The organism is Flagellimonas oceani (assembly GCF_011068285.1).
Classification (GTDB): domain Bacteria; phylum Bacteroidota; class Bacteroidia; order Flavobacteriales; family Flavobacteriaceae; genus Flagellimonas; species Flagellimonas oceani.
The window spans coordinates 173,015-230,685 of the sequence record NZ_CP049616.1 but is presented as its reverse complement, the minus strand read 5'-3'; the positions used below and the strand labels follow the sequence as shown (position 1 = coordinate 230,685).

Annotated in this window: 41 protein-coding genes and 6 pseudogenes (2 of these 47 running past the window's edge); 22 read left to right on the top strand and 25 right to left on the bottom strand. The window is 41.6% G+C overall.

Features of this window, described 5'->3' with window-relative positions:
- Positions 1-1,927 carry the 3' portion of a polyribonucleotide nucleotidyltransferase gene (locus GVT53_RS01040; protein WP_166247015.1) on the top strand. 308 nt of this gene lie to the left of the window's left edge, so the window shows 1,927 of its 2,235 coding nt (coding positions 309-2,235); its start codon lies off the left edge, out of view; the stop codon is at positions 1,925-1,927.
- 158 nt (positions 1,928-2,085) lie between these two features.
- Positions 2,086-2,949, top strand: coding sequence for a sigma-70 family RNA polymerase sigma factor (locus tag GVT53_RS01035; protein WP_100817395.1), 864 nt, complete (start codon positions 2,086-2,088; stop codon positions 2,947-2,949).
- A 203-nt stretch (positions 2,950-3,152) separates the two neighbouring features.
- On the opposite strand, the gene GVT53_RS01030 is transcribed toward GVT53_RS01035, so the two are convergent.
- From GVT53_RS01030 to GVT53_RS01020, 3 genes are all read right to left on the bottom strand, one after another.
- Positions 3,153-5,129 (bottom strand): BspA family leucine-rich repeat surface protein, encoded by a 1,977-nt coding sequence (locus GVT53_RS01030; RefSeq protein WP_166247014.1) that lies wholly within the window; start codon positions 5,127-5,129, stop codon positions 3,153-3,155.
- Positions 5,130-5,502: 373 nt separating this feature from the next.
- Positions 5,503-6,834 (bottom strand): GntP family permease, encoded by a 1,332-nt coding sequence (locus GVT53_RS01025; RefSeq protein ID WP_166247013.1) that lies wholly within the window; start codon positions 6,832-6,834, stop codon positions 5,503-5,505.
- Positions 6,835-6,858: 24 nt separating this feature from the next.
- A complete protein-coding gene (locus GVT53_RS01020) occupies positions 6,859-8,580 on the bottom strand; it encodes an IlvD/Edd family dehydratase (protein WP_166247012.1) in 1,722 nt (573 codons plus the stop codon).
- Positions 8,581-8,786: 206 nt separating this feature from the next.
- Here GVT53_RS01020 and GVT53_RS01015 point away from each other — a divergent pair, with 206 nt between their 5' ends.
- The 3 genes from GVT53_RS01015 to GVT53_RS01005 all read left to right on the top strand — a co-directional run bounded on the left by GVT53_RS01015 (position 8,787) and on the right by GVT53_RS01005 (position 11,768).
- On the top strand, positions 8,787-10,055 hold the full coding sequence (locus tag GVT53_RS01015) for a serine hydrolase domain-containing protein (protein WP_166247011.1): 1,269 nt from the start codon (positions 8,787-8,789) through the stop codon (positions 10,053-10,055).
- Between the two features lie 67 nt (positions 10,056-10,122).
- Positions 10,123-10,782, top strand: a complete 660-nt coding sequence (gene rpe, locus GVT53_RS01010) for a ribulose-phosphate 3-epimerase (RefSeq protein WP_166247010.1) — start codon at positions 10,123-10,125, stop codon at positions 10,780-10,782.
- On the top strand, positions 10,782-11,768 hold the full coding sequence (locus GVT53_RS01005) for a YpdA family putative bacillithiol disulfide reductase (RefSeq protein WP_166247009.1): 987 nt from the start codon (positions 10,782-10,784) through the stop codon (positions 11,766-11,768). Before rpe ends, GVT53_RS01005 begins: the two co-directional genes overlap by 1 nt.
- Before the next feature lie 7 nt (positions 11,769-11,775).
- On the opposite strand, the gene GVT53_RS01000 is transcribed toward GVT53_RS01005, so the two are convergent.
- The 4 genes from GVT53_RS01000 to GVT53_RS00985 form a co-directional block, all read right to left on the bottom strand.
- A complete protein-coding gene (locus GVT53_RS01000) occupies positions 11,776-12,825 on the bottom strand; it encodes an ATP-grasp domain-containing protein (protein WP_166247008.1) in 1,050 nt (349 codons plus the stop codon).
- 5 nt (positions 12,826-12,830) lie between these two features.
- On the bottom strand, positions 12,831-13,547 hold the full coding sequence (locus GVT53_RS00995) for an NRDE family protein (protein WP_166247007.1): 717 nt from the start codon (positions 13,545-13,547) through the stop codon (positions 12,831-12,833).
- Positions 13,535-14,020 carry a DinB family protein gene (locus GVT53_RS00990; protein WP_166247006.1) on the bottom strand — a complete coding sequence of 162 codons (486 nt, stop codon included), beginning with the start codon at positions 14,018-14,020 and terminating at the stop codon, positions 13,535-13,537. The genes GVT53_RS00995 and GVT53_RS00990 overlap by 13 nt, the downstream gene beginning before the upstream one ends.
- 61 nt (positions 14,021-14,081) lie before the next feature.
- On the bottom strand, positions 14,082-14,525 hold the full coding sequence (locus GVT53_RS00985) for a YHS domain-containing (seleno)protein (protein ID WP_166247005.1): 444 nt from the start codon (positions 14,523-14,525) through the stop codon (positions 14,082-14,084).
- Between the two features lie 229 nt (positions 14,526-14,754).
- On the opposite strand from GVT53_RS00985, the gene GVT53_RS00980 reads away from it, so the two are divergent.
- The 7 genes and pseudogenes from GVT53_RS00980 (at position 14,755) to GVT53_RS00950 (ending at position 25,279) form a co-directional block, all read left to right on the top strand.
- Positions 14,755-15,333 carry a hypothetical protein gene (locus tag GVT53_RS00980; protein WP_166247004.1) on the top strand — a complete coding sequence of 193 codons (579 nt, stop codon included), beginning with the start codon at positions 14,755-14,757 and terminating at the stop codon, positions 15,331-15,333.
- A 187-nt stretch (positions 15,334-15,520) separates the two neighbouring features.
- Positions 15,521-17,917, top strand: coding sequence for a hybrid sensor histidine kinase/response regulator (locus tag GVT53_RS00975; RefSeq protein ID WP_166247003.1), 2,397 nt, complete (start codon positions 15,521-15,523; stop codon positions 17,915-17,917).
- A 688-nt stretch (positions 17,918-18,605) separates the two neighbouring features.
- Positions 18,606-19,488: pseudogene (locus GVT53_RS00970) on the top strand (IS481 family transposase).
- Positions 19,489-19,596: 108 nt separating this feature from the next.
- Positions 19,597-21,336, top strand: coding sequence for a sulfatase family protein (locus GVT53_RS00965; protein WP_051947148.1), 1,740 nt, complete (start codon positions 19,597-19,599; stop codon positions 21,334-21,336).
- A 6-nt stretch (positions 21,337-21,342) separates the two neighbouring features.
- Positions 21,343-22,986: a sulfatase family protein gene (locus tag GVT53_RS00960; protein ID WP_036379439.1), complete on the top strand. Its 1,644-nt coding sequence runs from the start codon at positions 21,343-21,345 to the stop codon at positions 22,984-22,986.
- Between the two features lie 54 nt (positions 22,987-23,040).
- Positions 23,041-24,150 carry a formylglycine-generating enzyme family protein gene (locus GVT53_RS00955; protein ID WP_036379437.1) on the top strand — a complete coding sequence of 370 codons (1,110 nt, stop codon included), beginning with the start codon at positions 23,041-23,043 and terminating at the stop codon, positions 24,148-24,150.
- 283 nt (positions 24,151-24,433) lie between these two features.
- Complete coding sequence (locus GVT53_RS00950; RefSeq protein WP_394297318.1) at positions 24,434-25,279, top strand: glycoside hydrolase family 3 N-terminal domain-containing protein; 846 nt, start codon at positions 24,434-24,436, stop codon at positions 25,277-25,279.
- 52 nt (positions 25,280-25,331) lie between these two features.
- Here the strand turns inward: GVT53_RS00950 and GVT53_RS00945 are convergent, their stop codons facing one another.
- Entirely contained in the window at positions 25,332-25,637 is a 306-nt protein-coding gene (locus tag GVT53_RS00945; RefSeq protein WP_394297317.1) for a transposase, read from the bottom strand.
- A 286-nt stretch (positions 25,638-25,923) separates the two neighbouring features.
- On the opposite strand from GVT53_RS00945, the pseudogene GVT53_RS00940 reads away from it, so the two are divergent.
- Positions 25,924-26,064 (top strand): annotated as a pseudogene (locus GVT53_RS00940) (ATP-binding protein); the annotation flags it as partial.
- 300 nt (positions 26,065-26,364) lie between these two features.
- On the opposite strand, the gene GVT53_RS00935 reads toward GVT53_RS00940, so the two are convergent.
- From GVT53_RS00935 to GVT53_RS00925, 3 genes are all read right to left on the bottom strand, one after another.
- Positions 26,365-27,786, bottom strand: a complete 1,422-nt coding sequence (locus GVT53_RS00935; protein ID WP_036386028.1) for a RagB/SusD family nutrient uptake outer membrane protein — start codon at positions 27,784-27,786, stop codon at positions 26,365-26,367.
- Between the two features lie 16 nt (positions 27,787-27,802).
- Positions 27,803-31,165: a SusC/RagA family TonB-linked outer membrane protein gene (locus GVT53_RS00930; protein WP_163634982.1), complete on the bottom strand. Its 3,363-nt coding sequence runs from the start codon at positions 31,163-31,165 to the stop codon at positions 27,803-27,805.
- Between the two features lie 182 nt (positions 31,166-31,347).
- On the bottom strand, positions 31,348-32,499 hold the full coding sequence (locus GVT53_RS00925; RefSeq protein WP_036379431.1) for a FecR family protein: 1,152 nt from the start codon (positions 32,497-32,499) through the stop codon (positions 31,348-31,350).
- A 125-nt stretch (positions 32,500-32,624) separates the two neighbouring features.
- Between GVT53_RS00925 and GVT53_RS00920 the strand changes: the two genes are divergently transcribed.
- Complete coding sequence (locus tag GVT53_RS00920) at positions 32,625-33,218, top strand: RNA polymerase sigma factor (RefSeq protein WP_036379429.1); 594 nt, start codon at positions 32,625-32,627, stop codon at positions 33,216-33,218.
- Between the two features lie 138 nt (positions 33,219-33,356).
- Here GVT53_RS00920 and GVT53_RS00915 read toward each other — a convergent pair whose 3' ends face one another.
- The 9 genes and pseudogenes from GVT53_RS00915 to GVT53_RS00880 form a co-directional block, all read right to left on the bottom strand.
- A complete protein-coding gene (locus GVT53_RS00915; protein ID WP_166247002.1) occupies positions 33,357-34,622 on the bottom strand; it encodes an IS256 family transposase in 1,266 nt (421 codons plus the stop codon).
- Between the two features lie 36 nt (positions 34,623-34,658).
- Positions 34,659-35,498, bottom strand: coding sequence for a sialate O-acetylesterase (locus GVT53_RS00910; RefSeq protein WP_166247001.1), 840 nt, complete (start codon positions 35,496-35,498; stop codon positions 34,659-34,661).
- Positions 35,499-35,814: 316 nt separating this feature from the next.
- Positions 35,815-36,465: pseudogene (locus GVT53_RS00905) on the bottom strand (IS3 family transposase); the annotation flags it as partial.
- A gap of 48 nt (positions 36,466-36,513) precedes the next feature.
- A pseudogene (locus GVT53_RS21280) lies at positions 36,514-36,570 on the bottom strand (hypothetical protein); the annotation flags it as partial.
- 154 nt (positions 36,571-36,724) lie between these two features.
- Entirely contained in the window at positions 36,725-37,813 is a 1,089-nt protein-coding gene (locus GVT53_RS00900) for a hypothetical protein (protein ID WP_067034461.1), read from the bottom strand.
- Between the two features lie 193 nt (positions 37,814-38,006).
- Positions 38,007-39,197: pseudogene (locus GVT53_RS00895) on the bottom strand (IS3 family transposase).
- Between the two features lie 191 nt (positions 39,198-39,388).
- Positions 39,389-40,270 (bottom strand): alpha/beta hydrolase, encoded by an 882-nt coding sequence (locus GVT53_RS00890; protein ID WP_036379425.1) that lies wholly within the window; start codon positions 40,268-40,270, stop codon positions 39,389-39,391.
- Positions 40,271-40,280: 10 nt separating this feature from the next.
- A complete protein-coding gene (locus GVT53_RS00885) occupies positions 40,281-41,168 on the bottom strand; it encodes a hypothetical protein (RefSeq protein WP_036379423.1) in 888 nt (295 codons plus the stop codon).
- 34 nt (positions 41,169-41,202) lie between these two features.
- Positions 41,203-42,939 carry a sulfatase family protein gene (locus GVT53_RS00880; protein ID WP_081894176.1) on the bottom strand — a complete coding sequence of 579 codons (1,737 nt, stop codon included), beginning with the start codon at positions 42,937-42,939 and terminating at the stop codon, positions 41,203-41,205.
- Between the two features lie 293 nt (positions 42,940-43,232).
- Here GVT53_RS00880 and GVT53_RS00875 point away from each other — a divergent pair, with 293 nt between their 5' ends.
- The 7 genes from GVT53_RS00875 to GVT53_RS00845 all read left to right on the top strand — a co-directional run bounded on the left by GVT53_RS00875 (position 43,233) and on the right by GVT53_RS00845 (position 53,883).
- Positions 43,233-43,832 (top strand): RNA polymerase sigma factor, encoded by a 600-nt coding sequence (locus tag GVT53_RS00875; RefSeq protein ID WP_163634980.1) that lies wholly within the window; start codon positions 43,233-43,235, stop codon positions 43,830-43,832.
- 90 nt (positions 43,833-43,922) lie between these two features.
- Positions 43,923-44,999, top strand: a complete 1,077-nt coding sequence (locus tag GVT53_RS00870; RefSeq protein WP_036379419.1) for a FecR family protein — start codon at positions 43,923-43,925, stop codon at positions 44,997-44,999.
- Positions 45,000-45,160: 161 nt separating this feature from the next.
- Positions 45,161-48,499, top strand: coding sequence for a TonB-dependent receptor (locus GVT53_RS00865; RefSeq protein WP_163634978.1), 3,339 nt, complete (start codon positions 45,161-45,163; stop codon positions 48,497-48,499).
- Between the two features lie 26 nt (positions 48,500-48,525).
- Positions 48,526-49,953, top strand: coding sequence for a RagB/SusD family nutrient uptake outer membrane protein (locus GVT53_RS00860; RefSeq protein WP_036379417.1), 1,428 nt, complete (start codon positions 48,526-48,528; stop codon positions 49,951-49,953).
- Positions 49,954-50,137: 184 nt separating this feature from the next.
- The gene (locus GVT53_RS00855) at positions 50,138-51,592 is read left to right on the top strand and encodes a sulfatase family protein (RefSeq protein WP_036379415.1); all 1,455 of its coding nucleotides are present in this window, start codon (positions 50,138-50,140) and stop codon (positions 51,590-51,592) included.
- A gap of 59 nt (positions 51,593-51,651) precedes the next feature.
- On the top strand, positions 51,652-52,758 hold the full coding sequence (locus tag GVT53_RS00850) for an alpha/beta hydrolase (RefSeq protein WP_051947140.1): 1,107 nt from the start codon (positions 51,652-51,654) through the stop codon (positions 52,756-52,758).
- Positions 52,759-52,926: 168 nt separating this feature from the next.
- On the top strand, positions 52,927-53,883 hold the full coding sequence (locus GVT53_RS00845; protein WP_036379412.1) for an aldose epimerase family protein: 957 nt from the start codon (positions 52,927-52,929) through the stop codon (positions 53,881-53,883).
- Between the two features lie 357 nt (positions 53,884-54,240).
- On the opposite strand, the pseudogene GVT53_RS00840 reads toward GVT53_RS00845, so the two are convergent.
- Positions 54,241-55,342, bottom strand: a pseudogene (locus tag GVT53_RS00840) (IS3 family transposase).
- Between the two features lie 103 nt (positions 55,343-55,445).
- Between GVT53_RS00840 and GVT53_RS21115 the strand changes: the two are divergent.
- A complete protein-coding gene (locus GVT53_RS21115; protein ID WP_255307434.1) occupies positions 55,446-55,568 on the top strand; it encodes a hypothetical protein in 123 nt (40 codons plus the stop codon).
- A 163-nt stretch (positions 55,569-55,731) separates the two neighbouring features.
- Here GVT53_RS21115 and GVT53_RS00835 read toward each other — a convergent pair whose 3' ends face one another.
- From GVT53_RS00835 to GVT53_RS00820, 4 genes are all read right to left on the bottom strand, one after another.
- Positions 55,732-56,328, bottom strand: a complete 597-nt coding sequence (locus GVT53_RS00835; protein ID WP_036379408.1) for a TetR/AcrR family transcriptional regulator — start codon at positions 56,326-56,328, stop codon at positions 55,732-55,734.
- A gap of 137 nt (positions 56,329-56,465) precedes the next feature.
- Positions 56,466-56,678: a lysophospholipid acyltransferase family protein gene (locus GVT53_RS00830; protein ID WP_036379405.1), complete on the bottom strand. Its 213-nt coding sequence runs from the start codon at positions 56,676-56,678 to the stop codon at positions 56,466-56,468.
- Between the two features lie 161 nt (positions 56,679-56,839).
- Entirely contained in the window at positions 56,840-57,397 is a 558-nt protein-coding gene (locus GVT53_RS00825) for a lysophospholipid acyltransferase family protein (RefSeq protein WP_036379403.1), read from the bottom strand.
- A gap of 69 nt (positions 57,398-57,466) precedes the next feature.
- On the bottom strand, positions 57,467-57,671 hold the end of the coding sequence (locus GVT53_RS00820; protein WP_051947139.1) for a TetR/AcrR family transcriptional regulator. It continues 404 nt past the right edge of the window; 205 of the gene's 609 nt are visible here — the last part of the coding sequence; the start codon falls outside the window, past its right edge — the gene reads right to left on this strand; it ends in the stop codon at positions 57,467-57,469.

Sequence of the window (57,671 nt, the reverse complement as noted above, 5' to 3'; positions counted from 1 at the left end):
GTTCCCAAAAGATTATCATTCTGAAACACAGGTAATGATTCAGTTGATGTCGCACGACGAAGATGTGATGCCCGACGCTATGGCCGGATTGGCTGCTTCTGCTGCCATTCAACTTTCGGACTTTCCGTTCGAATGTGCCATTTCAGAAGTTCGTGTTGGTAGGGTAAATGGTGAATTCGTCATCAACCCGACCAGAGCTCAACTTGATGAGTCCGACATAGACATGATCATTGGTGCCTCTGCGGATTCTGTGATGATGGTAGAAGGTGAAATGGATGAAATTTCCGAAGAGGAAATGGTAGAAGCCATCAAATTTGCACACGAGGCCATTAAGGTACAATGTGCAGCGCAGGAAAAATTGGCCGAAGCATTCGGAAAAAAAGAAGTTCGTGAATACGAGCCGGAAAACGAAGATGCCGATCTTGAAAAGAAGGTATACGATCTTACGTATGATAAAGTGTATGCCGTAGCAAAAGCTGGTTCGTCCAAACATGAGCGCAGTGCTGCCTTTGATGCCATTAAAGAAGAAGTGAAGGCCACTTTTACAGAAGAGGAACTGGAGGAGTTTGGAGATTTGGTTTCCAAATACTTCTACAAGGCCGAAAAAGAGGCGGTCAGAAACCTTACGCTAGAGGAAGGACTTCGTTTGGACGGTCGTAAGACTACCGACATCCGTCCCATCTGGTGCGAGGTGGATTATTTGCCATCCGTACATGGTTCTGCCATTTTTACCCGTGGTGAAACACAGGCATTGGCAACCGTTACCTTGGGTACTTCCAGAGAGGCCAATCAAATAGATATGCCATCTTTTGAAGGTGAGGAAACATTCTATCTGCATTATAACTTCCCTCCTTTCTCCACTGGTGAAGCACGACCTATTCGTGGTACATCCCGTAGAGAGGTAGGACACGGTAACTTGGCACAACGTGCCCTTAAAGGAATGATTCCTGCCGATTGTCCATATACAGTTCGTGTCGTTTCCGAAGTGTTGGAGTCCAATGGATCTTCTTCCATGGCTACGGTATGTTCCGGAACTATGGCATTGATGGATGCTGGTGTTCAGTTGAAAAAGCCTGTTTCCGGTATCGCCATGGGATTGATTACCGATATGGAAACTGGCAAATACGCCGTACTATCCGACATCTTAGGTGATGAAGATCACTTGGGAGACATGGACTTTAAGGTGACCGGTACTGCAGATGGTATCACAGCTTGCCAAATGGACATTAAGGTAAAAGGACTTTCATACGAAATCTTGGTGAAAGCTTTAATGCAAGCCAAAGATGGCAGATTGCACATTTTGGGCAAACTTACTGAGACCATTGAAGCTCCTAGACCAGAAGTGAAGTCTTACGCACCAAAAATCGTTACCAGAGTTATTCCTGGGGAATATATTGGAGCATTGATCGGTAAAGGTGGCGAGGTGATCCAAGAACTTCAAAAAACAACCAAGACTACCATTGTAATCAATGAGGACCCTGATACCGAAGAAGGTATTGTGGAAATCCTGGGTACAGATCAGAATGGTATCGATGCCGTATTGGCAAAAATCGATTCGTTGATGTTCAAACCTGAGGTTGGAAGTGTTTATGAAGTGAAGGTCATCAAGATGCTTGACTTTGGCGCTGTGGTAGAATATACCGAAGCCCCAGGGAACGAAGTATTGCTCCACGTATCCGAATTGGCATGGGAACGCACCGAAAACGTGTCCGATGTGGTAAACATGGGCGATGTTTTTGATGTAAAATACTTCGGTCTTGATCCAAGGACCAAAAAGGAAAAGGTATCAAGAAAAGCCTTGTTGCCCAAACCTGAAGGATACCAAGAGCGTCCACCGCGCAACGATAGAGGCGGTGACCGTGGTGATCGTAGAGGTGGTGGCGACCGCAGAGGCGGCAACCGAGATAGAAAGCCAAGAAGGGATTAGTTTTAGAACAATCCTAGTAGACTATAAAATGACCCCGGGGAAACACCCCGGGGTTTTATTTTTAAAAAAAAATGTAATCAAAATGTAACCTTTTATGCTTTTTGAGCGTATAACCTATTGAGCTCCGGTTCACAAATTTAATTTGAAGGGATTTTTAGATGAGACAGTTAAAGATTACAAAACAGGTTACCAACAGGGAAACCGCATCGTTGGACAAGTATTTGCAGGAAATCGGCAAGGTGGATTTGATTACCGCCGATGAGGAAGTAGAGTTGGCACAGCGAATCAAAGCGGGAGATCAGGTAGCTCTTGAAAAATTAACTAAAGCCAACCTTAGGTTCGTGGTTTCTGTGGCTAAACAGTACCAAAACCAAGGGTTGACACTTCCTGATTTGATCAATGAAGGAAACTTGGGGCTGATCAAGGCAGCACAGCGTTTTGATGAGACCCGTGGATTTAAATTTATTTCCTACGCCGTTTGGTGGATTCGTCAATCCATTCTACAAGCCTTGGCAGAGCAGTCCCGTATTGTTCGTTTGCCATTGAACAAGATCGGTTCCATCAACAAGATCAACAAAACATTTGCTTTCTTGGAGCAAGCGCACGAGCGTCCACCATCCGCAGAGGAAATTGCCAAAGAATTGGACATGACGGTGGAAGATGTGAAGCAATCCTTGAAAAACTCAGGTCGCCACGTATCCATGGACGCACCCTTGATCGATGGCGAGGATTCCAACCTGTACGATGTATTGCGCAGTGGTGAGTCCCCTAACCCGGACAAGGAACTTTTGCACGATTCACTTCGTACCGAAATTGAACGTGCATTGGAAACCCTTACCCCTCGTGAAGCTGATGTTATCAGGCTTTACTTTGGTTTGGCGGGACAACATTCCATGACCTTGGAAGAAATCGGCGAAACTTTTGATCTTACCCGAGAAAGGGTTCGTCAAATCAAGGAAAAGGCAATCCGAAGGTTAAAGCACACCTCCAGAAGTAAGATTTTAAAGACATATTTGGGATAAAGTGTAAAAATCACCCTAGAAATTACAGTTAAACTATCCTTAAATTTGATTTTTGGCAGGAAAGTTGTAATTTAGTAAGATATAACAGTTTATCATGACTGTTCGTTTTTTGATTGATGAATAAACTCCGGCTGATTACCGGAGTTTTTTTCGTTTAAAAGGTTCTTGAATATTTTTGAAAAGAAGCTTTTGACCTCCATCTGTTAGAGTTGGCAATCTACTCCTTCTTCATCGTAAATAGTCCAATTATGTGTATCAATAAGAGTATTTCTTGCTAATTCCCCATCAGTTCCATTACAAAAATTAAGACCCTGTGCTCTTAAAATGATGTTTTGTGGTATACTTAGTTCTCCTTGATCAAGAGTTGCCCAACCTAACAATGTTGCACTATAATTTTGAGGAGACATTCCCGAAGAGATAAAGCTTAGACCCAATCCACCAATATTTTGAATATTCCAACTGCCTAAGTTTTGGTCAAATGACGTAGCATTACTGAACATTAGATACATGGAGATAACATTGCTAACATCCCAATTGGCAATATTTTGATTAAAAGAAACAGCATTCTGAAACATACTGAGCATAGATACCACAGAGCTAGTATCCCATGCCCCAATACTTTGATTGAATAAAGTAGCATTTGAAAACATTCCATTCATATTGGTCACGTTAACCGTATTCCAGTTACCGATATTTTGATTAAAGGAAGTAGCCCCGAAAAACATTGCATTCATATTCACCACATTTTCGGTAACCCAACTTCCAATATCCTTGTCAAAAGAGATTGCATGCTGGAACATCGCTATCATAGATGTTACATTTTCAGTATTCCATCCACCTATGTCCTGATTGAATAAACTTGCACCAGAAAACATATAATCCATATTAGTAACATTATCGGTATCCCAACCTCCAATATCTTGGTTGAATTCAGAATCAGCAAACATTCCTGACATAGTTGTGACATTAATTGTTTCCCAAGTTCCAATATCCTGATTAAAAGTAGTTGCCCCTCTAAACGTGTCCTTCATTAGGGTTATACTGGAAGTTTTCCAATCACCAATAGCTCCATTGAATTTTTTACAGTCATTAAACATTCCGAGCATACTGGTTACATTGGATAGGTTTGGGGAATCCGTTGCATTATATTCCATATTCTCGCATGCAAAAAAGGTAGTTTCCATCGTTTTCCATTCGATATTTCCCCATTGCTCAATTCCAATAAGGCTTAAACGACCAATATTTGTACTATTGGACATGTTAAGTGCAGGAAAACTACCTTGGATGGCTACCGTAAAAACTCCTTCATTGTCATAAGTGTGGTCAACGGAAGTTTTATTATTAAAACTTTTGTCTTCAAGAGTACCATCGCCCCAATCTATTGTAAAATCATACTCGTAATTAGGGTCAACACCAATGGCCAAGGTCATTCCTTTGGTAACCTGCCAAGAGGTAATAAAGGTATCCGAATACTCGGCTAAAGAATCGATGACATTTTTAACTATAATTGTGACAGGTACCATACCACTGTAACTCCCATCACTTACACTAATCATAATTACATGTTCCTGAGTAGTCTCAAAATCGAGATTTTGCCCCTCATTTAACCGTATTTCACCCGAACTTTCATCAATGGTGAAAAGAGTATTGTCATTCTCCTCAATTTTATATGTAAGACCATCATTATCAGCATCAAAGGCAACCGCCTGACCTATGATGAAAGTCTCAACTATATCTTCATTTACTTCAAATTCATATGATTCCTGTGCAAACTCGGGAACAAGGTCATTACTATTGGTTACCTGAATTGTAATTTCAGCTTCAGTACTTTTCTTTTTATCGGTAACACCAACAATTATAGAATGTAGCGTTTTGGTTTCAAAATCAAGAGTCTTACCTTGAGCCAGGCTCAAAGTTCCAGACCCTGTTATTTCGAAGAGGCTTTTATCATTGGAGATAATATTGTATGTAAGGGAATCCCCATCTTCATCATCCGCCTTTATTTTACCTATTACATCATTGGATGCTAAGCTCTCGGATACTGTGAAACTCTGCTCTTCCATTACAGGAGCATGGTTGATCTCACTTGGAAGCTGCGGGTCATTGTCTTTGCCGCAAGACCAAAATATTATCGCAATACAGAGTGGAAAAGCACCTCTTTGAAAAATAGTAGCATTCATTTGAGTAGGTGTAAGTGATTCGTAAACAGGATAATATTACAATAATCCACCTATTTATTCACCGTCAATTGATGGATGGGTGGTTTGAGTTGACGAATGGGCAAAAAATGAACTGACTAGTTTCTTCTTCAGTTGCTTAAGTAAATGAAGCTAAAAGATATCTTTAGGTAACAGATAAAAAAATACAGATGTGAATTTACCATTATGATGTTTACCGTGTAATTGCATTCATCACTTTAAATTTATCCAACAATATTAGTAAGTACGCTATAAATCCTAGGTAATATGGATTTCAAAGGTATAAGATTGAAGAAATTGTCCTGCTTCGAATTAATTCATTTTTTTCCTCAAACTCAGCCATAATTTCATACCGTTAGTTTACAAATAGATTTATGATGAATACAGAAATTATGGAAGTTAAGCCAATCACCAAAGTTCCCAAACTGTGGAGTTTATAGCCTTTGGCAATGTTCATTCCGCTCATTTGGGTCACTACCCAAAAAAAACTATCATTGGCATGAGAGACCACCATAGACCCTGCTCCTATTGAGATTACCAATAACGCCTTGTCCATTTCCGTTACGAATCCAAGGCTTCCCATCATGGGAAATACTATGGAAGCTGCTGTTATCAATGCCACAGTGGAAGAACCTTGAGCCAATTTTATGGCTGAAGCAATCAAAAAGGGTAGAAAAAAACTAAGGTTCAAGTCGCTCAATGCATCACCCATTACGCTAGCTATACCCGAATTTTGAAGCATTTTTCCAAAAACACCCCCTGCTCCCGTAATCAATAAAATATTTGCGGAATCCTTTAAGGCCTTGCCGACCCATCCATCCGTTGAAATCAATTCCCTATTCAATTTTTTGGGCAAGGCAAATGCCAGAAACATTCCAATGACCAAGGCAATGACGGGTTCACCCAAGAAAAGCAGAAACGACTGCCAAGAGGCAATTTCCTCTGAGGGAATCAACCGTAACCTAGAATTCATCATAATCAAAACAATGGGAACCAAAATCGGCAAAGAAGCTTTAAACGCCGAAGGTGCTGTTTTCATCCGGAGATCTATATCCTCCTGAGAAATATCCGGATTTGGGTCAATATAGGTACGCGCTGCAAACTTGGTCGCAAATAACAATGCCATAATGAGTGCAACAATGCTCACTGGAATGGCCAAAGCCAATACCAGCCCCAAATCAGCGTTTAGAATACCTGCCGCTGCTATGGGTCCGGGAGTTGGAGGCACCAGATTATGGGCAATGGTAAGACCCATGGCCAGTGCAATGGCCGAACCTGCCAAACTGATTCCTGCCTTTTTGGATAGACTTTTGTTTAACGGGGATAACAAGATGAAACCACTATCGGCAAAAACGGGAATAGAAACAAAGTACCCTAAAATTCCCATGGCCGTAGGCACCCGCTTCTTTCCCACAACTTTAAGAACCGCTTCGGCCAGCGCATAGGCACCACCTGTATTCTCCAAAAAAGCCCCAATAATCACCCCAAAAATGATGACCAGTCCTATCTTGCCCAGTGTGCCACCAAACCCATCGTTTATGGTCTGTAAAATAATTTGATAGTCCATCCCAGCAGCTAAACCAAAAAAAATGGCCACCATAAAAAGTGCCAAAAATGGGTGGAGCCGCAAATAATTGACCAAACCGATGATAAGGGCAATGCTCAATAAAAGATAGACTACTAACATGGTTGGTTGTTTAGATTATGATGATCAGTGCAAATCTCCTTTTACTTCACTGCCAGAACCACCTACCAAAATATCAAAATCCGCACCCTTGTCGGCTTGCTCCACATGGTTCAGGTAAATTTTCACGTAACCCCTATCCGTATGGGGCTGGGGCGGTTTCCAAGCTGCTCGTCTTTTGGCGAGTTCTTCGTCCGTTACATCCAAATGCAATTTTCTATTTTCCACATCAAGCTCGATGTAATCTCCATTTTTAACCAAAGCCAAGGTGCCGCCGATGGCCGCCTCGGGCGATACGTGAAGCACCACGGTACCATATGCCGTTCCGCTCATTCGTCCATCGGAAATTCGGACCATATCCTTCACGCCCTGCATGATCAATTTTTCCGGGAGATCTACATTACCTACCTCTGGCATGCCTGGGTAGCCTTTGGGCCCCACATTTTGAAGAACGATCACACTATCTGCATCTATATCCAAATCTGGGTCGTCAACCCGTTCATGATAATCATCCATACTGGTAAAAACGACAGCTTTACCTCGATGCTTCATTAATTCGGGAGTTGCGGCAGAAGGTTTTATAACGGCTCCATTTTCACATAGATTTCCTTTTAAAACGGCAATTCCTGCATCCTTTTGAAAGGGGGCATCCATTTTTGCAATGACCCCCTCATTGTAGCAAATGGATTTTTCGCAATTCTCATGATGGCTCTTGCCGTTGACCGTAATGGTTTCATGCAATTTTGATTTCAATTCCTTTAACACCACCGGAAGACCGCCCGCATAAAAATAATCTTCCATCAAATGTTTACCGGAGGGCATCAAATTGAGCAGCAACGGGATTTTACTTCCAATCTCATCAAAATCTTCCAGTTTCAAAGGAACTCCTATCCTACCGGCAATCGCCAGTAAATGAACAATCAAGTTGGTGGAACCCCCAACGGCCGCATTCACTACTATTGCATTTTCAAAAGCCTCCCGGGTCAATATTTTGGACAGCTTTAGGTCTTGGTTGACCATTTCCACAATTTTTCTTCCAGAAAGTTGCGCCATTACCTTTTTCCGGGCATCCACTGCGGGGATTGCCGATGCTCCTGGCAACGTCAAGCCCAAGGCTTCTGCCATGGTGGCCATGGTAGATGCCGTTCCCATAGTGTTGCAATGCCCTGCGCTTCGTGCAGCGCATATTTCGGCCTCTAAAAAGTCCTCCTCAGTAAAATTGTCCTTTTTCTGCTTTTCCTTGATCATCCAATTGAAGGAACCTGAGCCGATTTCACCCCCTCGAAACTTTCCGTTCAACATAGGGCCGCCCGGCACCACAATGGTGGGAAGGTCCACACTACAGGCTCCCATAATGGTCGAAGGAGTGGTTTTATCACATCCTGTGAGCAAAACGATGCCGTCCAATGGGTTTGCGCGGATGGATTCCTCGACATCCATACTTGCCAAATTTCTGAAAAGCATGGTGGTAGGCCTCATTATGGTTTCGCCAAGGGACATCACCGGGAATTCTAGTGGAAATCCACCTGCTTCCAGCACCCCCTTTTTTACAATTTCCGCAAACTCGCGCAAGTGACCGTTACAAGGGGTGAGTTCCGACCAGGTATTGCAGATACCGATAACTGGCTTTCCTTGGAACATATCATTGGGATACCCTTGGTTCCGAAGCCAGGAACGGTGTACAAAACCCATTTTGTCATTGGTGCCAAACCATTCCTTGCTCCTTAGATCTTCTTTATTTTTTTTCATTTTAATTTGATAAACGCAATCGATTGCGGTGAAAATAATAAAATTTACCGTCTCCAATGCAGGTATAATATATTTTTCACAAAAAAGTCTCATGAAATTTCAAACATCAATTTTATTGAGTTTAAAACAATGAGGATATACCAATAAATTGGCTACCTTTCTAGCAATGAACAGATTTGATATTCAAGAAATACATTCAACCCAACATGAAAAGAAGATTTCTCTATATTCTTACAGTAACTACCTTTATATCCACAGCTATAGGTCAGGAAAATTCTAAAAAAGTAATTCAGGAAACGGCAAAGGCCAGATTGGACTCCACTTTGCAAAGCTTTGTGAAAAATGGTGAAGTGGCCGGAGCGTCGGCTTTGATTTTTGAAAAAGGCAAAGAAGTGTACTTCAATGCTTTTGGCTATGCTGACATGGAAAATAAAGTACCTATGAAACGTAATACTTTGGTACAGATTTACTCCATGACTAAACCCATTACCGGTACAGCCTTGATGACACTTTATGACAAAGACAAATTCCAATTGGACGACCCTTTGGAAAAATATGCCCCTGAATTTGCCAATATGAAAGTGTACAAAGGTGTGGATTCTAATGGGGAAATGATATTGGAGGATTTGGAACGCCCCATCACCATTCGGGACATTACACGACACACGGCTGGATTTTCCACTCGAGATGATGTTCCAGGATTTAGCGAGGCCCTAAAAAAGGCCGACCCTTTCAACTGGGAGAACACCTTGCCCCAAATGGCGGAAAAATTGGGTAATCTTCCGCTGTGGTTTCAGCCTGAAGCTAAATGGGAATATGGTCCTTCGGTCGATGTTCAAGCATTTTTGGTGGAACGGATATCGGGTCAATCGTATCAGGAATATGTCCGTGAGCACGTTCTTGACCCGTTGAAAATGACGGATACACGTTATATTGTTCCCAAAGAGGACCGTTCAAGGATGTCATCTGCCTATCGCAAAACTGAAATCGGGGAATTGAACCAATCCCCCAATGATGAAGCGCATGCTTTCAACTATAAAAAATGGCCATTGACACCAGGCGGTTGGGGATTGACGTCCACCTTAGACGATTATATGCGCTTTGCCAGAATGTTGGTCAACGATGGAAAATTGGATGGAGAGCAAATTCTTGAACCCCAAACTGTGGAGTTGATGTCCACCAACCATTTGGATGAAAACATTACGGATAGGTCTTGGTTGCCCAGCAAGGGGCAAGTGGGTTTTGGGATTGATTTTGCCGTTCGGATTCAACCTCCTGCATCGGTCGAAGAGAACAATGGCGTTGTGGGCGAATTCTTCTGGGATGGTGCGGCCAGCACCCTGTTTTGGGTAGACCCGGTGAACGAGTTGACCGCTGTCTTCTTTGTTCAGATTTTCCCTTACAACGGTTCCCTTCACAAACGCTTCAGGGATGCAGTCTATGGCCCGATCGTGCTGCCAAAAAACTCCCAATAGGCATCAAACGGAATAAGGTATTGCTTTAACATTTCACTATCTTTGCAGGGAACGAGCAAATTCTTACATGAGCAAAAAAATTATTGCACCTTCATTGTTGGCCTCAGATTTTGCCAACTTGCAACGCGAAATTGAAATGGTGAACCAAAGTGACGCCGATTGGTTCCATTTGGATGTGATGGACGGCGTTTTTGTACCCAACATTTCCTTTGGAATGCCCGTGATACAAGCCATTGCCCAACATGCAAAAAAACCGTTGGACACCCACTTGATGATTGTTGATCCCGACAAGTACATTAAAACATTTGCCGATTTGGGCGTAGACCATTTGACCGTTCATTATGAGGCATGCCCCCATTTGCACAGAACCCTACAAGCCATTAAAGCCGAGGGCATGAAAGCCGGAGTGGCCATTAACCCGCATACTTCGGTGAAATTGTTGGAGGATACCATTCAGGATATTGATATTGTCATAGTGATGAGCGTTAACCCGGGCTTTGGGGGACAATCCTTTATAGGGAACACCTATCAAAAAGTGGCCGATTTAAAAGAATTGATCAATCGGAAGAACGCAAATACATTGATTGAAATTGACGGTGGTGTAAATGCGGACAATGCGAAGAAATTGATAGATCATGGAGCGGATGTTTTGGTCGCGGGCAGTTTTGTTTTCAAAAGTGCCAATCCTACCGAAACCATTAAAAAATTAAAAGAGGAAATAGCGTAATGCAACAATTTGATGTTGTCATCATTGGGGGTGGCCCCATCGGAATCGCCTGCGGCCTTGAGGCCAAAAAACAGGGCATTTCATATATAATAATAGAAAAAGGTCCCATAGTAAACTCCTTGTTCAACTACCCCGTGAACATGCAGTTCTTTTCCTCTTCGGAAAAATTGGAGATAGACGAGATACCCTTCATAAGTAAGGAGGCCAAGCCCAAACGCAACGAAGCTTTGGAATATTACCGAAGAATCGTGACTTCGAACCAACTCAACATCCATCTTTTTGAAAAGGTACTGGATACCGAAAAGCAGAACGAAACCTTTTTGGTAAAGACAGATAAAGATGAGTACCAATCCAAGAACGTAGTGGTCGCCACAGGCTTCTACGACATACCCAACACCATGGACGTTCCCGGCGAAGATTTGCCCAAAGTATCCCATTACTACAACGACCCGCATTTTTATGCCAGTCAAAAATTGGTGGTGGTCGGCGCAAGTAACTCAGCAATAGATGCGGCGTTGGAATGTTGGCGCAAAGGCGCGGAGGTAACCTTGGTGATTCGGGGACCAGAAGTGGGCCCACGTGTAAAATATTGGGTACGGCCCGATATCATCAACCGTATCGAGGAAGGCAGCATAAAGGCATATTACAATTCCACCGTCAAGGAAATCAAACCGGACCAAATCGTCATCAATTCGCCCAAGGGAGAACTTACCTTGGAAAACGACTTTGTCCTTGCGCTAACTGGGTACAAACCGAATTTTGCATTCTTGGAAAAGCTGGGCATCGAACTCTCCAACGACCCCAAAAGGCTGCCCACGTATGACCCCGAAACCATGGAAACCAATGTTGACGGGCTATTTTTGGCAGGTGTTATCTGCGGGGGAATGGAAACCCATAAATGGTTCATAGAAAACTCGCGCATACACGCGCCCATTATTATGGGCACCATAAAAAAGAAGAAAGATATGGCCGAACAAAGGTCTTGACCGAAAGCTAACTATAATCAATCCTTAATTGAGACTGCAAGGTGCCATTCTGTTTTAGCATGGCCCTACCGTCTTTAAAACTTAAATAAGGATGGCCTTCCCTTTTGTTCTGGATACTGATTTCGCACAACATGCCCCAATGGCGTGCCACTTCGCGCCAAGCCCATGCAAGGGAATGTTTGGGGTCATAAATATGCGTAGCCTCCCCTCCTGCCCCGTTCACTTCGATAATACTAAAATTTTTTCCTTCGCAAAGTTCTTCATAGGAATTATAGAGCACATCCAAACGCCCATAATAAAACCCGTTCATTCGGGAACAGACTCCATCAATGGTCTTTACCAAATCGGGGTTGATTTTATGGCTGATGTCCACAAACTTGGCACCACGTGTGTGGCTGCCATAGGGTACCAAGATAAATTTTTCGTCTTTTTTTAATACATTTTGAAGCTTGGCTCCGAACTTCTGCTCCAACACCTTTAACTGCAAGTGGCTTCGCGGATTACTTTTGATGAGTTCCAACATAGTGCTATGCCCATCGCCTGTGATGGATAAAAATTCCTTGGACACAATCCCTGTTATTTTACCTTGGGGATCACCTGGTCTGCGAACATAAAAAATACCCGCTTCTTTTTGGAACGGAATCAGCTCTTGCACCAAAAAATGGGAAGGTGTCCACTGTACATATTTCTGGAATTCTTCCTTATTATGGATTTTTTCTACCCCAAAGGCCTTCATACCAATGTCCGGTTTGGCAATAAAAGGAAAATTAATACCCGCTTCAAGAATCGTTTTCAAAGCCGATTCGGCCGCTTCATCTTTTTTAAAAAAGAGCGTTTTTGGAATAAATTCCTTTGGAATCAAATTATAAATTTCCATTTTGGAGATCATGGCCATCCCCCCGTTTTTCATTCCGGGATTGGCCGCGTTAAAAAAGAACAAGGAACGCGCCTTAATGGAGTAATACAACCAAACAGGGGCCATGGGGTAATAGAGCAGCCAAAATGGCCAATATTCCCAATGAGTGATTCGATGCCATATCAGTTTTAGCGCAACCATGGCAATTACAGGGTAAGCTGTGTAGGTGAAAAGGGAACTTCAAAAAATTTATCGTTCAGCAAATCCAAGTGGCGCATCACAATTTCCTCCCCATCGAGTACGGCTTGGGTCACGCTAAAGGTTTTTAGCCCGGAATCACGGTCAATGATAAACCCGTTTTCAAAATCATCATTATTATTGGAGTGAAAATCAATCACCCTACTAGCGGTTATTTGGGTATTTGCATCCAAAAATTTTTGAAAAAGGTTCCGTCGATGTTGAATCACCTCATCTTTGTAAAGGGTGGCCGAGGACCAGATATGGTTTTCTGTTGCATCCAATGGCCTAAAATATTTTTGATGTCCATCCCACCTAAATTCCAATAAACCACCATTGAACAAAACCAAAGTAAAGGGCTCAATGTTAATCAGTTCCATCTCCTGAAGCAAATCATAAGGTTGCTCGGATGCAATCACATCCAAAAGCACCAGGCCGCGGCTCCGAGCATAATCGCCCGTAGGAATATGATTTACAAAACCTCCGTTCAGGAGCACTGCCACCGAACCGTTTTCGTTAAGGGCAAACCAAGTACCGCCCGCTTTGGGGTCCTTTGGGAAAAGTACCTTTACCGAACCGATGGTCTCCTCCCGTGGCTGCAAGGCCAAAGGCCTTGAAACATGCTCATCGCGGTTGGAGGTAATTAACCGCTTGCCACCTGAGGAAATAAAACTTACTGTGCACATGTCTTTCTGTATTGTATGGTAGATGGTGCCACCCCAAAAGTTTCGGGAATCTCTTGCGCAGAAAAGTGCTTAATGCCCACTTTGATCAATGCCTGATGATGGATCGTATGCTCCAAGTTATATACGACCTCCCTAAAATAATTGGAATCCAGCGTATTTTCCTCACCGGCCAGTTCATAGCATATTTTAATGCTTTTGTTTTCCTTTTCCAAGTTGGTTTGTATGTAGGTCAATTGTTCAAGGGCAAACGTTAAATCCTTTTCAATCTTTAAATTGCGTTCCCTGCGGTCGTAAGAAACATCGGAAAGTTCGTATCCTTTGATCAAACACAGGTAAAGCTCGATAATGTGCCGTGTATGTTGGCCAATGCTGGCGTTGGAAAGAATACTGCATGGTTTGGAATAACAGTCTTTGGGGAGTTCCAACAGCACTTGTTTAAACTGCTCCAAAGTATCCAGAGAGGATTTGAACATAGTGTTTACTTATTGATTTTGGTTTTTCTTGATGAATTTGAGTATAAGATAGAAAGAATATTCAACTCTTTATCTTCTCCCAGTTTTTATCGGCCATTGTTTTTAGGTCTTCTGGAGACCCGTTTAGCCAAAATTGCAACGTGTTATTTTTTCCCTTGTTATAGAACAGATAGAGTTTTCCCTCCCTGATCTCGTAAGTTTCCGGGTCCACGGTTACTTTTTTGCCGTTTACCGCTACGGCATAGGCGCAGTAGCCTCCATATTCTGGAAGATAAGCAGTCGGGTCCAATCTAAACCTTTCCAAGTTTTCCGAGCTGTGAAATTTAAAATCGGTCCCATCAAAAGTGGTTGAGAACTCCTTTTTACCTTCCAACGGCATTTCATTAAAGTAGGATACCACATCATAGCCCTGGGCGGCAAAACCATTTTTGGTATTATAGTCTGTGGATTGGGCAACGCCCGAAACAGTTATTGTTAAAAATAGAAGGTAAGCAATCGTTTTCATGATATAAATATTGAAATGCAACTCTGCGTTTAGTCCCTAAAGCAATCCATTCCTTTCAGTCGGTATCAAAATCGATAAAAAATTGGGCACCTTATTGATAGTTACGGTCTAAATTGATCACAAACTGCTTCAAAGCATGCATTCGTCAATCCAAAGTGGGCATTCGTCAATTGAGTAAAAATAGCTGAAGACCTTATCCTATTTTTAATTGATCAAAAACACATGCGCCATGAAAACTTTTTGCCCTAACGTAAATAAATTCGTGCACATTGCCATATTAAGTCTAGTTACCCTGTTACTTTCATGCTCGGGCGAAGATGGCGAAGATGGCGAAACCGGTCCTGCCGGAAAAGATGGCAAGGACGGTAATGCCAACGTGATTGTATCGGATTGGATGCCCATTGTTTGGACTTGGAAAAACCTAGAGACAGGTGATGCCATTTTTGATGTCCCGGTAGAAAATATAAGCACTTTCATGGAAAACGGTGGCGTTGCCCTGATGTATTTCAAAATCGGTTCAAATGCAAAGCCGCTACCTTCATATTATGGTAATTCCGATTACCTCGATTTTAGCTATGGTGAATTTCCGGAAAATGCAACTTATCAAACCCAAGCCTTTAAAGGCTTTAGAATCTTTTTTGATGGACAGCCCATTACCATAAATATTTTTCAATCCGAGCCGGAAAAAGTTGGTATCCGCTATGTTTTGGTTCCAGCTGATGTTGCCTTAAACAGCGACCTGTCCACAAACAGTTCCGGGAGTTTTGAAGAAATTATGGCAGTTTTGGGAATAAACCTTGACCAATAATCAGCTCAAAAAGAACGCGAGCACACCCCAAAAAAACCGTTCATCGAAGTTTTTTATGATTACGTCTAATCGTTTCCGCCCTCAAGCGGGCAAATACACTAAGGGTACGGCCTTAAGCGTTATATAATAAACCCAACGAACTTGATATCATCTTCCCAAAGGATGGTATCAAACTAATACCTACTTAATGCGCCAGTCAACTCCCCATAGATTGTTCTTTTGGCTAAAGATTCTTTTCTTAGCATTTCCCATAGTATCGAATGCCCAAAACCTTGATGAGCAAAATTTCACGGAGGCCGTTTCACTGCGCCCCATTACATCAGTGTTATTGGCCGGACAAAATGAATATAACCTTGAGGAAATCAGAAACAATCCCGCTTTGGAGTTTGTTCCGCTCTCCAGTTTAAAGGAAAATCTGGGATTTTCCAATGACAACTATTGGCTGAACTTCAGCTTGAAAAACACAACAGACCGGTACAAACAGTATTATTTAGAAACCGCTCGACCCATTACAGATGTTGTAAATCTATTCCTAATTGATGAAACCGGACAATTGGAAAAGCAATACAGCGGAGATAAAATTCCTTTTTCCAAAAAGACCATCCAACACAGAAAGTCCATATTTGAAATCGGTCTCAGGCCCGGTCAAAAAATAGAAGCATACATACACCTAAAAAGTGATGGAGAGGTGGTAATGCTTCCCATGAAACTTTACCAAGAGGCCAGTTTTTTCAATCTAACCTATAAAGAGCAGGTGTTTTACGGTTTCTTTTACGGCATCTTGATCTTGGCCTGCATTATATACCTGTTCTTCTTTTTTGCCCTAAAGGACAAGGCGTTTATATACTATGCGCTCTATGTGCTCTTTATCGCCTTGATGCAATTCTCTTTGGATGGGTTTTTCCACCAATATTTTACGCCCCAGGGAGGATGGCTCTCCGACAGGGCCGTTTTATTGACCGCCCTGACCTCCCTACTCTTTTTTGGAAAATACGGGGACACCTTTCTTAACTTGAAGAAAAATATTCCATTGTTGCACATTGTCAACAAAGTAACAGGATTCGCAATACTCCTTGCCGTTCTTATGCTGGTGCTCTCAACAAACTTTGAGTATTCCTATCCGTTGGCCAACGCTATCGGCATATTGGTATTGGCACAAATGCTCGTATCCCTTGTGGTAATGAAGTTTAAAAAGCAAAAGGTCGACGTTTTCTTTATAATCGGTATTTCCTTTTTGCTGTTGGGCTTTGTGGTTTTTATTTTAAATAATTTCAATGCTGTGGAGAACTCCTTTCTCACTAGTAACGGTACCAAGTTCGGTATTGGCTTTGAAATCATATTCCTATCCATATCCATGGTCAATAGGATTCGTAACCTACGCATGGAAAATGAACAGAACCAAATGCTCGCCCTCCAACGCGCTGAGGATATGAACGATATCAAATCATCGTTTCTGTCCAATATCAGCCATGAACTTAGGACACCCCTTAACTTGATTATGGGCGTAGCCACCTCGCTACAGGAAAACAAAGAAGGAGAAAATCTGGACGAAAAATGCAAGATGCTCCTAAGCTCCTCCAAGAATCTATTGGGCTATATTGAGGATATTTTGGATTTTACGGTAATCGAAAAAGGAGACCAAGAATTAAAAGAAGTCTCTTTTGGCATAAAATCATCGATCCAAAAAGTTGTAAACCAACAAGAAAAGAAAGCGATCGCCAAAGGATTGGCTTTCAACGTATCAATTTCTGATAATTTACCGGCCCGAATAGTCGGGGACAAGGCAAAACTAGTCCAGATTCTTACCCACCTTTTGGACAATGCCATAAAGTTCACCAATAAGGGAAGCGTAGATGTCGAGATCCAATGTCAGAAAAAAGATGACCAAGCCTCAATAAACTTCAAAATAAAAGATACTGGAATAGGGATTTCCGAAGAAAAGATGAGCACCATATTCGAATCCTTTACCAAAAAATCCTTTATGGACAAAAGGGAGTTCAGCGGCTTGGGCCTAGGGCTGTATATTGTAAAAACCTATGTTGACTTACAAAAAGGGAGCATCAACCTTAAAAACAACGAGACCCAGGGTACAATTTGTGAGTTGAATTTAAGCTTTGAGATTGATGACCATCAAACCGAGACCCCGCAAGGCTCCAAATCGGTTGTTCCTGAAATTCAAACGGAAACGGGCAACATTCTATATGTTGAGGACAATAAGATGAACCAGACCGTTGTGAAACTCTTGTTCAAAAAGAATTGGGACAAGGCCAACCTTACTATTGCCAATCATGGAAAAGAAGCTTTGGAAATCATGAAGGAAAAGAAATTCGACATGATTCTAATGGACCTTCAAATGCCGGAAATGGATGGATTCGAAACTACATCCCTCATCAGAAATGGCATGGCCAATTGCCATCCAGGTATTCCCATCATAGTCCTTACAGCGGACAACACCAGTAAAACAAGGAAAAAGATTTTTGAACTTGGGGCCAACGACCTTGTAACAAAACCCGTTAACGGTCCGCTTCTTTTTTCAAAAATGAGCAAAAATGCAATTGACAAGGCAATTAGTAACGTCGCTTAATTAAAATAAAAAAGCACGCTGTCCCAGTGTGCTTTTTTTATGGTGACCTCGGCAGGACAGAATTCGAACTTTTTAAAGAAAGATATTGAAATCATTTTAAATAAGTCATTTCATATCAGAAGAGCTTGATTTTAGCCCATCAAGGAGTATAAATATTCTCCACCTCATATGTCGTCAAGCGGTAAAGCTTAGAGAAATCGATGTGCTTGTCCACCGTGTTCGGAAGATGCCTAACTTCTGGCTTATCCGCCGCTTGCTCACACCCCAGGTGTAGAATTTGAATATCTATTTATTTTTGCACGTCTACCTGCTTGTTCGCCATGGTCCTCTTTGGCAAAAAAAGACCTTTGGGACTTTACAAACAGCACAAATCAAAAGTGGCTCACTTTCACTGGCCAGCTACACTCACTTTGACCCGACGAAGATGATATACTATGTCTGGCGTTTCCACTAATTCAAGGGTTAAACTAATATATTGAGATTGTCAGATTAAGTATTAACTAATATACATAAGTGCTCGATTTTATTATATTTATCCAGGGAAAATCCCTCCCCTTTAAGTGAGACTTTAGGTTGTATATTATTTATGTAGAATGTAGGACCTCCTGAAGGCTCCCTGTTACTTGTTCATGTATGTGACTACGTCAACTAAAAGTGTACTATTTTGATAATATTTAAAGAGACACTTTTGAGATGGAAGTTCAAACTGAGGGTATTGGACTTTGCAATAGATTATGGAAAGGTCAAGGAAACCTGTGAGATGTTCAATGTGAGCAGGAGCACTTTCTTTAGCTGGAAAAGAAAGTATGATTAGTATGGGACAGAGGGTCTTTTAAGGAAAAAAAGGGAAGCGGATACCTACCCCAATAGAATCAATCAAAAAACGGTTGATCTGATATTGGACCTTAGAAGGAAATACAAACTTGGCGCATGGCGTATCAAATGGTACTTGGAAAGATACCATGACATCAATATTTCTGAATCAAGTGTTTATAGGACCCTTAAAAGAAACGGTATCAAACCGCTCAAACGAGCAGTTACCAGAAAAGCGATGGGACCTAAACGTTACGCCAAGGAAACTCCGGGACACCATGTCCAAGTGGATGTTAAATTCTTGATTTTCCACACCAACGAAGGAAAAAAGATAAAACGATATCAGTACACGGCCATTGATGATTACACGCGTATCAGGGCATTGAAAGTATATGAAAGTCACAACCAGTCAAGTTCCATTGACTTTATGGATTATGTTGCCAATAAGTTCCCTTTCCGAATCCATGCAGTCCAGACAGACAATTGACATGAGTTCCAATCTAGGTTCAATTGGCACGTGAAGGACCTTGGCATGGAGCACCGTTACATAGAGCCAGGAAGACCACAGCTCACGGAAAGGTGGAACGATCACACCTCACGGACAAGAAAGAGTTTTATCAACTACTAGATTATTCTGATGATGTTGATTTGAACAAGAAAATAAAACAATGGGAAGACTTTTATAACTTTATAGAACACAAGGTGCATTTAAGGGAAAGACACCCTATGAGATTTTAATGTTTCACTTAAAAGAATGAGAGTTTATTGCCATTTTAGCTGAAGTAGCACACTAGAAAAAAAAATCAAAATCTTGTCTATAAAAGGAAAATGGATCGCTCTAATTAGTGAAGCCAATCTTGTACAACATGATTTTTGATTCTTTTTCGCATACTGTAACATTATTTTTAAGAACGATTACCAAACGATTTACGATTCTTCTTATATTTATTTTCACCGCGCACACATTTTCCCAGACCAAATCTAATATTGTTTGGATCGTTTGTGAAGATATTTCCCCCTATATCGGGGTTTATGGGGATGCCACTGTGCGGACTCCCAATATTGACGCACTGGCAAGGGATGGCGTTAGGTATACGCGGGTATATACGACTGCTGGGGTCTGTGCCCCAAGTAGGTCCTCTATCATTACGGGAATGAACCAGATCTCCATCGGGACTTCCCATATGAGAACTACTCATAACAACTCAAAATTGATGCCCGAAGGGGTCCCCAGCTATTCGGCCGTGTTACCACCAAAAGTCAAGGCTTTTCCCGAGTATCTGAGAAAAGTTGGGTATTACACATCGAACAACGCAAAAGAAGATTATCAATTTGAGGAGCCCGTGACCGTTTGGGACGAAAGCAGTATTGGTGCCTCCTACCAAAACAGGAAGGCTGGGCAACCTTTCTTCAGTGTCTTTAACTTTGCCATTTCGCATGAGTCCCAAATCATTTCTCCTCCAGATTCCCTCTACTACGATCCATCTAAAATGGTGCTGCCCCTTTATTACCAGAATACGGAACAAATGAGGCACGACAAGGCTGCCTTGTATACTCGGATTGAGCAAATGGACAGTGATGTGGGAGAATTGATCCAACAACTAAAAAAAGATGGGGTCTATGATGATAGTTATGTGATCTTTTATAGTGATCATGGAGGCAATTTGCCCTGGATGAAACGTGAAATCTTGGAGAGAGGCACCCATATCCCATTTGTTGTGAAACATCCAGGATCTGAAATGGCCGGTACCGTGAACAATGACTTGATCAGTTCCGTTGATTTCGCCCCCAGTATGTTATCCATTGCCAGGGCTGATATTCCAGACTACTTGCAGGGCAAGCCATTTTTGGGCCCAAAATCGGGAAGTGAAAAGAACCAATATGTATTTGCCGGCAGGGATAGAATGGCGGATAAATATGATAGAGTTCGCTCTGTGACCGATGGGACCTTTAGGTACGTTTATAATTTTCATCCCGAATTGCCCAAATACCAGGATTTGGCCTACAGAAGACAAATGGTCAGCATGCAGGAAATCATTGATATGAGGGATGCAGGCAAGATTACCAATCCATACCTTTCGGACTGGTTCAATACGCCAAAACCGCAAGAAGAATTCTATTATACCACCAAAGATCCGGACGAAGTACACAATCTAGCAGACGACCCCGCATACCAAGACAAGAAAAACGAGTTGAAAGAAGTACTTTTTAACTGGCTGGAAGTTGTTGGGGACACCGGTAAAATTCCAGAAAAAGAAATGGTCAGGAACATGTGGTGGAAAGGTAAGGATGATGCCCCTATGACCGAAAAACCAGTCATAAAAAAAAGCAAGGAAGGTGTAACACTTTCATGTGCCACCGATGGTGCCTCCATAGGTTATCGAATATTCAAGGACAATGTAGCGGATTCCACCTTGGTACGGGACATAAAAACTTGGGACTTTTTCTACCTAATGCCACATAACAACAAAAAAACAGTGACCGTGCCCAAGCCGTGGAATGTTTACACCGGTGGTAACATATCACTCAAAAAAGGGCAGACCATTCAAGTCAATGCGCATCGTATAGGATATAAGCCAACAGAAATCATCTATAAGTTTAAATAAAATAACATGAAGAATCCTTTTCAAATCATACTGGTATTCGTAATGTTGTGGTCGTTCAGCATTACCAAAATACAGGCCCAACAAAAAGATGAAAACCAAAAAAGGCCCAATATTGTCTTCATTATCAGTGATGACCATGCCTATCAGGCCATCAGTGCCTATGGCGGTAGATTGGCCCAAGTAGCACCAACTCCCAATATTGATCGGATTGCCAAGGAAGGCATGCTCTTTGAGAATTGTCTGGTTGCCAATTCTATTTGTGGGCCATCAAGGGCTACCATACTCACGGGCAAGTACAGTCATAAAAATGGATTTATCGACAATAGGTTCGGTACCAAATTCGACTTTGACCAACAAACCTTTGGTGAATTGCTCCAACAGGCGGGATACAAAACCGGGGTGCTCGGTAAACTACATCTGGGCGATAAACCGACCAAAGGATTCGATTATATCGACATTCTACCAGGTCAGGGATCCTATTACAATCCCCTTTTCATCAATAATGAGGGACAATATCAATTGGAAGGATACACTACGGAAATCATTACGGAGAAAGCCATCAAATGGATTGACGCCATCAAATCCGATGACCAGCCCTTTATGCTGTTTTTGGGACACAAATCCTCACACAGACCATGGCAGCCGGGACCAAATGAGTTGGGCATGTATGAAAATGTAGAGATTCCAGAACCAAAGACTTTGTTCGATGATTACTCAGGAAACAGGGAGGTAGCCGCCATGAACTATATGTCCATTTCCGAAGCCATGAAAATGGCACAGGATATTAAAATAACGGACCAACCCCAAGCTGGTTTTACAGAGGAACAACAGAAAAAATGGGATTCTATCTATGGGCCTATCAACGAAAAGGTCAAGAAAGCTAATCTTAAGGGAGACAATCTGACCCGTTTTAAGTATCAACGTTACATGCGGGATTATTTGGCCTGTATTGCCGGCGTGGACAAAGGGGTTGGCCAAGTATTGGATTATTTAAAGGAAGCTGGGCTCGATGAGAACACTATTGTTATTTATACCTCCGACCAAGGATTCTATTTGGGGGAACACGGCTGGTTTGATAAAAGATGGATGTATAAGGAATCTTTGCAAACTCCATTACTGGTAAAGTTGCCCGGTAAGGTCAGCCCAGGAACGACCAATAAGGACCTGGTTTCCAATCTGGATTTTGCCGAAACCTTTTTGGATATCGCACAAACCGAAATTTCAGCGGACATGCAAGGGAAAAGCATGCTGCCCATTTTAGAGGGAAACACACCTAAGGATTGGAGAAAAGCCCATTACTACCACTACTACGAACATCCTTCCGAGCACGATGTAAGAAGGCATTACGGAATTACCACCGATAGATACATGTTGATCCATTTCTACTATGATTTGGATAAATGGGAATTATACGACTTCCAAAAGGATCCTAATGAACTGAACAATGTATATGGAGATCTATCCTATGCAAGCATCCAAAAAGAGCTTCACAAGGAACTTGAACAATTAAGGGTGAAATACGGGGACAACGATGCCCAAAACCGGCAATTCATTGAGGAATATTATGAAAAGGTCAAAGCCAACCCATTGGTTGAATATTGGAAACTTTCCCCCGAAAAAAGAAAAAGGTTGTACCAAGAATATTTATAAACACGAAATTAACCATATAGTCCAGGTCAAAACATCTTCATAGAACCAAGAACAATGGTATTAAAGCATAAATCGGCACTTTTTATTATCCTGTTTGTCTTCCTGATAGGGTGCAGGACCAAAACAGATGGAGCAAATGAATCCATTGGCATAACAGAAATAGAGGGGCCTCCAAAATTAACAGATTCACCGACCGAAGCACCAGAAGGTATGGTTTGGATACCAGGTGGAGAATTTATGGAGGGTGCCGTCGCTAAGGACAAAATGGCCATGATGCATGAAAAGCCGGCGCACCAGGTGCACGTTGACGGTTTTTTTATGGACATCCATGAGGTCACCAATGAACAGTTCGTCAAATTTGTGGATGAGACCGGTTACGTAACTGTCGCAGAACGGGAAATTGATTGGGAGGAAATGAAGAAACAATTGCCAGAGGGCACTCCCAAACCCCATGACTCCATTTTGCAGCCAGGGTCCCTTGTGTTCAAAAAAACCAAATCCAGTGTGACTAACCTATATGATTATTCGCAATGGTGGGAATGGAAGATAGGTGCCAATTGGAAACATCCCAACGGGCCGGAAAGCACTATTAAGGACAAGGAAAATGAGCCTGTGGTGCACATTGCCCTTGAGGATGCCCTGGCCTATTGTAAGTGGGCGGGAAGGAGATTACCCACCGAGGCCGAGTGGGAATATGCCGCACGGGCAGGCAAAAAGGACGAGCTGTTCTTTTGGGGAAGCGATGTCTCGCAGTTGAGTTCCCATGCCAATTCGTGGGAAGGGGAATTTCCGTTGAACAATACCAAAGAGGATGGATTTGAGCGTAGGGCCCCCGTGATGAGCTATCCCAAGAACGACTTTGGCCTTTACGATATGGCCGGAAATGTCTGGGAATGGACTAGCGACTGGTACAACACGAATTATTATAAGGAACTTGCGGACAAAAACGAGGTTACCCAAAACCCTAAAGGGGCTTTTGAGGCCTATAATCCCTCGAACCCATATGCCAAGGAAAAAGTGATCAAGGGCGGGTCTTTCCTATGCAGTGCCTCCTATTGTGCCAGCTACCGGATAAGTGCCCGTATGGCCACCAGTCCTGATTCGGGAATGGAGCATTTAGGGTTTAGGACAGTAATGCCGGTAAAAATGCCCAGAAACAAATAGCATCTATATGATTCCTCCCAAAAATCCTAAAAACGGAAAGCCAAAAAACAGTCTTTGAACACAAAATACACCAATATGAAATCCTAAAAGCGCCCATTCTATTTTAGCATTGCTGTTTCAGTTATACTCTTGACGGGCTGCAGTGGTCCAAAATTTACCGAAGAGAATAAAGGAGAATTCAATCTTGTACACCAACAAGTTGGGAAAAGTTTAGGGTATTGCTCTAAATCCGGGGTTCTCATCCTTGAAGTAGATCAATTGGCCTTCAAGGATCTAAATCAAAATGGGACTGGATTCCTATGAGGATTGGCGATTGCCCGTTGAGGAACGAGCCCAGGACTTGGCTTCCAAGATGAGCATTGAGCGAATTGCCGGATTGATGTTGTACAGTGCCCACCAATCCATTCCAGGAGGTGGGAACCGTTTTTTTGGTCCGGCGACCTACAATGTAAAGCCTTTTGCGGAAAGTGGGGCAAAGGCAAGTGACCTTTCCGATGCCCAACAAGTTTTTTTAAAGTATGACAACTTACGGCATGTATTGATTACCAGCGTGGAATCTCCCGGAGTTGCTGCGCAATGGAACAACAATGCGCAAGCCTTTGTGGAAGGTATCGGCATGGGCATTCCGGTGAACACGAGTTCGTATCCAAGGCATGGCAGCGATTCCTATGCGGAATTCAATGCAGGATCGGGCGGACAGATTTCCATGTGGCCCAGTAGCTTGGGCATTGCGGCCAGTTTTGATCCTGGATTGATGAAGCAATTTGGGGAGATTGCTTCCAAGGAATATCGTGCCTTGTGCATTGCCACGGCACTCTCCTCCCAAATTGATTTGGCCACGGAACCCCGTTGGTCCCGTTTTGATGGTACCATGGGTGAGGACCCTAAATTGGCCACCGATATGGCCAGGGCCTATGTGGATGGATTTCAATCTTCCGGTGATGGCGGTTGGGGCTACCAAAGCGTGAATGCGATGGTGAAACACTGGCCTGGGGGTGGTCCCGAAGAAGGAGGGCATGACGCCCATTTTGGTTATGGAGCCTACGCAGTACCTCGATGTCAAAAAGGTCATTGTGGTTACCGGATACCGGTTCCGAGATGGCCAAGGGCAGTCCCTGCCTATCGGTAAGGAAGAGGGCATTGGTGGTCCTGCCCTTTTTGCGGCCTTGGTATTCCACGGCCTAGCCTCCCCTGATGGCAGTGTGGCTGCCGTCAAGATCGACACTGGAGAGGTCGAACATGTCCCTGTACCGTTTTAAAATACCGATCCAACAATCCAGAAATGTCCCTGAACGGCACCATTTGCGATAATGGTGGTAGACCGATTGCCAACTCAGGACCTTTTGGGAGAACAGCGAGCTCGTGGGCAGGTACTCCCATTGCACGCCCGTCTTCAACTTGTAGAGTATCGCATTGACAATCTCGTACAAGGGAGCCGTTGGGGCAAAACCCCTTTTCGGTAAAGGTATGTGCGGAACTATCTCCATTTCTATGGTATCCTTTGTACATGGGCTATGGTATTTATGTTTGGCGACACAAATGTCCGTAGCCCTATCTTTCGATCCAAAAAAAGTTTAAATCACTTCTCATTAAGAAGTTATATGATAAAATAAGTAGAAAGGATTGTTTTGAAAGTATTTTTCCTATAAAGGTTTTCTGATTACAAGTTCTATCAAACCCTTTATTTTATGATGGGTAGAGCCTATTTTACTAAAAAATGTGAATGGTACCATGTACGGTTATTCTGAGATAAAAACACAGAATTATAGTCCACAATTGCCCGTATCAAAATGGCACGACATCATCGGGGAGAGAACACTAGCCGATGCCATCCTCGATCGTTTGGTGCATACAGCCTACAGAATAGATATAAAAGGAGAATCAATGAGAAGAAAATTGAAAAATAAAAACTAAGTTTAACCCACGGATAGATCAAATCTGGGCAGTCCATTTGCCCTGGTCGGTTTCATCCGGCGAAGGTGGGTCAGTTTACGCGGGCTTATCCAGACCCATTTCAAACCCTTCCTTTGTTCTAAATCCGTGGGGGGATTTATTGAAGCTATGTGTGCGAATCACACAATTTAAGCTTGTAGCTCAGCATCTATTTTTTGGAAACCATTTCAATCATTCCGTCCTTAAAGATTGTTAATTCTTCTCTAAATGCAACGAATTTTCCTTTTCCACTGTGCTCGAAATAAAAATGTTCTACAAAAATCAATAACCCTCGTTTTGCACCAATTTTGGATTTGCATCTAAATTGATCTGAGGAATTGGGAACAATACATGAAACGTTTGGGCAAGCTTACCTCTTTCAACAGCTTTAGATATGAATACATCTTGTCTAAGCTGGTCTTCCCTTCCTTTGCCTTCCCAGAAAAATTCTCTTTTTCTTTCATCCAATATGAAACTCTTCAAACTTTGTTTTGAAAAATCAGCAAGTGAGATTTCACTTGCTCCGGCTCTGCTGCGAACCTGATTTATCAAATCGATTGATTCTTGAACAGGTCCGTTGAGTTCGTTCAAAGCCTCAGCTCTCGATAACAAAATATCTGAGTAACGAATATCAGGGATGTCGTTTCCTTGCCCATCTCCCGATCCATTGGGATCCATGGGATATTTAGCAGGAAAAGAACGGTCGTTGCCAAAAAGCTGAATCTCATCCCCGGCCGTATTGGTGTATTCAGTAACAATCAAGTTTTTCCTAGCATCATTATCCTCGAACGATAATACAAATTCATCTTCAAAAAATATGATGACCGGATACAGCCTAAGGTCTCCCGGTCTAGGAAAATCACTTGGGTAAGTGAGCGCATTTATTTGGTTGCCAGCATCAGGAGCTACGTGAGGCAGTGCCCATACCATTTCATCATTGATTTCATTGTCCAAACTGAAAACTTCTTCGTAATCGGGCAAAAGTTCATAAACCCCCAAAGAGATGATTTCGTTTGCCTTTTCCGCACTTTTCTGCCATTCTTTGGTATTCAAATAATGTTTGCATAAGGTGCCAAGCGCAGCTCCTTTGGTCGCCCTACCTTCTTCAATTGCTCTAATTGGAAGGTTTGTTGACGCAAAAATCAATTCTTGTTCGATGAACGATTCTATTTCGGCCTCTGTACTTCTGGGTAGTAAAAGGTCTTCGTTAAATAAATCCTTATACAAGGGCACTGGGCCAAAAAGGTTATATAGCTTAGAATAGCTATACCCTCTAATAAAGCGAGCCTCGGCGGTAATCAGAGTTTTGAAATCTTCACTAAATGGGCCATTGTCAATATTGCTCAACACCACGTTTGCATCTCTGATAGCTGCATAATATAGGTCCCACTGCCCTAAAATATGTCTATTATTGCTGTCCCATGTGAAATCGGAAAGCTGCCTATAAAATATTTCAATGCTCCCGTTTAAGCTTGACACTTCTCCCGAAGAAAGTCCCGATAATGCATAAATACCTTGCTGGGGTATGCCGGGTTGCACTTGTATTGAACTGTATGCGGAACCAAGCAACGACCTAATTCCTTTCTCAGTGGCCAAAAATGTTTCGGGTTCCAGTTCGGAGAATGTTTCTTCCTCCAAGATATCAGTGCACGATGCCGATAGGGCCAGCACCGCAATTCCATAGTATTTATATAGTGATTTCATATTAGTAAATTTAATTTTATAATCCAATGTTTACACCCAAAATCCAGCTGCTTGCCAAGGGGTAGCTGCTATAGTCAACCTTGGTGTTATTTCTTCCAAAGGAATTGGCCTCTGGATCGAAACCTGAATAATCTGTTATGGTCAACAAGTTTTGTCCTGTCAAATAGAGCTTTAAAGAAGACAAGAACTTTATGTTGTCAACAGGTACTTGATAGCTGATGTTTATGCTTTTTAACCTTATATAGGACGCGTCTTCGACAACCAGTGAATTGACCCTTCCTCCACCGTATGATGAAGGATTGGTACCCGAAGGCCATATAGTGTTTGTGTTTTGGGGAGTCCATCTATCCAAGTATTGATGTGCATATCTGTTCAACCTAAACGTACCAGGATAGAGGCTTTGAATGGCATTGACATTTAAGAGCTCAACCCCCTCTTGACCTTGTATGAAAATATCCAGGGTCAAGCCCTTATAACTGAAACTGTTGTTTATCCCATATGTAAAATCAGGAAATGGATCCCCTAAAATGATTTGGTCATCGGGGTCGATTGTGCCATCTTGATCAGCATCTCTAAAGATTGGAAATCCAGGTTGTGCTGTAGGTTGCGGCGAATTGGCAATGTCATCGCCTTCTTGAAAAATGCCCGTTACCTCATAGCCGAAATAGGATGCCAACGGCTCACCTCTCCTGATTATGGCATTGTTTCCAATATCAGCTATGTTTCCCGTGGGAATCTCATCTATTCTGCCCAAATCGGATACTTCATTTTTGATCATAGAAAAATTTACTGCGGTAGTCCACATAAAGTCGGGTGAAGATACATTTATGCTGTTGATCAATGCCTCGAAACCTTTGTTCTGTATTTTTCCGACATTCGATAAGATAGAATTAAAGCCGGATGCCGAAGGTAAAGGCAAGTCAAAGAGTAAATCTCTTGTGTTTTTGACAAAAAAGTCTACCGAGGTACGTAGCCTTCCTTTTAGTATAGACATATCCAAACCAATATTGAGCTGTTCTGTAGTCTCCCACTTCAAATCGGGATTTGAAATCCTTGAAGGTCTTGTGGTGGTAATAGGTTGATTATCAAAAACGGCGTTTGTACTACTGCTGAAAGTAAGTAAGGAACTGTAGTTGCCTATTTCTTGATTGCCCGTCTGACCCCAACTCGCCCTAAGTTTCAGTTCCTCAAAAAAATCAGGTACAAAGACTTCATTTGAAAGTTTCCAACCAAAAGCTGCCGAAGGAAAATAACCGAATTTGTTATTCTCTCCAAAACGAGAAGAACCGTCAGTTCGAACCGTTGCCGTAAAGAGATAGCGATCCATAAGATTATAGTTAAATCTTGCTAGGTACGAGGTTAGCACATTTTCTTCTTTCAGGCTTCTTAGGTTGTCATTTCCAGTGTCCCCCAATGATAGATTGTTGGTTTCTATTATATCATCAGGAAAACCTCCAATGGTTCCCGAAAATTCCCTCACACTGAAATCTTGATAGGTAGCACCGGCCAAAACGCTCAAATTACTTTCAGAACCAAACTTCTTATTATAATTCATGGTAAATTCAACGAGGTTGCTGTTGCGTTCTAATGTCGAGACATTGGCAACCCCGCCCTGTGCCCTTCCGTTCACGGTCAAAGTAGAGTTATAAACATCTCTTCGGGAGTTCGACCTATCTGACCCAAAACTTAGTTTGGCATTCAATAAATTACTGATTTCATACTGAAAGTATATATTCCCGAGTGTGCGGTTTGTGAGGTTTTCGCTCAACACACCCTCAACTAAGCTCAAAGGGTTGTTCACGGTCAATTGGGAAGATTCGCTGAAATTGCCATTCTCATCAAATACCTGTTCAGTGGGGTCATATGAAAGTGCTGAAAAAATGGGCCCCGAACTGTAATTGAATCCAACGCCATCAACACTATTTTTGTCCTTGATATGGCTTGTATTAAGATTGAGGCCCATTCTGACCTTGTTGCCAAGTGTGCTCTCGTAATTTACTCGGCCGATATATTTTTTAATACCGGTATTTTTGACCACCCCATCTTGATTGTATTGGTTTAAAGAGACAAAAAACTTGGAATTTTCACTTCCTCCTGAAATTGATAAATTTCTATTTTGTATAATGGCTGTTCTGAAAATTTGGTCCTGCCAATCAGTACCGGCACCTATTTGTTGGATGTCTACTTGGGTGAACACAGGCTCATTGCCATTGTCTACAGCAATACCGTTGATAACATCAATATATTCTGATGCAGAGAGAAGATTTATTCTATTGTGAACTTGCTGAAACCCTACCGATTCATCATAATTTACGGTCAGTCTTTGTGCTGACCCCTTTTTGGTTGTAATCAAGACAACTCCATTGGCGCCCCTAGACCCATAGATTGCTGTTGCTGATGCGTCTTTTAGAATTTCAATAGATTCTACATCTTGGGGGTTCAAGGTATTTAAGGGGTTCCTAGGGTTTACGTTGGTGCCCATACCCGTATTGGGGTCAGATCCAGAAAGCCCTTGTGAATTGTCGATTGGAAAACCATCGATGACGTACAATGGCTCATTGCCAGCTGATATAGAACTTGCACCTCGCACCCTAATGGAAATTCCTCCTCCAGGTTCCGCACTTGTCTGGCTTATCTGTACTCCTGCTGCTCTGCCCACCAGCAACTGATCAACGGACACATTGGTACCGGGATTAAGGTCATCACTCTTCAAAGAACTCAAGGCACCGGTAAAATCACTCTTACGTTGGGTACCATAGCCGACAACAACCACTTCATCAAGGCCTGCGGCACTCTCCTCTAATATGATATCGAAACTGGTTCTTCCATTTACCTCGATTTCTTTTTTTGCAAACCCTATATAAGAAATCACCAAGGTGGCATTTTCATTGGTGACCTCCAACGAAAAATTACCATCAAAGTCAGATTGCGTTCCATTCGCGGTACCCTTTTCTACAATGCTAGCACCCGGCAATGGTTGTCCATTACCATCTTTGACCGATCCAGAAACCAATTCCTGGAACAGAAGAATACTTGTCTTCATAGGTAATGGCATTTTGGGTGTTGATTCCAACTTATTTGCTACCCCATGTAGGATTATTTGTTTCTTAAACACTTTAAAACCCAACCCTTCACCTTCAAACAATTTTGTTAAAACCGATGGCAAGGGTTCTTTTATTGCCTCAATTGAAACCTTGCGATCAAGGTCCACATCTCGTCGGTTCAATAAGAACTTAAAATCAGATATAGCCTCTATTTCCTGAATCACATCGGCAATAGTGACATTTTGCATATTCAAGGAAATCTTTTTGTTCTGTGAATAAGAATTCGCATTGATTTGGAATAGGGTAAGAATTAAGAAAAGTATGGTTAGTTTCATTTTCAACTTTGATAGCGAAATATGCTTACGCAAATTGTTTGGTTCTATGAATTTTTTCATAATTTCGAGTTAGTTATTTAATTTTTATAAATCTTTTTACCGAACCGGAAAATGCTGGCACATTTTTCGGTTTTTTATTTGAAGAGGCTATTTATTGTTTTGCATAACGTCTTTTTTTTGGATTATTCAATAATTATTTCGTTGTTTACAATTTTGTAATCCATATCATAGCTCCTACTGAATGATTGCAACACTTCATCAATAGATTCTATATCAAAAGAGGCATCAAAACGCTGTTGGTCTAAATCACCGTTCAGATTTTTAATGGTTACGTTATACTTTCTCTCCAAAGCATGTCTAATACTCTTGAAAGTGGCAAACCTGAAGATCAATTTATCCTGCATCCATGCCGTATGAATATAGGTATCTACACTTTCGATAGACATTTTTTGGGTTTTCTTGTTCCATTTACCCATTTTCCCTGGTTTGAGCTTAATTGACTGATAGTCTATCATTTTACGGTTCTTGATTTCAACTGACCCTTCTACAAGAACTGTTTGGATTTCGGGATTCTCTGGATAATAAGATATATTGAACATAGTACCCAATACAACCAGCTCAATTTCATCGGCATGAACTTTAAAGGGGCGGGCGGAATCTTCGGCGACATCAAAGTAGGCCTCCCCAGATAGGAACACCTGTCTATCTTGCCCCTTTAAAAATTCGACAGGATATTTTAAAGAAGTGCCTGAATTCAAATAAACACGGGTACCGTCTGAAAGAACCACATTAAACCGCTTGCCGTAGGGAACACGGATAGTATTGTAGGATAATGATTTTAAATTATGCGTATGTAAATAGACCAGCTGTGCACCATTTTGCTTACCAAGTACCTTACCATCTTTACTACGGATTATTTTACTTCCTTCCTCCGATAATGGTTGAACATCCCCGTTACTAGTTTCAATGATCACTGATTGTCCTATATTTAGGGGTTCCTGATGTCCACTCCTATCTAGATGATCTTTTAGAATATTATATCCAAGACCTAATAACAGTATGCCCACGGATGCATATGCCATAAGTTTCCTGGCCGTTTGTTTCATTAATCTTGTTTTATCCTTTTTAATCTCACTTAAAAGGTTCTTCTTTATTTTTTCGACATCAGGTTTGTTCAAGGAAATAGTAATTTTATAATGGGATTGTATATATTTTTGAAATTTTTTTTGATTTTTAGGCTCCATAATCCATTGAGACAGTTGATCCAATTCTCCTGATGTTGACTCGTTGAGGAGGTATTTAACAATATGATTTTCAATCTTGGAACTTACCACAACAATTCACATTTATGTAATGAAGACAAATCCATTTGATAAAACCCTAACTTAATATCAATATTTTTTTCATATTTGTAATATTTCACATCCTTTATTAAAGGAAATAAATTCTTTGATTTTTTATGAAGTATTCAGATGAGAGACTGCTAATCGAAGGCTTGAAGGCAGGAACCGAGGATGCCTACATCTGTTTAGTAGATAGATATAGTAGAAGGCTATTCGGATATTCACTTACGTTGGCCAACGACCATGCAATGGCCGAGGATATATTACAAAATGTATTCTTGCGTACATGGGAGAAAAGACGGAAATTGAATGTTACGACCTCTCTGCAGAATTATCTATTCCGATCTATCCACAATGAATTTATAAACCAATACAAAAAACGGCAGTCCAACTTGTTGTTGGAACAGAAATATTACGAAAACCTTGAAAAGGCTGCCAGAACGGAGGACTATAGTAGGCTGGAAAAATTAATCGTATTAGTAATCAGAGAAATTGAGAAATTACCCCCGAAATGTCAAGAGGTTTTTAATTTGAGCCGAAGAGAAGGTCTGACAAATTTAGAAATATCGAACCATCTCAATATATCGGTAAAAACTGTGGAAGCACAGATTACCAAAGCATTTGGTATACTTCGAAAAAACCTTGGAGAAAAATATTCTGGGATTCTTGTTCTCATATTGGGAAAACGTTTAAAATTGCCGTTGAACTAAAAATACCCTAAGTTGATTAGGTTCAAAGAAAGAAACACTTTCAAAGTTTGAACAGAATAACAGAAAAGTACAATGAATATCAATTGAGTGACAACAAAATTTATGACTTGTTTGCATATTCTAATTTGGGTCTGTAAATTAAACTCTGTCCTTTGATTCAATTCCTTTGGGGCTAGCCCCAAAGGAATTGGTGTTTAATATCAAGGGTATCCTCTCCCCAAATTTAATATAAAGTTGTTGAACCGTTAGGCTCCAATTGTGCAAAGGGCTGGTCCATTTTTTTTCGATGTTCTTTGTGGCCAGGTATACCAGTTTGAGCAGGGCCATGTCATTGGTGAACGCCCCTTTGGTTTTGGTGACCTTACGCACCTGACGGTGGAACCCTTCTACTGCATTGGTGGTATAGATTATTTTTCTGATGGGTTCCGTATATTGGAAGTACTGTGATAGCTGCTCCCAATTACGCTGCCAGCTTTCGATGACCACGGGGTATTTGTCGCCCCATTTCTCTTCCAAATCGATAAGGGCATCCTCCGCAACTTCCTTGCTGGTGGCACGATAAACAAGTTTTAGGTCTCGCATGAACTCTTTTTGATCCTTAGAGGCAATGTACTTCAGCGAGTTGCGTATTTGATGTACGATGCAGAGCTGCACCTGTGCTTTCGGGAATACGCTCAATATCGCATCGGTAAAGCCTCTGAGGTTGTCCGTACAGGCGATCAGGATATCTTTAAGTCCACGGTTGTTCAGGTCTGTAAGTACTTGCAACCAAAAATTGGCTCCTTCGCTCTCGGAAATGTACATGCCCAATATTTCTTTGCGACCTTCCTTGTTGATGCCCAGAATATTGTAAAGGGCCTTATGGGTTATCCTACCATCCTCTTTGACCTTGTAATGCATCGCATCGAGCCACACGATACAATAGAGCGGCTCTAATGGGCGGTTCTGCCAGGCTTTCACGTCAGGTATGATCTTATCGGTTATTTGGCTCAGAACGGTATGGGAGATATCGGTATCGTACATTTCTTTGATATGGGAGGAAATGTCTCGGTAACTCATCCCAAGGCCGTAAAGGCCAATGATCTTGTCCGATAGATTGTCGGCCAGAATAGTTTGCCGCTTTTTTACCAGTTCGGGCTCAAAGCTGCTTTGCCTGTCCTGTGGCGTATCGATATCAAAAGTGCCAAAGCCGCTTTTGATCGTCTTCTTACCCTTGCCATTGCGCTTGTTACCTTGGTTACGTTGAGACTCGTCCAGATGACCTTCCATCTCTGCCTCAAGGGCCTTTTCAATAACATTCTTCAGCATTGGGGCGAATGCGCCTCCTTTGCCGAAAAGATTCTTGCCGGACATAAACTGGTCAAGTACCTTTTTCTCGAATTCTGTCTGTTCTTCTTTTCTCATGATTCTGTCTGAATAAAATTAGCACTTAAATTTATTTCAGACAGAGTTCAGTTTACACCCTCTCAAATTTTTCAATAACTCTGATATTTTTTCTCCAAATTTAATGCCTAAATTAATTTGTCCGTTTGAAGAATAATGAATGTCATCGTTCAGTTTTTCGAGACTATCCGTATCAATGAAGTAAGTATTTGGTATTTCTTCACTAATGCGAATTTGTGCATCAACGACATTGTCTAATGCTGGGAACCAAGCTTTGGGTGGATTAATCTTCCCAAAAATTATAGGCATCTCTTGGTTTTCATAATCTATTCTAACCGAATTGATTAATTTTTCAAAGTTGCCATAATAATCTTTACCAGCCTCAGGAATTCGAGCATCACGTTCTCCCTGCATCCAAATTAGAGCTTTGACTTTTGCATTGAGCCCCTCAGTGAGACTATCTGTGAGTTTTATCAACCTATTGTACATGCTACCGAATTGAGGATTCCCCGTTATTTCAGCCTTATCTTTACTGTAGTTGGGTGCCCAGTCCAATAATGAAGCTCCGCCAATTGCATATTTGATCAAAATAAATTTTTTGTTCGGATTGTTTTTGCTCAATTGCATAGAAATTCCAATTTCTGGTCCAAAATTATCTTTTGGGTTTATCAAGCCGGGACTTAGACCAAAATCGAAAAAAGAAATATTGGAAAACATCATTTCATCCAAATCAATTTGTTTTCCTCTCCCAACCATATTTGATTGGCCACCCATCAATATAACACAGTATTGTTCATCTTTGGATAAATTCTCAGCGTACTTAACCTTTAAATCTTGAGAATAGCCATACAAAACTGGTAACAATGTCAAAATAATAAATAGTCTTAATGCCATCATAGCATAGTTTGTTTATTACATGTAATCATAATAAATGTATTGTTTTGATTTCTGACAAATATAGCAGAATCTTTCATTTAAGATGAAGTAAATATTTCTTCATGCACCGTAATCAAATAAAGAATCAGAAAAGCTACAACCTTCCTAAGATAGAAGCCCGTCTTTTTATTGATTCTGAAGAAGTTACCAAAAGAAATATATGAAAGAGTTTTCAAAGAGGATGCTACTTTATTTTGTTAATCTCTATTACTCCCTGTATGTCTTAAGCAGATTTGAACTTGGACTTGCAACAAAAAAATGGACAACCAGTTAAGAGTCATGCCTCTGATGCCTCTGATTTTTGGTTATACATTTCGTTTTCAAATTCCTCTATTGTTTTATAGTCCAATGTCGAGTGTGTCCTGCTTCTATTGTACCAGGTCTCTATCCACTCGAATATCGATAGTTCCGCTTCGGACCTGAAGCTATAGTTTTGATGGTACACCCATTCGACCTTCAAGCTCTTGAAGAAGGATTCCGCCACTGCCTTGTCCCAGCAGTTCCCTTTTCGGCTCATTGATTGTACCACTGGACCATTATGCTCTTTAAGGATATCGGCAAACTCGTAACTGGCATATTGTGAGTTCCTATCGGAATGGAAAATAAGCCTGTCCGTGGTATTGTTCGACCTTATCGCCATCTTCCAAGCGGGAATTATGGTGTCGGCAGTCCCCAAGGTCTTGCCCATCGACCTTCCAACGACCTTTCGTTGGAACGGGTCCATGATCACCGTCAGGTACATCCATCCCTCACCGGTCCTTATGCGGGTCATGTCGGATACCCATACCTGGTTTTTCCTGTGTACCGTAAAGTCACGGTCCAATATATTGGGCGCTATCGGATAATCGTGTCTGCTGTCCGTGGTGACCCTGAACTTTCTCTTTCTTTTGGCGAAAAGCCTGTTGGCCCTCACTATCCTGGTCTCCCTGCGCCAGCGTCCCAATACCGAGGGGTTCAGCCCAAGTTCCCTACATACCTCTGCTGCATTGCCCCTTGCATGGCTCAGTTCGACAGCCTTTTGCTTGAACTCCATTGTGTACTCTCTTTTTTGTTTTGACATGTTTTCAAAGTTAATTCAAACAGTCAACATGCTCTTTTCTCAATGTCCAGTCAAATGTAGTAAGTCCACAATTAAGTTTTCCAAATTTTCGAGACTTGCGCAACGGTGATCATTGTTGGGCCCAGTGTTATTCATTTATTTCACTCACGAAAGTATTCCAAGCTGGTTTAGGTTGCCCAGTTTCCCAACTGTGAAGACCTAAGTTATCCATAAAACCACATAAATAAGTTGAATCGACACCTTGTTGCTGGGCATATTGGTTGCAGAATCCTTGAGGATAATCATACATACCGTGATAGTAAACGAACGCTACTTTTTTACTGTCTATATATGGTTTCAAAGAGCTAAACATTACTTGCACAAATTCTGTTTGTTGTACTTCAGATGATGAATTTTCACTTGAAGATGTATATCCTATTTCTGTAAATGCAATTGGTTTACCCGCTGCATTCTGAACCATCCAGTCAATATCATCTTTAACTTGGTTGGTTGGACGCATTTGCCAAGGAATGCTATTTTGCTCGTCTGTTGGGTAATAGGTATAGCAAATAAAATCGCCTACATATTTAAATGTGTCAAACAAGGTTGGATTAGTTTTAGCTGAGTTAAAAGTAATAATTGTGCCTACTTTTACTTTTGGATTTAATGCGTGTATTTTCTGAATAGCAGATACATAAAATACTTTGAATCCTTGTAATTGATTTGGATTGGCACTTAAATATCCATCAATTTCATTTCCTATTAAAATATAGGAAACTCTTTCGATGGATGGAACTTCTGAAAAAATTTTATCTAAAAGCAGTGAAAATCTATTTATCATATCGGGATCATCGAAATCCAAGTTTTCTAAATCATCTGGAACTGATTTGATATTTGTATCTATCATTTTCAAGACAAGAATATAACTATTCAATTTGGTCTTATCTGGATCGAGTAAATTAAGAGGATTTGCCAGATTATCTTGTAATGAATAAGAATTAGGATTAGTTTCCAATGTATTCCATTCAGGGCTCATTCCAAATATATTAATGCCATTTCGAACCGCATAGTCCAGTCCTTCAAGATATCCGTCTAAACCGGGAGCTGTATTTTTATATTGTTGCAGAGAAAGTCCAATTAGTAATTTAGGTTTCGGCATTTCAGTAGGTGTAACTGAATTTTTGCTACAAGAAAGAAGCAGTATGGTTAAAAGTAGGTTTGTAAGTATTCTAAACATTGCGTTGTCTTTTAAGTATTAGACAATTCAAATTGCTAATAGGTTACAGAAACTATGTGTTTTCCAGATTGTGCCCAACTAGCTTATATCTCCAACTTTCTTAAGCATATAACGCCAATTTCGTCAGCTATGCCCAAGTGGATAAGCCGTGTAAACTGGGCTTGCAACAAAAAAATGGACAACCAGTTAAGAGTCATGCCTCTGATGCCTCTGATTTTTGGTTATACATTTCGTTTTCAAATTCCTCTATTGTTTTATAGTCCAATGTCGAGCGTGTCCTGCTTCTATTGTACCAGGTCTCTATCCACTCGAATATCGATAGTTCCGCTTCGGACCTGAAGCTATAGTTTTGATGGTACACCCATTCGACCTTCAAGCTCTTGAAGAAGGATTCCGCCACTGCCTTGTCCCAGCAGTTCCCTTTTCGGCTCATTGATTGTACCACTGGACCATTATGCTCTTTAAGGATATCGGCAAACTCGTAACTGGCATATTGTGAGTTCCTATCGGAATGGAAAATAAGCCTGTCCGTGGTATTGTTCGACCTTATCGCCATCTTCCAAGCGGGAATTATGGTGTCGGCAGTCCCCAAGGTCTTGCCCATCGACCTTCCAACGACCTTTCGTTGGAACGGGTCCATGATCACCGTCAGGTACATCCATCCCTCACCGGTCCTTATGCGGGTCATGTCGGATACCCATACCTGGTTTTTCCTGTGTACCGTAAAGTCACGATCCAATATATTGGGCGCTATCGGATAATCGTGTCTGCTGTCCGTGGTGACCCTGAACTTTCTCTTTCTTTTGGCGAAAAGCCTGTTGGCCCTCACTATCCTGGCCTCCCTCGGTCTTGAGGCCCCATATCCCCTTTTCAAGAGCTCATCCTGGATCCTTGGTGCCCCGTAACTCCCAAAGCTGTCCTTGAAAATACCATGTATGGCCACCGTCAGGGCCTCGTTCTCCAACCATCTTCTGGAAGGCCCGGTTCAACCAATTGTAATACCCACTTTTGCTTATCTTGAACATTTTGCACATCTTCCCGACAGGAAATTTGAACCTGTGGTGTTTTATGAACCTATATTTTTCCTGTCGCCCTAGGAGAAGATGGCTATTGCCTTTTTTAGGATATCGCGCTCGATCTCCACGCTCCTCAGTTTTTTCTTGAGCTAGGTTTATCTCCCTTTGTTCATCAGTAAGCTTGGGGTTCCCCTTTCCGGGAAAAAACTGTTCTCCCCATTTTTTTTGGCCTCCCTGCGCCAGCGTCCCAATACCGAGGGGTTCAGCCCAAGTTCCCTACATACCTCTGCTGCATTGCCCCTTGCATGGCTCAGTTCGACAGCCTTTTGCTTGAACTCCATTGTGTACTCTCTTTTTTGTTTTGACATGTTTTCAAAGTTAATTCAAACAGTCAACATGCTCTTTTCTCAATGTCCAGTCAAATGTAGTAAGTCCAAAGCGAAAGGGAATAGAGACCAAACCCCTAGGGCAAGGCGCGTTGTTTTTCCAATATAACGGGAAATGAAGATTACGCATAGTGCCTGCCCGCATGGGGCTTGGCTCTCTCCCTGTTTTAAGTTCACTGTCTCATAAAGCCCAGCCCTATATATTTTAGAAAATCGGGGATAGAGGACCGCCAAAATGTCCAATCATGCCCACCATCAATGATGCGGAACTCATGGTCTATTTTCATGTTTCGTAATGAGACATGGGCCGCGGCATTACCTGTATATAGAAAATCATCATCGCCGATGTTAAAGTAAAGTCTTAATTTCAGGTTATCCTTTGCTATTGTATTAATCAATTTCATGGGGTTGTTGGCATCCCAATGGCTAGTATCCGGGTTTTCAGAATCTACATCCATCCCATAAAGGTTTTTAGCCAGTCCTTTCCACATGGGGTTTTTGGTCATTGGATCATCCATTGAAATAATTGCCGCACTGAGTGGCACACAGGTACCGAACATATCATGGTGTTTCACCCCATACAAAAAGGCGCCATAGCCACCCATTGAATTGCCTACAACGGCCCGGTGTTCCTTTGTCTTTTTAATCCTATAGGTTTTTTCGACCATTGGTATAAATTCTTGAAAGAACATATCTTCAAACCTTGAATTGCCTTGGAAATCATTGATGTAAAAATACTGCCCTCCATCAGGCATTATTACAATTGAAGGAGGGATTTGTGCCTTCTCAATGGCAGAATCCATGAAATGGTCTATAAGCCCATATTGTACCCAAACATTTTCATCACCCCCATAACCGTGCAAAAGATAGATTACAGGGTAGCTTCTTGTAGAGTCATCATAACCGGTTGGCAAATAAACGGTATAATCAACCTCTTTGCCCAAAATGGCGCTTTTTACCGACTGTCCTTCCAAAACTTTTCCCTGGCCAAAACAAAACATCGTGCTTAGTAGAGTTATGGCAATTGAAGTAATAGAACTTCTTGATTTTTTCATTTTTTGTTATTTATAGATTATCCAAGTTGATCTTTTTGCTGCCGAACAAAGGGGCATAGGTCCGAGCCTCGGCAAAAGTCAGTCGATTCCGCAAATAAACGATTTGGGCATGTACTCGTGTAAAAGGGGTGTCAATCTCAGGTGGGATATCATACCATTCGTCATCAAAAATCAAGATAACGCTTCTATTTCCAGGTAATGCGCCCGGGGTGAGCACTCCGTGCAACTTTGGGGCTGGGTCACCTTCGTTGGCATAATGGACATATTGGGGGCCTCGGGGGAACCACATACCTGCACCACCCGATGTTTCTACCATGAGTTGGCCCAATTGGCTGTTCGAAAGCTGGTTTTCCAGCGAACGTAGTGATCTGGCCAAGTGAAAGGCCCCCTGACTGTGTCCCAACAAAAGTACCCTGGTCTCTGTATCAATGATTTCGAGCACACTCTTTTCAATAGCGGCCTCCACGACCTCGTTGGTGGGCAAGATGATTTCAAGAGCATCCAGTTTTCCTCCTTTGGTGCCATTGTGTATGCCAACAACGGGGCGACCTGTAAATTCTGCAATTTCAAGCATGCTTTTGAACTGTCTTGTCACATCGTTGCCGGCACCGTTGATAAACCATATGGGTTCGTCGTTTGTGATTGTTTCTGGGTATACTGGGGGCACATCCAGAATACTGGTGGTCCGATAATCAAAAAGTAAGGTGTCCGCCCCTACGTAGTAACCATCAAATTGAATGTCTTCGGACATGTTGCCGAACAGCGATACTTTATCCGACTCGGTTAGGTTTTTGGAAGCATTCAGGTTTTCTTCCTCAAAAGATGTGTCCGAGCAGGAGGCGAACAATAGCAATGACAAAAATGCCGTTCCAAAAAATAAGCGATTGATTTTCTTCATAGTTAAATTGATTTATATAATTTTTGTTAAAATTCTAATATGTATAGGTCACTTCATTGGGCAAATACCCGATTCTATGGGCATTGATGATAAGTGTCTGTCCCTTTTCCAAATTAATGGTTTCTCCTAGGTAGATCTTCCATGGCTTGTGCACATCAACAAGTTCAATGGTCTTTTCTTGGTCGATTGTAAAACCAAAATCCCAACTTTTGGCCCTACGCCTTGATTTCGCGTCAAGGAGGTCACCTTGGTCAACTATGCGATAACCGATCGAAGCTCCTTTAGTAGCACATTCTATAGTAACCCCATTTTTGTTACCTATTATTTTCGGGGGAGATGTTTTAGGAGGTTCCTTTGTGTTTTTCCACCAATTGTTGAATACCATCTCTTTTTCGCCGACCGAGGATAGGTCGCCCACTTTTGTTATCCAATCAAAAAGAGTTTCTTTAAGTTCTTTCTTTTTTGCCGCATATTGGGGCTCTTCCGCAATATTTAACAACTCATTGGGATCCATTTTCGTGTGATAGAGTTCTTCGGAAGGTTTATTTCCGGCAAACCAGTCCAACAGATAGGGGTTATCTAAATTTCCCTCTTTATAGAGTTCCAATATTTCTTTCATCGTGGGTATGCCCTTTCTGTATTGCAGGTCTTGGTATTTGGGGAGTTCTGGCATAAAGTTGTACACATACCTGAAGTCACCGTCGCTCACAGACCGTACCCTATCATATTTATTTGCCATACGGTCTCTCGCCGCAAAGACATACTTTCTTCCTTCCGAAGATTTGTATGCCCCCAGAAAAGCGGTTCCCTGAAGATGGTCGGGAGGCTTGATACCCGCTATGGAAAGCATTGTTGGTGCCAAGTCCACTGCACTGATCAACCTATCGTCTTTGGTGCCGGAAAAACGGTTTTTGGGAAATTTAATGATTAAAGGTATATGCGTCCCCCTTTCAAGAATTTCCCGCTTGGTCCAAGGCATGCATCCACCATGATCGCTAAAAAATATCACATAAGAGTCATCATAGACTTGATCTTTTTTTAACTTGTCAACAATCTCGCCCACAGCCTGATCCATTTGTTCGATACGGGTATAGAGAACTGCCATATCTTTGCGCACAGTTTCGGTATCGACGTAATATGGAGGCAACTTCATGTCATTGGGGTCGAAAAAAATGCTGTCTGGCGACGCCATCAACTTTGATTCGTGTGTGACAGCCAAGTTGAACACACTGAAGAACGGAACGTTTTTAGGCCTATATTCATAAGAAGCCGCTGGGCTACTGTCATCCCAAACTGTAACCGGCACTTCAAACTGATAATCTTCTTTATAGTTGTTTGTCGTATAATAGCCCCGTGCCCTTAGATATTCAGGAAAAGCCTTTACATTGTCCGGCAAAACGGCTGAATAGCTTGGCAGGCCTTCCGGCATAAAAATTGTTGAGTTAGAAAGGGTGCGCATGTGTTGTGTGCCTATAGAAATTGCATGCATGCCGGTAATAATGGATGATCTACTAGGTGCGCATACCCCGGACGTGGTATATGCTTTTGTAAAAACAACCGCATCTTGAGCCAGAGCATTTATGTTAGGGGTTTTCGCAATTGAATCGCCATATACTTCCAAAAAAGGGGAAATATCCTCGCATACTATCCAAACTATATTCGGGCTTTGCTGAGAAAACATCACCTTACACATAAGAAAAACCAATAAGATGGCAACCATAAGCAACAACCTAGTCGTTCCTTGACCTATTTTTTTAAGATGACTTTTCATGTCTGCAGAGTTTTAACTTGTTGGTCGCCCATTTTTAGTAAGAGATGAAAACCCTTTTTTTATAGACATCATTTTTTGTTTTCTTGACACTCTTAGCCCTTTTGAGCTGGGCACCCAACTTCTCATATCATTAAAAAGTTAATTTGTAAAAAAATTTATCATTGTTATCAATTCTTTATTTTTTTTATACATTAGTTGCGATAATTTCAATAATGGGACATGATAATATTCCATTTACTAATTATGATTTTGTCAATCGGCAAATTTGCCATACCATTTGGATTACGGTATCAATGGGAAGAGAAAAAAAAATAGACCAAGTACTAGACTCTATAGAGAAACTGCTCTGGAAAGATCTGAAGAAAGGCTGTTTGGCATCTTTGGGGTCTCTATATGACCTTTACGTTGACAAACTTTTTGCCTATGGGTACAAAATCAGTGGAGATAGAGCTAAAGTTCAAGATGAAATCCACAATCTTTTTCTAGACCTTTATAGATACCACAAGAAATTATCGGATGTCAAAAACATAGAGGCCTATTTGATAATGTCCCTTAAAAGAAAACTCATTAAGCAAAGCGACCATAAGATCAAGAGTTTGGAGAGCGAATTGGAAACCTTTAACAATAGTTACTCTACTGCAGGCCTGACGGTTATTTCACATGAGGAAGAAATGATCGAAGATGAAAAAGAAAATGAACTGTCAAAGAGGCTAAAAAAAATAATGGTTAATTTAACGGATCATCAACGAAAGATACTTCGACTTCGTTTCGCCCAAGAAAAGACATATCAACAGATCGCCGGAGATTTGGGACTTTCTGTTGCTTCTGCCAGAACGCTGGTTTACAGAACGTTAAAAACGATCCGCGACACGGCCTTAACATTGTTCTTTTAAAAAAGCGTTTTTTTTTGTCTATAAATATCAAAAACTGCCCTCTTATATATGGACGGTAAGTTCCATTTACCCCATAATTACAAATAAAGTATGAACTTTAGCGAGAACGAACCACTTTCCGACTTAGAGCGGACAAAGCTTAAGAGCCGTATTATAAGATCGGCCAAACTTCTAAGAAAAAATGCAAAAAGGCAACGAAGGGCAACGTTGTTGTACGGTGCGGCGGCATCGATAGCGCTGTTGTTTGCTGTTTTTACCGTTTTTGACAAATCTAGCGAACAGTCATTGCAGGATTATATTGATGAAAATAAATCAATTGTTGACTTTGGCAGTAGCAGCCAAGTAATCGTGGTGCTCGGAGAGAGAGAAAAAATTCAACTAAATGAAAAGAACAACACATTAAGGTACTCGTCAACGGGAAAAGATCTGCACGTGGGAACAGGTGAAAAATATAGACAAACTATAGAAGATGAAAAAAAACCTGTATTCAACACGATACTGGTGCCCTTTGGAAAACGTACCGACGTGACCCTTTCTGATGGAACGAAAATATGGATAAATTCAGGGTCTAGGCTTATCTACCCTGCGTTTTTCAGGGATAAGGAGCGGGAGGTCTTTCTCGAAGGTGAGGCCATATTCGAAGTTGCACATAACCCATCAAAACCCTTTCGGGTGATCTCGACCAATCAGGAGATCAATGTATTGGGAACCGTTTTCAATGTCAGCACTTATCCCGATGATGAAATGGCTAGTACAGTTCTTAAGAGCGGCAGTGTTTTGGTGACCTATGACCATGATGACGAAAAGTCTTTTAAGATGGCCCCGGGCACAATGGCTGGCTATAATACCAAAACCAAAGAAATAGAAATGCACGATGTGAACATTGATGAATATTTTGGGTGGAGAGAAGGCTTCCTAAATCTGAAAAACCGTGATTTGGAATATATCACCACAAAATTGTCGAGATATTATGGTGTGGAAATTTTCATAAAGGAAAATCATTTAAAAACAGAAACATTTTCTGGAAAACTTGACTTAAAGGAAAATCTGGGGCAAGTCATACAAACTATAGGAGAAGCATCTAACTTTTTTGCGGAATATCAAACCGACAAAATCATACTGGCCTCCACCAAGTTAAATTTAAAAGATACAGTGCCTATGAAATAAAATATACAGAATGAAATGAAAACCGACAGATGTTGGCGCATCTGCCGGTAAAATGTATTACCGAAGTAATAACTAAACTGAACTCTAAAATTATGAATAATTACTTAAGTATTGCCCATGTTCTAGGCAAATTAAATGGTCAATCCATTTCAATAAAAATAATGAGGTCCTTTCTTTGTTACATATTATTGGGGTTAACCGCTCTCTATGCAAACCACTCTTACTCACAGACCAAGTTTAATCTTGACCTTAAAAATGTAAGTTTAGAGACACTATTCAACCAGTTACAGGATGAAAGCGAGTACATCTTTTTTTACAAAGATGGTATTTTGCCCAATGATAATTCAATTACTCTCAAGAAAAACAATATAACCTTACCTAACGTTCTTGACTCTTTATTAGAATCGTACGGTCTAGGTTACAATATTATTGGCAGACAAGTAACAGTCTTTAAAGATCAAACCTATCATATACCAAACACCGACGCCGTTTTTTTTCAAGATTTTACGGTCAGCGGAACGGTTTTGGATGATTCAGGAGTTCCTTTGGCAGGAGCAAATATCATCGAAAAGGGAACCACGAACGGCACCCAAACCGATTTTGATGGAAATTTTTCGATCAAGGTAACTGACGGTGATGTCATATTGACCGTATCCTATATCGGGTTCACTACGAAAGAAATCCCTGTCAACGGACAATCGGTTTTGAACATTGTTTTGCAGGAAAGTACTGCCGTCCTTGATGAAATCGTGGTTGTCGGCTATGGAACGCAGAAGAAAAGTGACTTAACTGGGTCCGTGGCGTCATTGGGTCAAGACGACATGAACCCGGGGGCGAACGTATCCGTGGACCAAATGATGCTAGGTAGGGCTGCTGGGGTACAGATAAACCAAGCCAGTTCAGCCCCTGGAGGTGGGTTGGCAATTAGGATCAGGGGCTCCAACTCTTTGAATGCCAGTAACGAGCCTTTGTATGTAATAGATGGGTTCCCGATTGACAACAGCCCCAACCTTGGTTCTGGCGGGGTGGCCGAAGTAGGTCAAAACCTGAGCCCTAGGAATCCCTTGAATTCCCTGAATCCAGCTGATGTGGAATCGATAGAGATTTTAAAGGATGCCTCAGCAACGGCAATTTACGGTTCAAGAGGGGCAAATGGGGTAATTTTGATCACTACCAAGAAGGGAAGCAAAGGCAAGGTAAATGTCACGTATGATGTATATGCAGGTATCCAATCGGTCGCTGAAAAAATCGATGTGCTTTCCACCTCACAATACATAGATGCCATAAACGACTTGTCAATTGCACAAGGAAACGCAGTGGTTTTCAACAATGAGGATATTTCAAGAATCGGCAGGGGGACCGATTGGCAAGATGAAGTCTTTCGCTCGGCTCCTTTGACCAATCACAACCTGGCTGTGAGCGGGGGCAGCGAAAACACAAACTATTATGCCTCATTCAACTATTTTGATCAAGAAGGTGTTGTAAAAAATACGGGGATAAAAAGATATACCGGAAGAATAAACCTTGAGACAAAAATTGGGAACAAGACCCAGATAGGCCTAAACTTCAACACAAGTTTGGTCAAGGACAACAACAATGTCGATGGCGTCAATACCAATGAGCAAGCAGGGCCTATTTATTCTTCATTGTTATATGATCCTACGGAGACCATATTTAATGACGATGGTACTTTTAGCCAGTCGGCGAATCTGACTGTCAACAATCCAGTTACCTTGATAAATGCCATCATTAGCGAGAGCGAGACCAATAGAACATTCGGAAGTGCTTTTTTGAACTACGATTTCACTGAAGATCTTTCAGGCAAGTTCAATTTCGGGACCGACAGACAAACATCGAGACGTGACATTTACAATACCACCCAGACCATTCGTGGCGGTGCCGCTGGCGGTATCGCGAACATCAACGTATTGGAACGCTCCAACTATCTGTTCGAGTACACGATGACCTATGACAAAGCTTTTAACGAAGACCATGCACTTACGGTATTGGGTGGTATCACCTTTCAAAAGTTCAGTTCGCGGTTCTTTTCCGGTAATATCAGCGGTTTTCCGACAGATGATATCAAAACTAACAATTTGGCACTGGGCGACACCAATACGGATGTACTCTCTAGTGGCAAGGAAGAAAATACCTTGTTGTCATATCTAGGCAGGGTGAACTATAACCTTTTTGACAAATTTTTATTTACCGCCTCAATAAGGGCGGATGGGTCATCAAGGTTTGGAGAGAACAACAAATGGGGTTATTTTCCATCCTTTGCCTTGGGCTATAAACTTGACCAAGAAGAATTTATTCCCGATAGTTTCAGCCAGTTCAAGCTACGGGCGAGTTGGGGTCAGACAGGTAACCAGGAAATTGGCAACTATGCATCGCAACTGACCTTTGGAACAGGACCCAACGTAGTGTTTGGTGGCACCATTTCAGGCAGTGTCTCCCCCCAGCGTATTCCAAATCCAGACCTTAAGTGGGAAACCACCGAACAACTCAACATCGGTCTTGATTTCGGTATTTCAGGGGGCAGATTCAGTGGTAGTTTAGATTATTTTTCAAAAGAATCGAAGGATTTGTTGTTTGACCTTCCATTGCCATTTGCTTCCGGTTATTCATCAATATTGACAAATGTAGGCGAAGTTAAGAACAGTGGGGTTGAGTTTCTTTTTAACTCGACCAACATAGTGACCGATGATTTTAAATGGGATACTTCATTGAATTTTTCCGCCATTAAGAATGAAGTGGTGGATTTGGGACGAATTGAAAGTATTGTGACGGGAAGTGTACAAGCAGTGGGCAACACGGCGATCATTCAAGAAGGTGATCCCCTGGCCTCCTATTATGGATATGTTGTCACCGGCATTTTTCAGGAAGGTGACGATATAGCCAATTCACCACAGCCCACAGCCCAGCCAGGCTTTCCAATTTTTGAAGATAGAAATGGAGATGGGGCCATTACGCCTACCGACCAGACCATTATAGGCACCCCATATCCTGATTTTACCTATGGTATACAAAATTCAATTTCCTACAAGAATTTGACGTTGGACTTCTTTTTTCAAGGTCAGGCAGGTGTCGACCTATTGAATATCAACCTGATAGAGTCTCTCTATCCTGCAAACTTCAGAAGAAACCGACTTGCGCACCAAATATTGGATCGATGGACGCCCCAAAATACAGGTGCTAAATGGCCATCAGGGGTAAACCCCAATGCCTATGGTGCAGGAAAAGTGAATACCCTGACCATTCAAGATGCATCTTACCTGCGTTTGAAAAATGTCAGGCTATCGTACAACGTTCCAGTTCAAAATATTGATTTTTTGAACTCACTTCAAGTCTATGTGACCGGCCAGAACCTGTTTACAATTACTGATTATGTGGGATTTGATCCTGAGGCTAATTCATTCGGTAGAAGTAACGTTAGGATCGATTATAGTAGTTATCCCCTGGCAACAACCTATATGTTGGGTCTTACTGCCAATTTTTAGGTCAAACAATTAAAAAAATCATAATTATGAAAACTTATTATTATAGAATAGCTCTCACTATAATGCTGTCTGGCCTGCTGGGCTGTGAAGAACGTTTGGAGGAAGAGGTGTTCTCTGAGCTCTCGCCCTCAACACTTTTTACCTCTGAGCAAGGTCTCAGCTCCTTATTGAATGCAGCTTATGCCTATTCGCATAGGGCTGGGGATGATGAATCCTGGTCCCCTTATTATTTGGGAACCATGCCAGCCGGTGAGGTATGGGGCGCTGGTGGGTCGATTGAAAGTGTATGGCAATCATTGATCGATTACAATTGGGACAGCAACCATGGCCAATTGATTCCTGTATGGATAGTGTACTTTAGTTCCATTCGTGATGCGAATCTGGTCCTGGACAACCTGGACAATGATTCTTTTTCGAATGATTTTAAGCAGAGAACGGAAGCCGAGGCCCATTTTATAAGGGGATGGGCCTATTCGGAGCTTTACAAGCTTTTTGGTAGGGTGCCGATTTATCGGTCTTCTACTGATGATCCTTTGCTGCCCCGATCAACTGACGAAGAGACTCAGGCCTTTATAGAGCAGGAACTGTTGGGGGCAATAGCCACTTTACCCAACCAACCTCCGGCCTTTGGAAAAGCATCCAAAGGCGTGGCCATGTCGGTCTTGGCAAAGTTTTACCTGAACACCAAGCAATGGCAAAAAGCGGCCGACATGTCCTCGGGCGTTATCGATTTGGGACTGTACAGTCTTTTACCCAATTACTCAGACGTGTTTGAAATATCGAACGAGGGCAATGCCGAGGTCATTTGGGCACTTCCCAAAGATGCTGCTGGGGCGGGCCAGTTTATGAATGCGCTGATTTTCCCACCGGATTATCCAAGACCTTTCCCGAACAATTCTGTATTTGCTGCACGCACTTACTTATTTGATGATTTTGTAAACTCCTTTGAGGCGACAGATACTAGAACCAGCCGTATAATAACCGAATGGCAGAGTACGGCAACCGGTGAACTGGTAATGGGGTTGGGCAACGATCAATCACACCCCTATAAATTACCTTTTGACCCAAATGCCGTGGGAGCGTCAGCTGGCAATGATATTATTGTCATCAGGTATGCGGACATATTGTTGACAAGGGCAGAAGCACTCAATGAACTCAATGGTCCCACCCAAGAGGCCATCGACCTGATCAACGAGGTCAGGAACCGGGCCGGTGCCACCCCCTTGAATCTGGGAAGTTTTGGCAAAGATTCCTTAAGAGATGCCATATTGAGTGAAAGGGAGTGGGAATTTTACTTTGAAGGAAATGCGAGGGAAGACCAAATAAGACACGGGGTCATGATTTCTAGGGCCCAAGCAAGGGGGAAAAATGCCCAGGATTTTCATGTGCTCTATCCGATTCCCCAAAGAGAACTGGATGCCAATTCAAATTTGGAACAAAATCCTGGATATTAAAAACATCAGTGTTCTTTTTGGGAGTCGAGAATATAATATATAATGAAAAGAAAAGTATTCCAGATTAATTTAATGGTCGGCCTACCTCAAGGTTTCTTCCAACCTTTTCGCTTTACTGAAGTCTATCTTGGTAGACTTCTGTGGATTTACCAGGCCTTGCTTGAATATTAAAAATTAAATTTAGATGAAAGTAAATACGATTAGATTCATGAACATAAAGCTGTTTTTGACACTTGCCTTCTTGTCATGGGTTGGCACCTGCACGGGACAACAAGCCAATGTCGACCAAGTTACACAGAGAGAAGACGTACCTCCGAACTTTGTTGTCATTTTTGCCGATGACCTTGGGTATGGTGATTTAAGCTCATATGGGCACCCTACAATACACACCAAAAACCTGGACCAAATGGCGGTCGAAGGCCAAAAATGGACGAACTTCTATGTTGGGTCGAGCGTATGCACACCCAGCAGGGCAGCATTGATGACCGGGAGATTGCCCATCAGAAATGGAATGACCAGTAAGGTGAACCGTGTTCTTTTTCCCGATTCCCATAAAGGATTGCCGCAAAGTGAGATAACCTTGGCCGAACAATTAAAAAAAGTCGATTATGTGACGGCTTGCATTGGCAAATGGCATTTGGGACATAAAGAGGAGTATTTGCCAACGAGCCAAGGGTTCGACTATTATTTTGGTATTCCTTACAGCAATGACATGGACAACATTATTCCATTCAGGTCAACTCAAGGGTATATTGATTTTTGGAAATCGGAAGAGAGGAAAGATATAAATACTTTCAATGTTCCACTGATGCGCAATACGGAGATAGTGGAGCGCCCAGCTGATCAGAACACATTGACAAAACGTTATAATGAAGAGGCGGTACAGTTCATAAGGAAGAACAAGGAAAAACCTTTTTTCCTTTATTTGGCCCATAATCTTCCACATGTGCCCCTTTTCGCATCAAAGGACTTTCTGGGCACCAGCGATAGGGGGCTCTATGGCGATGTTGTTGAAGAAATTGACCATGGGGTGGGACAAATATTGGCCGAATTAAAAAATAGTGGCCTAGATAAGAATACAATTGTAGTCTTCACCTCAGACAACGGACCATGGCTCATCATGAACCAAGAAGGTGGAAGTGCAGGGTTATTGAGGGAAGGAAAAGGATCTACATGGGAAGGGGGTATGCGTGAGCCATGTATTTTTTGGGGACCAGGCCGAATCCAACCTGGTTTGGTCACCCAAATTGGCACCACCATGGATTTGTTTACCACTTTCAGCAAATTGGCAAACGTGCCATTGCCCGAAGATCGACAGATGGATGGAAATGACCTTGGGCCAACACTCTTTGAAAAAAAACCAAGTGAGAGAAAAGAAGTGTTTTATTACAGGGGAGATGAGCTTTATGCGGTTAGGCTGGGAGCCTTCAAAGCCCATTTCATAACGGAAGGTGCCTATGGCCCACCGATGCGTGAAGAACATGACCCCCCACTCCTATACAATCTTGAAGTGGACCCATCTGAAAAATATAATGTTGCCGAAAGTAACCCTGATGTCATTGAGCAAATCAAAGCCTTGGTCAAAATCCATAATTTAAATTTGGTCAAAGGGGAAGATCAGTTGAAAGACAGGGGTTGACCTTTGAATTATCAATTAAATTTCAAACTAGTTTTAATTTATCAATATACAATATATATATGAAAAAACGAGGTCAAATTCAATGTGTGGTTATTTTATTGCTTCTATTAGGCGGGGGCATAGTAGCACAGGACCAAAAAAGCAACTATTCGCTGGTGGAGATTCCGGCTCCATCACTTAAGGATAATTTAATAGGCACGAAAGATGTGCAAAAGATTGGGGTTTATTTACCACCGTCTTACTTAGACTCAGATCAATTGTTTCCAGTTGTCTATTTTTTGAACGGTTATACCGTTGAGGCTGGCGAATATCCCAAAACGGAGGCTTTTGACAGTTATATGAAGAATAGTAAAGAACACGAGTTCATCTTAATAGAACTCAACGGCCATAATCTGTTTGAAGGGTCGATGTATGCCAATTCACCTGTTTCGGGAAATTGGGAAGATTTTATTGTAAGAGATGTCATTACTTATGTTGACAGCCATTACAAAACTTTGGCGAAACGGGAATCTCGTGGAATAAGTGGACATTCAATGGGCGGAGGTGGAACAATCAATATCAGCTTAAGGCATCCCGAGGTATTTTCTGTGGCCTATGCCATGAGTCCTGCCGTTTTGGCAAATGATAATTTATTGAATGGTATGTTTAAGAACGATTCGACCTTGGTGCAGGTTCAGAATTTATCCGAAAAAATGGTAAATGTGAGGGATGAGGATTTTTCTGAAACCTTGCAACAAGAATTAAAATCGTATGACCGAAAGATAACGAGCATATTTGGTATTCTTGCCTTTGGATCTGCATTCTCTCCCGATCTTTCACAACCCTTAAAGATTGCATTCCCGTTTACGATGAATGCCGATGGCACCTTTTCCAAGAAAGAAGAAGTCCTAGAGAAATGGGTAGCTGGTTTTGGGAATTTGGAAGAAAAAGTGAAAAATTACAAGAACAATTTAACCCAGTACAAAAAAATTGCATTGAGTTGTGGCTATCAGGACGAAACTCCCGGATTGCTCGAAGGTTCAGTTTATTTCTCTACATTGTTGAAAGAGGAAAAAATACCACATAGCACCTGCTGGTACACCGGCAAACATAGTGACAAGGTCAGTGAGCAACTCATCGGTGAGGTATTTCCGACTATGTCCGCTTACCTACATGGTGAAAAGTAATATGATAGGTTGATTTTGAGTTAGTTTTTTTAAGGGAGCGCAGCTTGTCTGCGCTTTTTTACTTTTGCTTCCAGTTCCTGTCCTTATGCTGATTTTCTTATTATGAACTAATACATTCACACCGTGAAACCAACAGATTCGAAAAAGACTTTTAAGTGGGATTGTAAAATGCCACACCTGAAAGTATTGGCTTTTTTATTTATTTTTTTGACATTTTTCTTTACAGTCCATGGCCAAGGTTCTGAGTTACTTTGGCTCGAAAATGATTCCATTAGGGTATCAATAAGCAAAAAAGGGGCTGAACTTCAAAGCATAAAAGGCAAAATCAGTGAGTTTGAGTACCTATGGCAGGGCAATGGTGAATATTGGGCGGACAGGGCTCCCATAATGTTTCCAGTAAATGTCAGATTCAGGGACAACGAATTTTATTTTCGGAACGTCAAATACGATATGCCGAAAATGGGAATTTTAAAAGAGCGCTTTATGACAGTAAAACATAAATCAAATGATGAGGTTACATTAAGTTTTGTTCCCAACAAAGAAATATTGCATGAAAACTATCCCTTTTTGTTCAAAATTTCAGTTCGATATAAATTGACCGATAATACCATCTTGAACGAATACGTCATCAGAAATGACGATACCCATAGCATGTATTTTGCACTTGGGGGGCATCCTGGGTTTAATCTGTCACTTGGTCAACCAAATGATAGAAAAAAGCATGAGTTGTTTTTTTATAAATCCCTTTCTGCCCAAAGAGAACTAATTAAAAATAGTCTTCTGAAAGATTCGGTAGCCCCCTTTTTACAAAATGAGACAACTCTTGGATTTGATGATGACAGGATACCTAATACTGGGATTTTCATCAAAGATTCAGTTATCACTAAAATTGGTCTGGCCAAATCTGGCCAAAAACCATACATAAGTTTGATTCTGGGTAATTTTCCGAATGTCAATATTTGGAGCCCTCCAGGATATCCGTTTGTGTGCATTGAGCCTATGGCCTCACATCATGATTTTGAGGATTCTCCAAAAGATATTGAAAAAAAGTCACACCTCGTCACATTGAAACCGGGCGAAACCGTTAAGTATTATTTTTTAATACAAATAGACCAAAGCCTTTAAACAACAATCTACATATTATCAAAACATGGTTTTGCATTTGCTTCTAATGCCTAATTATGTAACGAATTTATGGTGTTTTGTGTTTCGTTTCTGCTTTTCTAAAGAAGGTAATTACTGGCAGTGCCTGTTGTCTTTGGCGTTACTTTAAAACATGAAATATTACATTTGAGGTTTATTGAGAAAATTTGATAAGTTTTGGAATAACCATTTTTCAATATAAGTCATAAACACGACCTTGCTTCAGTAGGTTATTTTGCATATGAAGTGATTTAAACTTTTTTTGGACGAGAGATAGTGTAAGGTTCCCCTAAAGCAAAGCGTCCATAAATATACTTTCTTTTGTGAAATGGCTGTCCATTAGCAATTAGGGAAAGCTGGATTTCCCTCGGCTTTCCAAAATTTTTTCGGTGGCCTGTTGCCCAATGATTCATGTGGTCGGACATTGTTGTATTCCCGGAACCATCTCTGGGTCTGGTCCCTGACCAGATCAAGCTCCGTGAACAGATAAGCATCCAAAACCTCTTTACGGTAGATGCCGTTGAACCTCTCGACCAAAGTGTTCTGGGTCGGTTTTCCCGGTTGGAAATACCGGATCTCGACACCGTTCTTTGTGGCCCATGTATTGAAAATGGCCGAAGTGAACTCAGGGCCATTGTCCACGCGGATGGTCTCCGGTGAACCCCTCCATTCGATGAGCCTGTCCAGTTCTCTTGTTATCCTCCTCGCACTGAGCGAAGTGTCGACGGTGGACACCAGGGGTTCCCTGTTTAGGTCGTCGATTACGTTGAAGACCCTGAACAATTTTCCGTTGGTCAAGGTATCCTGCATGAAATCGGCACTCCATGTGATGTTACAGTCCACGGGGTGTATATGTGGGCTCTTTACCCTTTCGGGCAACCTTCTCTTTCGCTTTCTTCGAATGTTCAGCCCCATCAACACATAGACCCTGTAGACTTTTTTGTGGTTCCAGCCGTGGCCCATTGCCCTGAGCATATGGAACATCTTTCTGAACCCGTAGGTCGGGTGACCTTCGGCCAGCTTTTCCAAAGAATCCATAATCACTTCGTCTTCGGGCTTCCTCTTGAAACGGTAATAATAGACCGACAGACTAAGGCTCACCGCCCCACAGGCCGCCTGATACTCAACCCTACCTCTTTGGCCAGGTATCCGACAGCTTCTCGCTTCTCGGCGGGCTTAGCTTTTTTCGATAAGGTTCTTCAGGGCGTTGTTCTCAAAGGCAAGATCGGCTTACATGCGCTTGAACTCGGCAAGTTCCGACTCCATCTCCTTCATCTTCTTGAGTTGGTCTACTCCCATGCCCCCCTTATTTTGCCTTCCAGTTGTAAAAGGTCGGTTGGCTGATACCGTGCTCGCGGCATATCTCGGCAACGGTCTTTCCCTTTTCTTGTGCCGTTAGGACCTTGATGATCTGTGTCTCGGTGAATCTGCTTTTTTTCATTGCCTCAAATTTAAACGTTGAACTCTAATTTCCAACGCTTCGTTTTTCAGGGAACCTTACAGACTTCTGAGATCAGTGTTACCATACTTAAATTCCATAGTCCATGCACAAAGTACACGATAAAGATACTATTGAAATGGAGATAGTTCCGCAGATTTTTCTTTCCCAAAGTGGTTTTCCACCGACAGCCCCGATTTCTGAAATTATCAATGCCATCCTAGTCTAGTTGAAGAGCGGTGCGTAAGGAAAGGAAGAGGCGCAAAAATGACCAATGCACTTTATCTGATCGCTAGGCGAGTTTATGGGCTAGCTCGTCAAGTTTTTGTTTGTAATTGTCCCTGTCCCTGTCCTAAGGATGGGGGCAATTATAATACATGACGGTTGTCAGTCTATTTTTGGATAAACCTGTTGGTGTAATCTTCGGTTACAATACCTTTTATGGTGTTGATTATGAGATGTTGTAGAATCTCGTGCTGGGTATATTTATCAAACAGACTGGTTTTACCAAAAGCGATAGTGTTCAAATTCAAAAAGTACAGTTCACAAACCAATCTCAAGTTCACCTCATTTTGAATAAAGCCCAATTTTTGTGCATCGACAAAGAGTTCGTAAATAGTTTTATTTACCAAATCATTTCGAAAGCTATAATAGAGATCATAGGCCTTAGGGTAATATTTCTTTAGTCCGAAAAGGAACGTGGGACTGAAAAATTTTAAATGTTCGAAACCCTTTTTGTATATCAGTATTATCTTTTCCAGAGGATCTTTACAGAAAGCAATCTCCGATTCTTGGATCTCCCTTGAATATCTTTGCAGTAGATAGACCGTACTCTCTTGAACCAATTCTTCTTTTTTCCTAAAATAATTGTAGATGGTCTTCTTTGATATGCCAAGCTGATTTGCCAACTCATCGAGTGTGAACCGTTTACTCCCAAATTGAGCGAAGTTTAAGGCGGAGCATGCAACAAGTTCGGATTTACAGATCATTGGGTTAAATTATTAAGGCAACATAAAGTTACGTATTTATAACGATAGCGAAATATGATAAAGATCACCAAAATGATAAATAATATTAGGTCGTTAAACCTTTTGTTTCGGTTCTTTCTAGTCAAATATAACTGGTCTTAAATTTCAATAGCATTTTGGATAGACCAAATAATGCCGGGTACTTTAAAATCCCAAATTGAGGCACTTAACTTCCATCTTCTTTGGCTCCATAGCCAAAGTTCCGGCGATTTAAAGATCACGTTTTCCAATGCCTCTGCATAGTCTTCTATAATCCCATTGATTCTCACGGAAACGGGACTTTCCGTTATCAAACTAAAAATGTAGTCCATAGTACCCTCTTTTTATTTTTTTGTAAGAAGGGAACAAAACAACTTCACTGGTTTTTTTGGCAAGCTTTTCGGCCCCTAGAAAAAAGCTGTTTCCCTGTTCAAAAAATGGCAGCAATGTTTGGTACTGATTCTGACAGGGCTTTGATCGCCGATGATGCAGTTCAACATAATGACATTCTTTCGTTCAAGGTCGATAATGGTCCTATATCCCTTGGTGGATTCAATGCAATGGACACCAAATCGTTCTCTGATAATTTTAAATAGGCTATTGAAATAGTGGTTTTTAATTGGTTTGTATAAAGTGTCTGATCGGTAAGGAAAAAAAGTGGTAGGAATATCAACCATTCCCAATTTCCCTGATGGGCAGTGTAAAGCAAAATATTTTTATTCTCGCTTAAATAATGTTCTACCAAATCCGGATTCTCTATACGCAAACGTTTCATTGCCGACCTTTTACTGATGGTCAATGTCTTAATCGATTCGACAAGTATATCACAGAAATGCCGATAGAAGTTCTTTTCAATTTTTCTCAGTGTAATTTGTGGTTTTTGAGGAAAGGATTTTTTGATATTGTCCGAGACTAAGTTCCTTCTATACTTCATGAGGTAATAGACCACTACAAACAATATGTCCGATAACAGGTACAGAACAGGCATCGGCAGGGTCGAGATGGCATAAAAAGGCAAATATCTAATCTTGGGCAGCATCTTGTTTTTCATTACAAAAAAATTATAATGGCACAGGCAACAAATAATTAGTTTCCTTTTTTCTAAAGGCCGGCCTACGATTTATTTTTTGATTCCTTTCACGAACATTTTTAATGCGCTTTCATATTGTCTCTGCAATAGAGAATACTCAATTTCCGTGATATTTATTGTGTCTTTTTTAATAAGTACATTGTGCCGCAACCCTTGGAAAATGGCAATGAACAATTGCGAATAATAAGCAATATCAAGATTTTCAAAATCTTGGGCGGCAATACCTTTTTCCAAT

Excerpts from the sequence above, each read along its gene's own strand:
- GVT53_RS01035 (WP_100817395.1), top strand. The coding sequence starts at position 2,086 with ATGAGACAGTTAAAGATTACAAAACAGGTTACCAACAGGGAAACCGCA.
- GVT53_RS01030 (WP_166247014.1), bottom strand. The coding sequence starts at position 5,129 with ATGAATGCTACTATTTTTCAAAGAGGTGCTTTTCCACTCTGTATTGCG.
- GVT53_RS01025 (WP_166247013.1), bottom strand. The coding sequence starts at position 6,834 with ATGTTAGTAGTCTATCTTTTATTGAGCATTGCCCTTATCATCGGTTTG.
- GVT53_RS01020 (WP_166247012.1), bottom strand. The coding sequence starts at position 8,580 with ATGAAAAAAAATAAAGAAGATCTAAGGAGCAAGGAATGGTTTGGCACC.
- GVT53_RS01015 (WP_166247011.1), top strand. The coding sequence starts at position 8,787 with ATGAAAAGAAGATTTCTCTATATTCTTACAGTAACTACCTTTATATCC.
- rpe (WP_166247010.1), top strand. The coding sequence starts at position 10,123 with ATGAGCAAAAAAATTATTGCACCTTCATTGTTGGCCTCAGATTTTGCC.
- GVT53_RS01005 (WP_166247009.1), top strand. The coding sequence starts at position 10,782 with ATGCAACAATTTGATGTTGTCATCATTGGGGGTGGCCCCATCGGAATC.
- GVT53_RS01000 (WP_166247008.1), bottom strand. The coding sequence starts at position 12,825 with ATGGTTGCGCTAAAACTGATATGGCATCGAATCACTCATTGGGAATAT.
- GVT53_RS00995 (WP_166247007.1), bottom strand. The coding sequence starts at position 13,547 with ATGTGCACAGTAAGTTTTATTTCCTCAGGTGGCAAGCGGTTAATTACC.
- GVT53_RS00990 (WP_166247006.1), bottom strand. The coding sequence starts at position 14,020 with ATGTTCAAATCCTCTCTGGATACTTTGGAGCAGTTTAAACAAGTGCTG.
- GVT53_RS00985 (WP_166247005.1), bottom strand. The coding sequence starts at position 14,525 with ATGAAAACGATTGCTTACCTTCTATTTTTAACAATAACTGTTTCGGGC.
- GVT53_RS00980 (WP_166247004.1), top strand. The coding sequence starts at position 14,755 with ATGAAAACTTTTTGCCCTAACGTAAATAAATTCGTGCACATTGCCATA.
- GVT53_RS00975 (WP_166247003.1), top strand. The coding sequence starts at position 15,521 with ATGCGCCAGTCAACTCCCCATAGATTGTTCTTTTGGCTAAAGATTCTT.
- GVT53_RS00965 (WP_051947148.1), top strand. The coding sequence starts at position 19,597 with ATGATTTTTGATTCTTTTTCGCATACTGTAACATTATTTTTAAGAACG.
- GVT53_RS00960 (WP_036379439.1), top strand. The coding sequence starts at position 21,343 with ATGAAGAATCCTTTTCAAATCATACTGGTATTCGTAATGTTGTGGTCG.
- GVT53_RS00955 (WP_036379437.1), top strand. The coding sequence starts at position 23,041 with ATGGTATTAAAGCATAAATCGGCACTTTTTATTATCCTGTTTGTCTTC.
- GVT53_RS00950 (WP_394297318.1), top strand. The coding sequence starts at position 24,434 with ATGGGACTGGATTCCTATGAGGATTGGCGATTGCCCGTTGAGGAACGA.
- GVT53_RS00945 (WP_394297317.1), bottom strand. The coding sequence starts at position 25,637 with ATGGAGATAGTTCCGCACATACCTTTACCGAAAAGGGGTTTTGCCCCA.
- GVT53_RS00935 (WP_036386028.1), bottom strand. The coding sequence starts at position 27,786 with ATGAAATCACTATATAAATACTATGGAATTGCGGTGCTGGCCCTATCG.
- GVT53_RS00930 (WP_163634982.1), bottom strand. The coding sequence starts at position 31,165 with ATGAAACTAACCATACTTTTCTTAATTCTTACCCTATTCCAAATCAAT.
- GVT53_RS00920 (WP_036379429.1), top strand. The coding sequence starts at position 32,625 with ATGAAGTATTCAGATGAGAGACTGCTAATCGAAGGCTTGAAGGCAGGA.
- GVT53_RS00915 (WP_166247002.1), bottom strand. The coding sequence starts at position 34,622 with ATGAGAAAAGAAGAACAGACAGAATTCGAGAAAAAGGTACTTGACCAG.
- GVT53_RS00910 (WP_166247001.1), bottom strand. The coding sequence starts at position 35,498 with ATGATGGCATTAAGACTATTTATTATTTTGACATTGTTACCAGTTTTG.
- GVT53_RS00900 (WP_067034461.1), bottom strand. The coding sequence starts at position 37,813 with ATGTTTAGAATACTTACAAACCTACTTTTAACCATACTGCTTCTTTCT.
- GVT53_RS00890 (WP_036379425.1), bottom strand. The coding sequence starts at position 40,270 with ATGAAAAAATCAAGAAGTTCTATTACTTCAATTGCCATAACTCTACTA.
- GVT53_RS00885 (WP_036379423.1), bottom strand. The coding sequence starts at position 41,168 with ATGAAGAAAATCAATCGCTTATTTTTTGGAACGGCATTTTTGTCATTG.
- GVT53_RS00880 (WP_081894176.1), bottom strand. The coding sequence starts at position 42,939 with ATGAAAAGTCATCTTAAAAAAATAGGTCAAGGAACGACTAGGTTGTTG.
- GVT53_RS00875 (WP_163634980.1), top strand. The coding sequence starts at position 43,233 with ATGGGAAGAGAAAAAAAAATAGACCAAGTACTAGACTCTATAGAGAAA.
- GVT53_RS00870 (WP_036379419.1), top strand. The coding sequence starts at position 43,923 with ATGAACTTTAGCGAGAACGAACCACTTTCCGACTTAGAGCGGACAAAG.
- GVT53_RS00865 (WP_163634978.1), top strand. The coding sequence starts at position 45,161 with ATGAGGTCCTTTCTTTGTTACATATTATTGGGGTTAACCGCTCTCTAT.
- GVT53_RS00860 (WP_036379417.1), top strand. The coding sequence starts at position 48,526 with ATGAAAACTTATTATTATAGAATAGCTCTCACTATAATGCTGTCTGGC.
- GVT53_RS00855 (WP_036379415.1), top strand. The coding sequence starts at position 50,138 with ATGAAAGTAAATACGATTAGATTCATGAACATAAAGCTGTTTTTGACA.
- GVT53_RS00850 (WP_051947140.1), top strand. The coding sequence starts at position 51,652 with ATGAAAAAACGAGGTCAAATTCAATGTGTGGTTATTTTATTGCTTCTA.
- GVT53_RS00845 (WP_036379412.1), top strand. The coding sequence starts at position 52,927 with ATGCCACACCTGAAAGTATTGGCTTTTTTATTTATTTTTTTGACATTT.
- GVT53_RS21115 (WP_255307434.1), top strand. The coding sequence starts at position 55,446 with ATGCACAAAGTACACGATAAAGATACTATTGAAATGGAGATAGTTCCG.
- GVT53_RS00835 (WP_036379408.1), bottom strand. The coding sequence starts at position 56,328 with ATGATCTGTAAATCCGAACTTGTTGCATGCTCCGCCTTAAACTTCGCT.
- GVT53_RS00830 (WP_036379405.1), bottom strand. The coding sequence starts at position 56,678 with ATGGACTACATTTTTAGTTTGATAACGGAAAGTCCCGTTTCCGTGAGA.
- GVT53_RS00825 (WP_036379403.1), bottom strand. The coding sequence starts at position 57,397 with ATGAAAAACAAGATGCTGCCCAAGATTAGATATTTGCCTTTTTATGCC.